We start from the raw sequence: 53188 nt of genomic DNA, 5'->3' as shown, positions 1-53188 counted from the left end.
GAGCGGCACATTGCGCGGCCCCTCCCCCTGTGTGTTGTGGGCGTAGTGGACTGGACTGCAGCGGCAAAGAGTGTTTCTAGCCGCAGTCCCCGCAGACGCGCAGAAGATTTCCGCCCCCCACCCCGATCTACCGGGGTTAGTGGCTTCGGGGTGGGGGTTGTAGTGGGTCGGGGCAGGTGACGTGCACGCGCGTGGTGGGGTCGAGGGTGCGGTCGGGTTGGTGGCGTGGGGAGTAGCGCAGTCCGCCGTCCTCGGTGGGGTCGGCGATGATGCCGGCTTCGTCGAGCTGGCCCAGTGAGAGCTCGTTGAGGGGCACGTGGTTGACCGCGGTGACCCGATAGGACGGCCACCGGCGGTGCCGGTGCGCGGCGCGGAGTTCGGCGAGCAGGGTGGCGAGCTGCTGGCGCCACGCTGGCGGCATGGCGTGCGTGAGGCCGGCGGGGATGACGAGGTAGTTCGCGGTCACGTCGAACCCGGCAGTGTCGAATTCGAGGAGTGCGGCCAGCGGGTCAGGGTGCTGCGGGCCCGGGGGCGGCGCGGCCACAGTGGGCACCGGGTCGGGTGTGGGGCGGTTCCACGGGTGTTGTGGCGCGGTCACGGCTCGGGGTCCTTTCAGGCGGGGCGGGCGTCGGGGCGTACGACGGTGGGCAGGAGGTCGCGCTCCCAGATGCGGGTGGTTTCGACGGTTTCGCCGGGCTGGGGGGCGTGCAGCACGGTGCGCGTGGCCGGGTCGAGCATGAGCGCGACGTGGTAGATACCGCCGGGTTGCTGGTCGGTGCCCCAAAACACGAGGTCGCCGGGCTGGGCTTGCTGCAGGGGAAGCTGGATGCCGGCGGTGTATTGGTCGCGGGAGTATTTCGGGATGGCGATGCCCGCCTGTTGCCAGGCGCGCATGGTCAGCCCGGAGCAGTCGAAAGCCTCGGGCCCGGCTGCGCCCCACACGTAGGGTTTGCCGAGCTGCGCGTGGGCGTAGTCCAGGACGCGGCGTACGGCGTCGCTGGGTGGGGGCATGCTGCTGCATCCGCTGGCGGCTTGGATGGGCATGCCGGTGTGGGTGCTGATGAGGTGCACGGCCAGCGGCGCCCAGGTTTTGTAGCGCTCGGGGTAGGCGGAGCGTTCAACGGCTTGGGCGACATCGCCGGGGTTTTGGGTCTGCCAGTCCGGTATCTGCACGAGCCGGTCGTAGAAGGTGGCGATCTGGTAGTCGATGTTGCGGAGCTGCTGCGGGGTGCCCCAGCCCATGGAGGGGCGCATTTGAAACACCCCGATGGAGTCGCGGTCGCCGCCGGTGGGGTTGGTGAGGTTGGATTCGGTTTTGGCGGCTTGTAGCGCGATTTGCCAGGCCCGCGGGGGTAGGCCGCGTTGCCGGCCGCGGTCGATGATGCGCGCGGCCAGGGCGCGCTGGTCGGGTGACAGCGCGGCGGCTTGCTGCTCGGGTGTGCCGCTGGGTGACGGGTTGCCGGCGCTGCTGGTGGGTTGGCAGGCGGTGGCGGTCTGCTGGAACTGCAGCAACGGCAGCATGGTTGTGCTGGTGTCGGGGATGACCACGAGCACGACGACCAGGACCGCGGCCAGTGGGGCCGCGGCCAGCAGCACGATCCGCGTCACCGGTGCCTCACCGCCCGCCCGGTGCGGCGGTGATGCGGTTGACCCTCCAGCCCTGGGGCATGCGCTGTACCTCGATGGTGAGGTCCACGCGTTCGCCGCTGGCGCGCAGGGCCGGCACGCGCGCCTGGGCGAGCCCGCCGGAGAGGTCGGTGATCTGGGCGGGGCCGGTCACGGTGGCTTCGCGGATGTTGTCTGGCGCGATGGTGCGCAGTTGCGCCTGGTATTCGGGCAGGGCCAGGTCGTTGAATTGCGCGGCGAAGGCCTCCGAGGGCATGCCCGGGGGGTGGCGGGTCCAGGCTTCGGCGGCGCGGTCGGCGAGGTCCCGCACGGCGGATTCGTCGGTGAGGGCGGGGTCGTAGGCGGGGGATAGTTTGGTGGGTTCCGGAGGCGGCGTGCTCGGCGGGGGTGCGGCCGGTGGGGGGCTTGGGTTGTTGGCCGGCTGCAGCAGCAGTCCGATCAGGACGGCGGCGGCGAGCATCCCTGCGGCGGTGAGCAGGGCGTGGGTGGGTGAGCGCAGCGGCCAGCCGGTGAGGGTGCGCAGGGTGGTGGCCTGTCGGCTGGCGGTGCGGATCGGTGACATCAGCGCGTCCTTCCTGGGGAATCGGGGCGGTTTTCGGGGCGCCGCCACGTTCGGGTCGGTGCTGTGTCATACCCCGGACCGGGTGTCGGGCGGGAGGGGTTGGGGGCGTGTCGCCACTGTGGGGACTGGCGTGACACACCCGGCCCCGGGCCGCCCGCGGGGCCGGTGGCCCTCGCCGGGCCCGGGGAGGGGTGCGGGGGTTGCCGCGGTGGGGCGGGTGGGCGTGTCGGGTCCCAGATCTCGTACACACCGTTGGCCCCGGCTCGGGCGGGACGGGGTGCGCGTGTGGCGGGGGTGGCCGCGGTGGGGCCGTCGGGGCGAAACAGCGGCGGCACCGGCCCGGTGGGGCCGGGCGTGGGTGGGGGCGTGGGCCCGGTTCCTCCGCCGGGACCACCGTTGGTGGGCCGCTGGCCGTGGGGTTCGGGGCGGGCTGCGGCGGCCCCTCCCCCGCCCAGCGGGCGCGGCCCTGGTGGCACGGCGGGCTGTGGCAGGGCCGGGGGCGGCGGGTCCCCACCTCCGGCGCGCGGCCCACCGGCTCCGGCGGTAAGCGCCGGGCGGGACAGTGCGGTGATCTCCGGGCGGATGCGTTCCGCACTCGCCCGAGCAGTGCTCGGCCCGTCGGGGTCGTTGAAGTATTCGGGTGGGCGGCGCCACCAGCCGTGCTGATCCCACTGCCCACCAGCACCCGCCGAGCGTGCCCCGCTGGGCAGGATACGGCCGAGCATGCGGGCGCGGCGCGCCCAGCGGCGCCGTCGTTCGTAGCGCATCTGGCGTGCCAGCAGCAGTTCGTGTGGGCCGGGTACGCGCGCGCCCACTGCGGCGGAGGCCATTTGCCGCATTCGGTCAAACGGGCGCACTGAGACCCACGCGATGATGGTGACCAGCAGCATGATCAGGATTTGTTTCCATTCGCTGCTGTCGCGCTCGGGCGCGGTGATCCAGGTCAGTGTGACCACGTGCAGCGCGGCGGCGAGGGTGAAGAAGAACGCGTGCCAGACCGCGCCGCCGAGGGCCCGGAACACTTTGGGTAGGACACCGTTGGCGACGATCGCGAGACCACCGAGGAGTGGGCCGGCGAGGATAAGGACGCGCAGGACCAGCATTGATAGCAGCAGGCCGAGTTTGGCCACGAGTGGGAACAGGCCGTAGGCCACGGCTTTGAGTACGGCCTGCAGGGCATACCCGGCGCGGTTGACTTCACCGCTGAACACGCTGCCGGCGTTACTGTTGTTGATCTCCTCGGCGAGTTTCTCCCAGTCCTGCTTTTTTGCTCCCACATCGCAGCCGCGGGCGGCTTCGGTCTTGTCGCAGGCTTGTGCGGCCAGCAGACGGTCGGCGTAGCGGCGCGCCAACGGACTGTTGGGGTCGCTGCTGCCGAACTCGCCGGCGAGCCAGGGGCGGTAGACGGTTTCGTGGTACAGCAGGGTGGGGAGAGTGTCACTGGGGACGGAGTGCGGGTTGACCTGCAGGAGGATGTTGTCTTCGACCTGGTCTGCTTCGTAGAGGACCCAGTTGTCGGCGGTGGCGATGTAGACCATCGGCATCATGTAGGTCAGCGATGCCACGGTCATGCCGACTAGGAGCCACGAGGTGCGTTTGCCGATCGTGGCCAGATCTCCGCGGATGGTGGCCACGAGCATCAGCACCGAGGCCAGCAGGACCGCCAGGGCGACATACGGGGTGTAGACGCTGTTGTAGAGCACCCCGGACATGAACTGCACAAACTCGTCGACGTCGGTGAACAGTGATGTGCCGTAGCTCGAGCTGTAGTGCACGGCGTTGGTGATGGCGGTGATGTTCTTGGCGACGTTGAACAGGCTGCTGGCGATCCAGGTGTTGGTGCCCACGTCGGGGTTGCTCACCGCGCACGGCCCGGCGTAACCGTAGGTGTGCCAGAGGGTGCCGGCGTAGCTGTAGCGCTGATAGAGCGAATCTCGCTGACCGCGGTACTCGGAGCCGGGGTCGATCAGGCCCACCAGGCCCTGGTTAGGCATGTCGATGCTGGGTTCGGGATAGCAGTCCATCCATTTCGGCTGCGTCCGCACCCCGTCAGCGGGGGCGGCCCCGGCTTCCGCGGGCCCCGCCACCGGAGCCAGCACACCCAGCAGCAGTCCCAGCAGCACAACCAGCACCCCGCGGTGCCGTGGGGTGTGCGCGTCGCGGCGGACCGTCATGGCAACTCCGCGGCTGACGCATCGGTCGGCTGCGGCGCCAAGGTTCCCGTGATCGTGGTGCTGGCTGCCTCCGGCGGCGGGTCGGCGGGTTGGTTGCGGCCCTGCTGTCCAGGGGTCTGCTGGCCGGGGGTGGTGTTGAGTGCCTCGCGCAGGTGCTCGAGGTGCGGCCCGGAGAAGTCCACGCTGATGCGCTCGACGCCGTGGTCACCGTCGGCGAACAGGAACTGGCGAGGTTCGTCCGGTTCGACCCGCAGTGCCCCCAACGAGGGCTCGTATCCGGCGTTGGTGGGCACACCGAGAAGTTCGAGCGCGTCGGACTGGGTGTTGTCCTCATCGAGGACTCCCACGAACGCCGAGTCCAGCAATGCCCCGATGCCGGCCGAGCCGTTACCGCCACCGCTGGTGTTGTTGTTCAGGCGCAGGAAGTCCGCTGGCAGCTGGGTCGACAGCAGCACCCGCACATTCCACTTGCGGGAGTCGCGAGCGAACCGGTTCATCAGCATCCGGCCCGTGGCGACTTCGGAGAGGAAGAAGGCCTCGTCGATCCACACGCCTTTGCGGGCGTGCCGCCATTGCTCGGAGCGCCCCGTGGGGCCTTCGTAGACCATGCGCTGGGTCAGCCAGGCCGCGAGGTTGAGCAGCTCGACACCGAGGTTTTCGTGCTCCGACCAGTCCTCGCGTGGCGTGTCGTCCCGCGGGAGCGTAAGCCCGGCCATGCCCAGCACCGTGAGCCGGTCATCGCGGCTGCTGGCATACGGGTCGGACTGCGGGTCTTCGGGAATGAGCAACCGCATCTGATCGCGGGTCTCATCCAGAAACCGCCACACGTGGTGTGCGTGCTCGGCTAGCCCGTCGTCGTTGAGGGTCTTGAGTGCCTCGATTACCAGACCGGGGTGCGCGTCCGGGCGGGACCCGACCCGCCGCACGGCCTCGAGGATCACCGCGGCGGTTTCGGGTTCGCGCGCGAGCTTGCCCGGCAGCATGCGGGTGAGGACCTCGCGCGCCAGCCGCCGGCGGGTGGCATCGGCGAACACGTGGTCTTCACGCAGCCGGTCAGCCTCGGTCGGCAGGTCGTAGTCCCCATCGACCGGGGTGGGCACCACCCGATACGGGTTCAAAATCCCCGGTTCGGCCCGCAGCAGGTCAATGACCCGCGCATACGGCGCGATTTCCGGCAAGCTCGCCAGATGCGCCAGCGGTCCGGACGGGTCGAGCACCGTCCAGTGCGCCCCGGCACGCAGCGTCTTGTACACGATCCCGCCACCCAGGAACGACTTGCCGCCACCGAGGCCGGCGGTGATGGCCGTCAGCCCACTGGCGTTACGCACCTCCTGCGCGCGCCACGGATCCCAGGCCACCGGCCGGCGCCCCGCGGTAACGGTCTCCCCGATCAGCACCCCGTGCCGATCACCGATCTGCGCGGTGGCCTGCGGGAGCGCGGAGGCAGCCCATACCACGGAGCTGCGGCGGGTGTGCGCCGTCGACGACAAGGCCTCACCCGGGATGAATTCGCGGGCCAGACCGTACTGCCCGGCCGGGTGTTCGAGGGTGATCTTCGGTTGGTAGGCGTCGACGAGCTGTTGGGCGCGCGCGAGTGCTTCGTCCTCGGTCTCGCCGGAGACCGCGACGCGCCACCAGGATTTGACGCGGGTGGCCAGGTTGGTCATCCCGGTGGTCAAATCGTCATCGATCGCGGCGACCTGCTGGGCCTGCCGCTCGAGCGACGCGGGTGCTTCCAGCCCGTGCTCGTCGGTGTAGTGCCGCATCTGGGAGCGCACCCGAGAGGCCTGCCGGGACAGTTCCCCGGTGACGTCCTCACCGGGACGGACATACATGCGGGCTGACCATTCCACCGGCACCGGCACCTGATCGGCCATCGCCATCCACGGCAGATCCGTCTCCGGGATGTCCAGGGGCTGCGACAGACCGACCGACAGCACGGCCACATGCCCGGTTTGCCCGGCGTGCGGCATGCCGCGTCCATGGACCTGCATCGTGGGCGCCCAGGGCTGCTGGGTCCACGCGGCCAGATCCGACACCGCGGCCAGGTCCTCGGTGCGCCAGGCCCCATCGGCCGGCGCCGACGGGATGTGGGTCGGGGCGGGCAGGCCGAGGGTGTTGGAGCGGTGCAGCAACCACCGGATCTCCTCCGCGGTGGCCGCGCGTGCTCGCAGCCCGGAGCGGGCCAGGGTCCGATCGAGCACGAACGCGTCCTCACGCAACGACGCGAGTTCCCGCCGGTCGGCATCCGATCCCCCGGGCAGGCGGGAGAGGCGCTCGGCGGCGCGTTCGAGCAGGCTGCGGGGCCGCAACTGCACCCCCAGGTACACCTGCTTGTCCACCAGGGTCGCGCCCAGCAGCTGCTGCTGCTCACCGATGAGGTAGTCCGGCCACGTCAAGCTACCGGGCACATCCGGCAGCCGGTGCTGACTGTGCTCGGCGTGCGCGCGGGCCCAGTCGGCGACCCCGTATGGGCGGGAGGTCACCCGCAGGTGCAGCCACCGGCCTGTGAGCTCGGCATATTGCGCCGCGATGGCCTGCAGCAGGGACTCGCGGTCGGCGTCCCCACGAAACGACCACCGCTGCTCGGGCAGCCGGTACCAGGCCACCGCCTCGGTGGCGGTGCGCGTCAGGTGTCCGTCGATGCGGCGCAGCGCCACGGGTGGGCGCCACTGGGCGGTGTTCGGGATCCGCTGCTTGGACGCGGCGGCGCGGCGCGCACAGGGTGCGGCTACACCATTCGACGTGGCGCCTTCTTGGGAGGTTCGGCGGCGGAATCGCATCATTTGGCCCGCCACATCGCCTCGGCCGGTGTGCCCGGCACCGGGGACGGGATCGACCGCGCCAACCGCACCGTGTCCGCATGCGCAACGACAGCACTACCTGTCCTCGGGTCGATCATCGTGGTCGGCGCCTCCGCAGGCGACGCGCTCACCGCGGCACCGCCACCGGGGGTGCTCGGCACCGCGGCCTGCGCCGCCTGCGCCGCCTGCGGCAGCACCTCGGGGGCACGAGCGGGCAGGGTGGGGCGCACCCGCAGCCGGGACACATCGGGCTGCCAGCTGAACCCGGCAGGCACCCGGGTCGGGGCGGTGACCTCAGCCTTGAGCGTCATCAGCATCGCCGACAGCGGGCGTTCGTGACTGATCAACTGCATCGACACCCGCGTGATCGCCACCGCGGCGACGATCGTCCAGGCAATCGAGAACACGCCCACGTCCACGCCAGCGGCACGCACCACGCTGAAACTCACCAGCCACACCACCAAGCCGACACCCCAGGCGACATACCGCGCTCGAAACGGCAGCGTCACCTCGTCTGGGCCCAGCCACACGGCATCAACCCGATACACCTCGTCGTCGGTTGCGACCCGCACAGAAACTCCCCCTTGGTCTTGCACTCGCCCCCGCGCCCAACCGAACCCAGTTCGGCGACACCGGGATTCGGCGCCTGGTGCGCGTGGCCGGCTAGTTGGTGAACAGGTTCGCCACCCACATCCCGATCTCCTGCGCCCCGTTGCCCACCGCGAGCCCGAGCACCCCCAGTGCCACGATCACGCCACCCACGCGGCGCATCACGCCGGCGTTGTCGCCTTTGGACCCGCCGAGCCAGAGGATCAGGATCGCCACGACCAGCAGCAACAGCGGCAACAGATTGCTGAGGATCCATCCCCGCAGTCCTGAGGTGCCCAGGCCGGTCTCCTGGGCCAACACCCACACGTTCACTCGCGAGCCCCTCACGCCACATCGCTGGTTGCTTTGACGGGCGCAGACTCACATACCTCACGCCAGTCGCGCCGAGGATTTAGCGCCAGGACCGGCGCGACCAGAAACCCCAGCACACACGCACGCCACGATGAGCATGCAGCGCGCCGCGGGACAGCGACAGGAAGCGCCATCAGCCCGTACAAGCTGCTGCGCAAGTGGACGATTCTGAGCTTGGTCCGCTCATTAAAAGAGCCCTCGCCGGAAGGTTCCGTGCGAGGGCTCCAGGAGCGCTGTGGCGCGCGGTCAGCGGTAGGCGATCACGCGGCCAGGTTCGTCGATGTGGTAGCCGAGGGTGGCGCAGCGGGGAGTCGAACCCGCCCGCCCTAGGCGACCAGTCCACTGGCCGCACCCTGCGGACCTTGCAATATTCACTATAGTGTACCTTGGGTGGGTGTTCCACCAGAGCCCGTCGCCGTGCCCCTTCACCTCGTTGTTGAGGTTTACGTCCCGCATCGGGATCTTCATCTCACGCAGTTCTGGCCCTCTCCTCGTGAGTTCCTGTTGGTGTCTTGCAATCAAGGATGCATGGGGCGCCCGGCTCGAACCGTCCAGCTTCGGACAGTTCGAGCGTGGCGCCCGACACAATCTTGCGCGCCCAGGTTCGCGTTCAGGCGCCCGGATCGACTGGCGTTTTGCCGGTTCCGGCACAGCGAGGCGCCTTGTACCGATCACCCGCCCGCCGGGCGTGGTTGAGGTGGTGACGGATCGTCCCGTCCTTGTTGAGGGACACCGCGTATCCCGCGTCGCTCGGAGCGGACCCTCGGGCGTACGTTTCTCGGCTGCATTCAGGGCAACGAAGCACCGGTATCTCCCTCCCCGACCTCTGCTTCCTGCGCGCACGGGTAGTGCGGCGCGCCGCCCCGCTCGTGCCACGGGCCGGGATAGTTTTCGGTCCCTTCGATCGCCTGGCAGTTACACCAGGACGAGCCAGGTTCCGGCGTGCTCATTCCGCTCATCGTCTTACCTTCCTGTTAGTGTTTCGCTGCTACTGGCCACGTCAGGTGTTCTTGCCAACGGTGGCGCGCCGCACCGCGCGTCACATCGGCGCTTTCGGCTTCCCAATCGCACGAGCAGAGCACCTGCACCCTGCTCGGCCCTTCACCACTCAAAAACCACGTCATCTGCAGATGCCCAGCGCCCGCATGCACGGGGCACAGCAAAACGTCCATCCCGAACGGACGCGGCCGGACCCAACCCCGCTCACTCGGGCCGGTGTCAGCCTCGAACGAGGCGCAGCACCCCGGCCAGTCACACCAGTGGGTAAGCCGCCTTCGTTATCCATCGTTCTTCCCTCCTTCCTGCTTCGGGTTGACCCAGGTCAGGCCCTCTTCCAACTCGGCGCTGGTGTCGAACTGCGCCTCGTACGCGATCCGTTCAAGCTCTTCCCGAGAACGCGGAAGACCCTGCCGCCGGTCCTCCATCCACCGATCCCACTCCGGCAGCTGCTCCAACTCCCACCCGTACACGTAGCGCTTGCCCTTGCCGGTCCGCGTCAACGTCTTACGGGGTTTCGGGCACGGAGTAGCCGACCCCGGCGGGTGCCGATGCACCCACTTCACGATCGTCTCGGTCTTCACGCCCAGCCGCTCCGCAAGCGGCCCCGTACCGATCAGGTCTTCAATCCCTTCTTCGTTCACAGCTTCCTCACCACTTGAGCGCATCGTCCGGCCGGTTGATCACGTCCCGGTCGATCGTTCAGTGAGCCTGGTTGCAGCCGACGTCACCGCACCCGAGATCCGGGTGCGCAACCACGTGCCCCACGGAGACGCAGTCTTCGCAGTGACCGGGGAGACCCACGGCCTGCCGGTCCTGGTTGGTGCCGCTGTACGGCACCGGGATCTGGCGGAACGGAAACCCGCGAGGGGTCAGGTCATTCATGTCTTCCTCCTGGTCAGGCGTGATCCTGTGCGTCCTTCTCAAGGGCGTCGATTATGTTGAGGATGGCGTGCGCATCGGTGCGGTACTCGTCCCGCGCGCGCTCCGTCAGAACGTGATCCCACACCTCATCCGGGTTCGGGTTCCCGTTCGCGGACCGGAAGAGGAACCGCGCATGGATCGTGCGCGCAACCTCCTCCACGAACTTCTCGGGCCGCTTCTTCATAACTTCTTCCTTCCGGTCAGCTGAGCTTGAGAACTCGGGACACGTCTTCACGGGACGACCAAGTCCGCAGCTCGGCGAGGACATTGGCCAGAACCATTCCGTTCTCCGCCTCCCGGAGTTGATCGGTGATCTGGTGCAGCTCGTCGGAGATCTCCCGGAGCGGCAGGTTGTTCGCGGTGTTGCGGCACCGCTCGACCAGCGCCGCCTGCTGCTGCACAAAGCCCAGGTTGTCTGAAGCAGTCAGGCCGTTAATCTTCAAGGTCTTCCTGTTGGCCATGTCTTCCTCCTTGGTGTTGTCTGCTTGGTTCGCCCAGCACACGGCGCGGGTCCGTGCACCGGAGGTGCAACGGTTAATCAGGCGCCGCGCGGCGCTGTCTCGATTTCCTCGGTGAGGTAGAACCGGTTCCCGGCCTCGTTCCGCCACGGGGGAAGCCCCGCCGCCTCACGCTCGGGTTCGAAGAACACGTTCTCGAACGGCTCGACCGTGGCGACCCCGGTCCGAGCGCCTTCTCCGCTCATCGTTTCCTCCTGGCACCGGTCGGTTGCTCTACTGTCTTGATTCAAGACAGTACATCATCGTCTTGAATCAAGACACCCCCGCTCACGATCGGTGATCGCCGACCGGCGCGCTCCGGTGCCGGGATTACGGCGTGGTTGGCGCGATGGTGCGCTGCATCGCCACCGGGAAGCCAGAGAAGAACATGCACAGGCGCTAGTCGTCGACCTGGGAAAACATTCGTCACCGTGACTTAAGCAGGAGGACCAATAACATGGAAGAGTTGAAAGCGTGGACGGCTAGCCGCGTCGCGTCTGCGATTGCCAGCGGAGACGAGGACTTCGATCCCGGTACGAAGTTCGTGCGGGTGACGGATCTTCAGCGCTTCCTCGCCGAGGGCGGGGACACCGAGTGCGCCGGATGGTGGAGCAGTGACCGGCGGGCAACGAACCTGGCCGACGCGAAGCTCAACGAGCTTCGCGAGCAGGCCGAGCGTGGATCAGGGCCATTCGTCGACCCCCGCCTGATCAACCGGGTTGGCCGCTGGTGGCGGCCGGACCTGTGCGAGTGGGCGACCGCCGTCACCAGGGTCGAGGTGCGAGACCCGTTGCGGCAGCGGGGAATGCCGAACTGGGCGCTCCCCCTGCTTGATCTTGCGCACGAGGCTGAACCTGACCCGCCGGAACCGCCCAAGTTGGCCGCGCGTTGCGAGCAGAGCCGGGCCGAGGAAGCGGCACGGCTGAAAGCGGTGCAGGACCGGTGGGAGCGGGCCGTCCGCGCGTGGAACGAGCTGAAGAACGCTATGCCGGTTGAGGTCAGCGTTGCGTTCAACTACTCGCGCCACCTCAGAGAGTTCCACCGGGCGGGTAAGTACCACATCGTCGTGTGGGGAGACCTGCATGACGGGCGACTGCGGGCGAGAGGCCGGGCGTGCGCTGTGTGAGACCAAGAGCGGCGCAAACGCCAAGCACCTGGATTGCGCCGAGGGGCAGCGCGAGGACCAGCGGTCAGGCAAGGAAGTCCGGGTGCCCAACTGCGGCGGATGCCTCGACAAGGCAACCCGCATCACCGGGATGAACGTCAAGAACACCATTCTCGCCGTCGACGGGGGGCGGTTCTGATGAACCGAACCCCGTACCCACCGGCCGCCCGCGTCCAGTGGAACCCAACTGGCGACACCTGGAAACTTGCCACCGTCAACTGGGACGGCGGCGTCCAATTCATGATGATCCGGCTGGCGGAAAATCACCAGGTCATCATGGTTGACAGCAGTCATGTCCGCCCCGCGCCGGGGCTGGGAGCCCTCGAAACCACAACCCACACCAACGAGGGAGGACGAGCGTGAGTCAGGTCGATTACCCGACTCTTCCGGGGCCGGAAGTCCGCGTGTCCCAGTACGAGGTGTCGTTCGTGCCGGAGAGCTCCCCAGCTCGCCGCCACTACACGCTGCGGGTCGTACACAAGGGCTTCGATCGGTGGGCGGTGACTGACGGCTCCCTCACTCTCGGGTCGGACGGTGAGTTCGTGTACGAAACCGGCGATGACCGCATGGACCTGGGATGGCTGGAGGCTCACCGGTTCGACCTCGACACAGCCCTTGACCTGGCGAAACGTCACGCGGCTCTGATGGAGGTCAACGGGCGAACGGTGCACGACGTGCTGGCGCTACAAGCGGAGGAGGAAAACTGATGCGGTACGCGATGGCGCGCGGTCATGACACTTCGGCGCGTTTCTCACGAGCGCCGGTCAACCACACCCTTTCTCGGTCTAGCGCCCCCTCAGGACTTCTTCGAGTGCGGCCCACAGTGTCGCGTGCTGGCGGTCGAGTTCCTCGGCCTGCGCATTGCGGATTCGGTCCTGGTCGGTCCACTTGGAACGGTCCAGGGGCAGTTCGCGCCGCAGCTCGTTGGACCTGTGGCTGAGTTGGTGGCAGATCCGCTTGAGCGTGGTTGCGTCGAGTGCGTCGACCTCGGACATCAGGCTCCCAACAGCTGGAGGGCGCCCCGGTGGTTTCCGGGGCGCCCTCCAGTGTGCCTGGCCCTCCAGTGTGCCTGGCCCTACCGCTTGCGCCTGCGGTCCCTATCGTCCGACATCCTCTGCGTCAGATCCCGTTCTCCCTTGAGAGTGGCATCGACCTTGGCCTTGCTCTGCTGCTGCCGCTGCCGATCGGCGTTGGCCGCGGCTTGCATCTCGGGGCTGTTGAGCTTTCGCAGGTACTCTTCGTCGTCCATAATCGGACCCGCTCCTTCGGAGTAGTCCCGGCCGGGAAGTTTGCCGACTTGGTGGCCGGGACTTTTTCTGTGCTTGTCGGGGGTTGCCCTGGCCGGTCGCGCGCTCGCGCAGCTCTCGGCGCTTCCGGTTCTCAGGAGTTAGGCGGCGGTCGCGGCTAAGGCCGTGCGCACACCGCGGCAGTAGACAAAGACCCCGGTGATTTGGCCGCCATACCAGCAACGGCCGGATCCCACTCCGGCCTCCTCGTCGTACTGACGGACCGTCTGCACCGCATCGACGTTGAGGCCGTGTTCGGCCGCCCACGCTTCCGCGATCAAACGCTGCAGGTCGTTCTCGCTCGGGGCCTCAAGCCGGTACAGGTCCGGACGGCCTTCAATCATCACGTTCCAGAGCACGGCGTCTCCGTTTTCGTTGGTGTGGCGGTGTTTTCACATTCATGCTGTCGTGCCGCCACCGGAGAAATCCAGTGTTTGCGCTGGTGGGGACTGGCGTGGCCGGAAATCTTCGGCGCGAACCGCGGAAGGCTGTTTAGGGTGCCGCGCGCCCCCGGCGTGCACACCCGATGTGTGCTGCAGCGGCTGCGCCGGGGGTCCACAACGTGCGAGACGACCGGGGGTGCGAGCCGTGTCCGGGCAACGCAACAGCAGCGGGCGCCGCAGTGGGCGGCATGACCTCTTTGAAGAGCTGTTCGGCAAGGGCGCGCTGACGCGTTCGGATTCCCCGTCGTCACGATCGACCAAAACCACCCCGGCGCCGGCGTGGGCGCGGTGGCTCACGCTCGCGGTCGTGACCGGCGTGGTGGCCGGGGTGGTACACGGGTGGGCGCTGCCGCGGCTACCGGCCGGTGGGAGCCGGGATCAGCTGCGGGCGTGGTTGCGACTCGGGGTCGAGTGGGCACCGTGGGCAGTGGCCGGATGTGCCGCGGCGGCGGTGATCTCGGGGGTGTTCGCGTGGCGTTCGGCGCAGCGGGCTCGTGAGGACAAGCAAGCCGAGGAACGCAAAAAGGCCCCGTCGGGTGCGGATCGCGCCGCGGCTGCCGCGGTGAAGCTGCCGATCGGGTCGGTGCAGGTCACACCGCACTACCGGTGGTGGCACCGGAGCGCGGTGCGGCAGGTGGTCGTGCGGGCGCCGGCGGGGGCGGTGCTGGAGGACCCCAGCCGGGCGTGGTGCACGGCGATCGGGACTGTGCTGGGGGTGGAGCTTGCTCCGCGCTCGTGGGAGGTCGCGCGCGGCAGGGCAGTCCTTGAACCGGGGACGTTGCCGCCGGAGCCGGTAGAGGTGCTGCCACCGACGGCCACGACCCCGGTAGCGCGGGCCGAGCAGGCACTGTCTTCCCTGCTGGGGCGGCAGGGGCAGCTCGTCGAGTCCGACGTGGTCGACACCCACGACGACGGGGCGCCGCGAGAATTCACCGTCCGTCATGCACCGTCGGCCAAGCTGGCGACCGCCGAGCGGCGTGAGCTGTTCGCTGAGTTGCTGTCGGGGATGTTGCCGGAGTCGTCCTCGGGGCGGGGTTGGGATGTGTTGCCGGATCCCACGCAGGACCGGGTGCGGATCGTCGAGCGCCCGCCGCTGGAGAAGTTGATTCCGCGGCCAGTGTTTGACGAACGCGCGTATTTCCAGGGTCGGGACGTTCTGGCCATCGGGCAGGATGAGCACGGCAACGCGGTGGGCTGGGATTGCTCGTCGAGCACGCTCAGCCCGCATGGGCTGGCCGTAGGCCCGACCGGGTTGGGCAAGACGAACTTGCTGCGCAACATCATCGCGTCCGGGTCGCGGCTGGACTTTCAAACGCGGATTGCCGACCCCAAGCGGATCGAGTTCCTGGGCGTGTCCGAGTGGCCAGGCGTAACGAAGGTCGCGCGGGATGTTGATGCCATCCGTGGGCTGATCGTCGATGCGCACGACGAGATGGATCGCCGCTACACCCACCTCGAACGCCGCAAAGACCCACGGGATCTGCAGCCACTGCTGGTGCTGCTCGACGAGTGGTACATCATGCGCACGCTGTTGGAGTTCGAGCACCGCAAGGAAGGCGGTAAGGGCTCCCCCGTCGAACTGCAGCTGGTGGCGCGGGTCATGGCGATGGCGCGCACCGCCCGGTTGCACCTGCTGCTGGGGATCCAGCGGCCCGATGCCGAGAACTTCCCAGATGGCGCTCGTGATAACGCGCAGTTCCGGGTGTCGCTGGGCCCGTTGTCGCCGCAAGGTGCGGGCATGATCTGGCCTGGTCACACCCGCACCGCCACCAGCGTTCCGCGGATGCACGGCCGCGGCCTGATCTCGGATCAGCACGGCAACCCCACCTCGTTGCAGGCGTGGTGGATCCCGAACCTCGACGGGCACACCGACGCGCGCGCCCGCCTACAGCCCCAGGACCGTGCCCTGCTGGACGCGCTACGGCCGGGTGGCCCGGTGGGTGCCGGCTGGACTCAGCACACAGACACCCCGTTGGTGGTGCCGAGCACGCCCGCTCACACCGGCTCCGGTTCGGCCGGTGCGCGGCGGGATGCCCCGGCCGAGCCGGCGGCAGGGTCCGCGGAAGCCGCGCTCGACGGTGTTGCCGACGTGATCCGCGCGCGTGACCTGCTTGACCACATGCGGATTCGCATCGAGGACAACACCGGAGCGCTGGTGGATGCCACCGTGGAGCACACCGACTCCCCCACCGATGAGGTCATGATCGCCGATCTGATGCTCGACGGTGGCCAGCCGCTGCAGCGGGAGTTCGATGGCGGTGACGAGGTGTGGCTGCTCGACGAAAGCACCGTGCACGCCTAGAGCCGCGGTGTCGTTGCTAACGCGCCCCTGTGTCCCTAGTGCTCGTGCACCGGCGAGCGCGGGGTTCGTCAACCCGTCGTTGACGAAAGGATGGATGTTTGGGACGACTTGACCGAGGGGCGTTTTATGCAGTGTGACCTGCGGAGATCCGCGAACCGTCGCCGCAAGACTGCCCCTGGCCCGCATTGGATACGTGGGCGTGTCACGTACGCGCGCTACTTTGATCTCGCCATACACAAGCAAAGATGCCCGACGCCAGGAGAGCTAATCCGATCGTCGAGCATCTGTGAGTGAGAGGAGCAGCGCGCCGTGGACCCAACGTGGCTCTTGGCGCTCCTGACCATCCCGACTGCCCTGATGAACCTGAGGATGATCATCAGCAATAAGGATGATTCGTGGCTGCGCCGTGTCGTTGGCTGGACCGCTGAGGGGGTGAGGCTTCGGCTCAAGCGTTGGCTTGAGCGGTAGCCCTTCGCGGCTCCCCTGCTATGTAGTTGTCCGTCCGGCCGGTGGCGGTGCTGTTGACGGTGGAGCGTCGACAGTGCCGTCGCCGGCCCTTTTGCTGCGGTGTGGCGTGTGAACCGTACACCAATAGTACAAACTATACGCATCTTGAGACGGCAGCGGTAGGTGACGCACCGCTCGGTTGAGCTGCCGGGACGGCTGACGCTGCCGCGGGTGGTCAGATGTCAACGCGGGATGCTCGCACTCGAGGAAAGGCACCGTGCACACGTCGAGCCGCGGTGTCGTCGCTGACGCGTCCCCGTGATCCTAGTGCTCTGACCGCGTCACCTGTCCCACAGCATGACGTGCTCACGGTTCAGGAACGGGGCTCCTGCGGGGCCTTTGATGTGCGGTGGAACGAGTACGCGGCGGCGTTGGCGGCGGCCGGGCCCGCAGGCCTGCCACCGCTTGTGCGGCCGCACCACCCACCGGTGGCGATAGGGACTGGCTGCACTGCCTGACGCGCGGCCGGGGCGCTCCCGCCGGATATGGATCACCGCTACGTCCTCGCCGGCAGTCCCGGAGCGCGCCGTGGCTCGGCGTGGCCTCGGGACACGGTCGGCCAAGAAGGTTGGCAGGCTCGAACCAGCGCACGCGGTCGTGGTGATGCTGGGCATGTCCATGAGCAGCCACATCGCCTGCAGCAGCGCGATCGCATTCCGCCGAAGCCTCGGGTACTCGGTCAAGGGTTGATAGCGCTCGTTGACGGGCACCACAAACCCGCCCGTGCTGATCAGGGGCGCTGGGTGCCGGGGCAGCCGATCGCGGTACTCGGCCATCCCATCGCGGTCAGCCCACCAGACCAACAGCAACCCGTCAGGGTGATCACCCCAGCTCACAGCGAACTCGACACTGGTAGACGTGTCCTGCTCGGCCGGAAGATGTTCGATGACAAACAGGCCAGCCGGAGTCGGTCGGTCAATCAGTAGCCAGCGGGCCTCGTCGATCTCATGGCGGGCAACCTCGGAGGCAAGCAGCGCCATCTCGCTGCTCACCCAGTACAACGCGGCCTCGCGCAGCGCCTGCTGCAGCGCCATGGTCGTGTCCGGTTGCCGCGGCCGGATCCAGTCCGCTGCATCGCGCACCGACCGCGGCCGGCTCATCGCCGCCCGGACCGCGGGGAGGTCGACGGGGCGCATACGGCGAGCGTGCGCCCGGGTCCTCCACGATCGGCAGTCCCTCATTCGGGTGAGCTGCTGCCCGGATTGCTGGCGCTGCGGCGGGCGGTCGGGCTTCAGCCTCGGATGCTCGCGACCGAGCTGCGGAGGTGCCGCCCCGGACAGCCACAGCGCGAAGGCAGCTACTGTAGTAGGCGAAGATCCCAGAACGGTCCCTGTGCAGCCCGGAAAGGGGCGGGCCACACCGCTGGGGTTACGACGAAAAGAAACTCCTCTCGTTCCTCATCGTCTTCGGAGCGTCTCCAGATAAACCACAGGATGTTGCTCGCGTGGGCAGGGCTCATCTGGTTCAACTGCACGACTTCGCCGTTCCTGCCGCTGATCCGTACCCATCCCACCGCGGGCGGCAGAATGGGAGTCTCCTGAGCAGGTAAGCCGAGATCGCTGACGCGGTACGGGCGGATGAGACCGCCTTCGGCCTGGTAGAGAGTTGGAGCAGGGGACGGGTCATGATGCTCAGGCCTTGCCTTGTGCGATATCGGTTGCGTGGGCGATCCCGCGCCGCAGGGTGCTGGATTCACCGGGGGGCAGTGACTCCCAGTCGATTCGGGCGTTGCGGGCGGCCCGGCTGATGCGCAGGGCCGCGCCGCGGATCTCCACACTGTTGGGGCGACCGCGACGCCGCAGCACGCCGAGCGCTGCAACCAGGTCGCGGGAGTCCGCGGCGTGCGGCATGAGCAGCTCGATGGTTTCGCGCAGAAGCCTGGGCCGCGCCCACACGCCATCAATGTTGGTAGCGGGTCCGTCGCCGAGATCGGACAGTGCCTGCCGGGTGGTGCCCAGCATGTCGGCGATGGCGGTGTCGCTGTGGCCTGCCGAGCGCATGTTGTCGATGACGGTGGCGCGTTCGGTGGACAGCCACTTCGGCGCCTCGGCGATCAGGGCGGTGAGCACGTCGACCTGTTCCACGAACGGCAGCTTTTCGAGGCTGCTGCGCTGCAGGGTCAACCAGTCGTTGATGTTCACGGGGCGACCGCCCAGGGGTGGGCGATGGCTTCGGCGACGCCTGCGTGGGTCCACTGCTGGCGACCGTCGGCGCGGCGGGTGGGGTCGACATGGAATCGGTAGGCGGCACCGTCGGGAGCGTCGACCACGGCGGTGAGTGGCGCTGCGGTGAGTTCGTGGCCGTCGTCGTCGAACCAGATCTGCTGGTGGTCGCGGCGGTCTCGGACGTGACGGTTGAGGGTCCGGGTGATTCGGCGGATCGCTGTCGTCGGCATGGCTTAAGTGAACCACCCCCTGACATTAAAAGCAAGGGGAGGGTTGCAATATTCGTGCGGGTGCTGAAACGGCGCCCGGAGCCCCAGGACGACAGGCAATGCCAGCGACCACGAGGTCGACCCCCACGCAGGTGGGGATGAACGAACGGGGTTCCGCCGAATTGACCGGAGGAGCCCCGGTTTGCTGATCAGGCCAGTCGAACCGGGCCTCTGCTGGCCTTCCGGCAAGCACCGATACCGCTCTCGGGCCTGCGAATCGAGCAGGTTCGGCGGTAGCCATCCGGCCGGGTACGCGGGGCCGTGGGGGTAGCCCTGCTGGTCGTGCACGATCACGGTTCGGTATTGGCGTCGGCCGGGGACCTCCGGTGACGCCTCAGTCCAGCCGATGACCTCACCACTGTCCTGGTGGACGGTTACCTGGTCGGCCGCGCCCGCTGGGTTGCCACGCGTGACCCTCAGCCCGAGATCGAGCCACCCGGCCACGCCGTCGTCTTCGAGCAGGCGCGTCAGCTCGTCGACGTCGAGCTACTCGGTCATCCCATCCCCCTTAGAGATCAGTTGGGCCGCTTTCCTCGGCGTCGGCGACGTTGGCGGCGGAGCGATGCTCGCGGTTTCGCTCGGTGTAGTCCTCGACCAGAGCGGCGATTTTCTCCGCCACCTCGTTGTCTGCCACCTTGGGCAGCGACAGTGAGGAGGCTTGGAGGCACTGCTCGAGTTCCCCCATCTTCTTGTGCACGCCCATCAGCGCCCAGTATTGGGCTTCGCACATCTTCACCACGGCCGCGTTCTCCGGCCGCATGGCTTGACCGAGACGACCAGCGGCAGCGCGAGCCTCGCGGCAACGATGCTTGTGCCGGACACTCGGATGATGATGCCCAGTTATGCGCAGACGTGCTTGACAGCTCGAAACCGGGAGGCCGATGTCTAGTTATGCGCACGGTCTGGCGACCGGAGCCGCTATCTGACCCGGCGCAACGAACCTCGTTAACAGCGCCGCCCGACGGGGTGGCGTTTCCGTCTTCTCTGCATCTACTTGCTTGCTCGACACCCGTGGTGTGAGCTGCCTACCGAACCTGGCGTGGGAGATCTGTGAACAGTTCTCCGACGCCGACACCGAGGGCGTCGGCGATGGCGAATAGCTTGTCGAGGCTGACATTGCGTTTGCCTCGCTCGATATCGCCGTAGAAAGGCAGGCTCCCGAATCCTGCGGCTTCGGCGACGTCGCTCTGCGTCATGCCAGCCTGTACACGAAGTTCGCGGATCCGCTGGCCGACGGCGTACCGCCGGTCGGCGACAGTCTCGTCGGTAGGCACGGTACGTACCGTACCTCCACACCGGCATTTCCTATAGTGGACATCGTTCGCAGGCCACGACTCCTCCACCACTCCAGCATCGGGTCACGTCCCGCGATTCGTCGATGGGTCGGAAGGCGGGTCGTAGACCAGGGGCGGCGAAGCACGTGGCCATGAGAATTTGCCCGGTAGGTTTCGACGGTTCTCGGTCTCGTAGGTCACGAGTTCGTCGAAGCGTTGTCCCAGCGGGTCGCAGTGCAAGCACAGCGGAAAGGTGGCCTCGCCGGGCGCGTGGGTGAGCGCGATCTGGTGTGGCGTGCCGTCCTCGGGAGGTGCCGCTCGGGTTGCTTGCCAGGACGTCGGCGCGCCAGTCAGCTTCGGCGTGTTCGACTGTGGCGTGCCACCCGGCGCTGCGGACCTCGGAGGCGATGAGTCGTTTGAGTAGGACGTGGTCTTCGGTCTCGCCCGCCCCGCGGTATGGGCACCGCTCGTGTCCTTGGTGCGGGTTGTGCGCGAAGTAGCGGGTCCCCAGGTGGGATTGTCGGGCGTGCATGCCGCCACCGCACACCGGGCAGGTCAGCTCCGGGCGCGGATGACCTCCTCGGACCGCGTCCCAACTCAACCCGGCACCAAGGTCTTCCTGCGAGGCATCTAAGGGGTCACGATGCCCGGCAAGCCGTGCCGTTAAGGGCACTGCGCACCTCCTGGGCGTTGACGTTCTCCCCAGCGATCATGCCGCGCGCCTGCTCGATGTGGGCGCGATCAGCGCCGCGCGGTACGGGGCCGGCGGCGTCAACCGTAGTCCCGGCCCCAGCAGGGGCGTGTGCTCAGTGTTCGGGCTGCCCTGCCTTGACGATCCGCAGCAACACGGAGGATCGGGTGACTCCACCTTCGGGGCGCCGTTCCAGGGCGCCGCGGGCGAGGCGATGCGGTCGACGCGGCGAGCTAGTCGACCATGTCGATGTGGATGTCTGCTAGCTTGGTGTCCTCTCCACACACATGGAGGTGGACCTGGTCTTCGCGAGTGACGAGGTTTGATCGCTGATCGTTCTCCACGTCCGTGGAGGTGAACCAGGTACCGCCTAGTAGGCGAACGCGTTTGCCGTCAAGATCTCCACGCACGTGGAGGTGAACCTGGTCTTCGTGAAAGGAAGTCCGTTCGGGCTTTCGTCTTGTTCCCCACGGACGTGGGGGTGGCAGGCCCCCGCCTTGCGGCGGGGGCTTTTTGCTGTCCAGCGCGGGTCAGTCGGTGACCAGCCGGGGGACGATCACGGCATCGTAGAACTGGCCCAGCAGCGCGTCGGTAGTTCGCGCATCTTTCCCAGGAACTGTCCTTGGTCATCGCAGATCAGATCCTTTACGTAGTTGGCGTAGCCGGACATCTCGCGGTGTGAGCAACGTTTCGTGCCCTGACCAGCACTGAATTGGGTCTATTGCCCGAAGGCGGCCTCGATGCTGAGGAATCAGGGATTGGGCGTCAGGGCGCGGCGCAGTCGCATGGCGGGGTGGGTCACAGACCTGCGATGTGCTGGTTGCAGGTGCGGTTATGGCCGTAGGTCGGCTCGTCGCACCCCCGTTGATCGCAGGTGCCAGTGGGGTCTTGCTGCTTGTCCTTCGTCGGACGCGGCTCCGGGGTGTCAGCCCACTCCTGGCGGAACTGCTGCCACTTGGATCGCAGACCCATTGCTGTACTCCCCATTCCTGTGACGTAACGCTGTTAGCGACGGCGGCTATCGGGTGGCCGAAACCGCGAACAAGGCTGGGCGACCTGGCGGATCCATGTTCAGCAAGTCCCCCTGCTCCGCCGCCTCGCGATTGGGTTGATCAACAACTAGCTCCAACGTTGGCTTCGCCGGCTGCTGCTCAGGCCGCTCGGGGTACGGCTCCCAGTGGGGATCGAGCTTGCTCCACAGCTTCACCCAGTTGACCTCCGGGAAGTGCCGCGCAAGTACCCCGCCAGTGTTGGCGTACGGGAGCGGCCCGCCGTCCTCCGGTTTGGCTTCCTGGTTCGCCTTCCAGGTGTCGCGGTACCACTCACGGTGCCGGTTGCACGCGGCGTGACGGTACTGCTCGCCGGTACTCCAGTCGGTCAGCAGGCCGAAGTGGTTCGCTTTACGCCCGCAGTGCTTCTTGCGGGGCGTCGGGGCGAGGCACTTCGCCTCGGGGTATGGCGGGGCGTATCGGCGAGCATCGCCCCGGATGGCGTACCCGGCACGGCCGGGCCTCATGCGGCCGGTCCGGGCGCATTCCATCGGGATCTCCTGGTCATCGGGACCGAACGCGAGTATGTGGATTTGGTAGAGGCTGAGCTTGGGCGCAGCCTTGACGTCGAGGATCGCGGACATCGCCACCCCGACCGCCAAGAGCTCACCGGTGAGTTCGGGGTCGGCGCACATAGCGCGGACCCGCTTGCCGTGCGCGATGAGCCCGGGAAAGTCGCCGGAGTCCACAGGAGGCTCCTTTCAGTAGGTGACGTGCACCAGCGTTCCGGTGGCGGTCACGGTTGGGTTGTCGTCCAGAGTGATCCGAACGTTGCGGCCTACGAGCTCGGGGTAAAGGCCGGTGCCCGCGCAGAGCTTCAGCTGGCGGGGTGCATGTGGTCCAGGTTGTTGACCTTGACCTGGACTTCTTGGCCGACTCTGTAGGTGCCAGGTTCGGCGTCCCAGAAATACGCCCTGCCCTGGCAGTGCAGGGTGACGATGACGAGTGGAGTCCGAGCCTCGTCGCCCTTGCGGGCCTGGGTGACCTTGGCGACGGTGGCAGTCCGCCTACTCATTGGCACCTCCAGCGTTGTCCCATGATTCGACAACGAAGCGGCCGGTCGGGATGCTGATCGTGACTCCATACCCAGTGGGGTTGTCGTCGGCGTCAACTTCGGCGACCCGCACCGTCCGGCCGGAAAACTGCTGCGGCTGGTTGGCCCGCCGGTCGATCGGGGCGTCGGCCGCGCGTTCGCGCTCGAGGAGCCAGAGGATGAACGCGGACATGGAACCGAAGCGCGCCCGCTTGGACTCGCGCTCAGCCCAGCCCCACAGCTGCTCGTCTTCTGGCGTGCTGACGCTGATGCTCTTGTTCGGCAAGTCACTCGCCCCTGTAGTTCTTGCAGGTAGGAGGTGCAATCCCGGACCATCTGTGTGATGATCACATATTAACATGTGAGAGCCACGCATGACCATGCATGCAGAAACAGGCATGCCGCGGCTGCCTGGCCAGCCACCGCTGACGTGCCAGCCACGCCCGTTCAGCCTTCGCATCCTGATGTGCGGCATATGCCTTTCGGGCGTGGGGCAACCAGCCAAGGCATTCAGCCTGCAAGTCACGCACCTGCAGGCGAGTCCACGACCCATCGTGGTGAGGCAGGTCGACAACACTGATGTTGAGCCGCGCAGCAGCCTGCTTACGGGACAGCTGCTTGGTGCTCATACCCCATGGCGTGCATCTTGCCCGCTGCCACTGGCATACCCGCGAACATCGCCGTCAAGCTGTGCCTCGCTGAACACGTCCCCCTTCGCCTCCCGACTGCCGGCGCGAGCGCGGGACACGCTGCGTGTGCAGCAGCATTCATTGGCAGCGGCGCGAATCGCGCTGCCCGCCCTTCTCTCCGGGGAGGCCAGCCGCGGCCCTCAGCGCTCCGCTACGGCCGAGCCCGCGGCTGAGCCTACCCAACCCCCGCAGGTATTTAACGTTGCTAATGAAGCTACGGCGGCTTCAGCCATCGCGTTCAGTCACCACCGCTGCAGGTAAGCAACCACGTCCAGGTAACAGCGATACGACCGGATCGGCCTTGAATCTGGGTGCGCCGACCGAGTCGTCGAAGACGACATGTCGTCTCGCGGCGGCTTTCACACCCGGTGCCGGCGTAATGTCGCGCGCACTTCCGCGCCGACCACGAGCTCACCGGTGTAGAACCACGGCGGGACGCTGCGGCCGTAGTCGGGGCCACCGAGCAGGTGCAGCTCGTTAAGGTCCTTGGCGATGCGGGTACGCAGCTTGGCCGCGGCGGCGCTCCACGTGCCGGCACGCAGGGCGTGCTGTGTTTGACCGCCGTGGGCGTAGGCAGCCTCGCCGCGGTAGTCGTGCTGCCCGGCGTCGGGACCGTACGGGGTGTCGAAGTCGGTGTAAAACCCGGTGGGGGTCGTCGCGAGATAGGAGCGGATGGCCGCGGTCAGGTGCGTCGCCAGCGTCCGGCAGCCGGGTGACGGTGACGCTCAGGACGGTGTCAGCGTCCTCGGTGATGTCGCCGAACCACGGTGGCCCGTCACTGCCGTCGAGGACGGTGGGCACATGGGTTCGGGTTTCGCCCTGTCGCGGCCTCGGCGGTACGGGCCGCGAACGGCCTGTAGCTGGTCGACATGATCACCATCACCATCGTGGCTGTCTTGCCCGGCACTCCGATTGCGCACCGGTGAGCACGACGCCGTCGCTGGGACTGGGTGTTCTCATCCCGGGCGATGGCGACAGCTACGTCTGCCCCAGCGCCCCTCGGGCTCCGCTCCCCTGCTTTGGGCGCCTCGCCGATCACGGCGTGTAGGGACTTCTCTCCTGGCGATGCTGAAAGTGCGCGCTGTGTGCCGTCTCCCTGTGGGGAGGCCAGCCGCGGCCCTCAGCGCTCCGCTACGGCCGAGCCCGCGGCTGAGCCTACCGAACCCCCGCAGGTATTTAACGTAGCTAACGTTTCTGGGTGGCTTGTGCTTATACGCACCGTGTCCGGCAGCGGCGGGGATGAGCATGTTCGAGGGCAGTCAACGAACTGCTTGCGCCTTTCGCGCGTGGAAGCACGCCGCTGTCAGCCGCGCGCAGGGGCTTTGAGCGCGTGGCGGCCGGCCGAGCCGTGGGGCCCGCCGAGTTCCCCTGGACGCGGGCATGGCGCTGCCAGTCCCGCCCATCGCAGCGCTCACGCACCGCTGCGGCGGCATGCCGTGCACACCGTCGTCCGCCTGGCTGGACGTCCCGGTTGTTCCTGACGGCGCTCTCGTGCGGGGCGCGTCGTCGGGGCGTGCGGGCCGCAGCGGTATCACCCTTCAGGGGCGGGTCCGCCTCACCGCTCCACTACCGCCCAGGGGGCGGCAGTGGTGGACCGGCGGGTGTGGTGACGCGTCCGGTGTCGCCTGGGTGACGCGTCCGCGACGCGTCACCCAGTATGAGTGGACTGTCGTCAGGCCCAGGGTGACGGTTGCTTCAGCGTCGTTAGCTCGTCGGCGTGCTGCAGCAGCGCGCGTTCGTCGAGCATGCGTTGTTTGGCGGCCGGGTCGTGGGCGACTTGCGACAGGCGCAGGGCGCGTTGGAGACGCCAGCGACGCAGCGGCACGTATCCTCGTGCGGTGGCCAGGCGCGCCACGTTGCTGGCCGCGCGGTCGCGCGTGCGTGCGACGGCGTCACGTTCTTCGTCGGCCAGGCCCAGGCGGGACAGGAGGCGTTCGCGGAGTTCGCGTCCGATGCGTGCGAGGGTGCCGTTGTTGACGCGGTTGCCGCGGCGCACTCGGAGTTCGAGTCCGAGTGCTTGGTGGAGAGCGATGAGTGCGAGTAGCGGGCCGAGGGCGATGCGGATCAGTGCAGCGAGGGTGACGCCGGCGAGGCTGACCGCGGCTACGGCGGCGCTGCCCAGGATGGCCCAGGCCACCATCTGGGCTGGTCCGGCGCTTCCCCAGCGGCGTACGTGGGTGCGCATGGACACGGCGCAGGCGACCAGGGCGAGTTCTTGGACGCCGAACAGCATGGTTCGCTCGAGGTCGATGGTGAGCGACAGGCCCCAGGCTTCGAGCGGGAAGATGAAGCCGCTGATGCCGATCTCGCCGAACAGGCGGTAGGAGGTGTCGGCGCTGAGGCATGTGGCGACGACTGCCACCAGGTACCACAGCAGTACTCCTGCGGCGCCGCCTTTGGACTGCTTGTTTGTCGTGCTGGCGGCTGGTTTGTGGTGGGTTTCCTGGTCGCGGACCGTGCTGGGGTGTTCGGTGGCCGGGTCTTCGGCCGCGGCCGGCGAGGTCACGGCTTTCGTAGCGGTAACGGGAGTAGGCGTGGGGGTCGGCTCCGGGACAGCAGCGCTGTCGGGCTCTGCGTTGGTGACCGGTGGCGTGCCGGTCATGTTCGGGTGGGTTTCGGGTGGTTCGTGGGCTTCGTCGAACTCGGCGAGGGTGTCGTCGGTTAACGCAGGCATCTCGCCGGTCTGGTCGTAGCCCTGTTGGCGTCGCCACTCGTTGAGGATCCGCGAGACGGTCTGCCGGGACGTGGCGATGCCTTTGCTTTCGAGCCAGTCCCGGACGTCTTGGGTCTGCACCGGATCGCCGTCGGGTGTATGGAGAACGGAGCAGGCGTATCGGATGCAGTCGCGCTTCGTCGCGCACGCCCGCAGCTCGGCCTCGTGGTCGATGTCTGACGCGAGGGCAACACTCACCCGTGGTCTCCTTCCGCCCGGCTGTCCCCAACGCGTCCGTTACGCGTCGAGGGGACCGTCCGCGACGGCACACTACGACACCCTGGATCTCGCCCGTGCAGGATTCTCGTCCTCACCGGACTGGTGACGCGTCACCGGACGCGTCACTTCACGAGCGGACGACGTCAAGACGCGTCTTGATCTCTGTGCGACGCGTCACCGTCCTCCGCGCTCGACTGGATCAAGTTCGTCTTACCGCCTCCGGTCCCCCAACGCTGTGTTAGGCGGTCCACCAGAAAGTCAGTCGGCAGGTGATCAACCGGCACTTCGCCTTGCGGCGTTGTCGCCTGGCCTGGCGGCGGAAGTGGCATCTCGACCGGCAAGCCGAACAGTTCGGTCCTCTGTGGTGGTCCGGACTCGCGGATCTGCTTCTGGATCTGGGACAGGAACGCATCCACTTCGTCAAAGCCAGCGCCGTCCGACTCGCCACCTTCAGCAGGCGTATTCGGTCCGTCCATGCCGGCCATGCTAGGGCGCACGGCCGGCAAACCTCGACGCTTCCGCTTCATGGGCTTCCTTCCAACGACTGATCGGCGGCGCGGCCTGTCAACTCGAGTCCACACCGCCGGCGCACGCGACACCGTTTGCTGACGCCTTCGGCAGTGGGCACCACTACGTGGAGCCTGCCGCAGCTGCCCCGTTCGGACGATGAACGAAACCTTATCCCGATCTAATATAGGGATAAGGTCACGATGGTGATCGCACCCGGCCGTTCGAGCGAGTTCGAGCGGTGTCGCGCTTCAGGAGCTTCGTCAGGGCCGGGTGAGTCGATTGGACGGGCCGGGGCATCTCATACCTGCCCCGGCCCGCGTCTCGAACCCTAACCAAGCCCCCTGGGCAGAAAGGACTTCAGATGGACGTCAACAGCAACGATGTGGGCCTGCTTAGCGAGTGGGCGTGGCCGCGCGGCGACTGGGAAATCATCACCGGCGCCGAGGTCGACCGGCGGATGCGACGCGTCAGCGACGGCACCGCCCCCGGGCCGGTCTCGCACGCCAGCCCTCCCGGAGTGTTGTCCGGGATGAGTGAGCTCGACGCGGTCCGACTGGCTCGCGCCGCCGGCCTGCCGGTACTGCTGGATCGGCAGGCCGCACGGCAGCGCCTGGTCCACGCGGGTTGGGACGCCAAGCTGGTGCAGCGCATTCTCGATGCCATCGACAGCGCACACACCCTTGAGCGGCTCGAAGCGGCCGTCATCGACCTGTTCGATGACGTCACTTTCGAGCGGGGCCGCCCGAGCAACTGGCCGTCGAGCTGGTCGAGCGTTAACGAGGTGGTGGGGCTGCTGTGCCCCTTCGCCGACCAGTTGGACGACGCGGCGCACGTGAAGACCGGGGGTGGGCGATGACCACCACGACCCCTGATGGGGAGACCGCGCAGCTCACCGCGGATGTCGCCGTGTTCCACCAGGACACCGACGGTGTGCTGTGGGTACTGGTGATCGAGCGCGGGTATGCGCCGTATGCGGGCCACCTGGCACTGCCGGGTGGTTTCCTCGAGCCCGGCGAGGCCTCGATCGAGGCTGCGTATCGCGAGCTGACCGAGGAGACCTCGATCGGTCTGCGGCCACTGGTCGAATCAGGCCGGTGCAGCAGACTAGTCAAGATCGGTGTCTACGACACACCCGGCCGCGACCCCCGCGGCCGGGTGTCGACCACGGCGTATGCCGTCGTGGTCGACGAGCCGATGACACCCGAGGCGGCCGACGATGCGGCAGCAGCCAGCTGGAAACGCGTCGACGACGTGCTCGCCGGTGCGCTGGCGTTCGACCACGCCGAGATCCTCGCCGATGCCGTCGAGGCGATCCGCCCCCACCTGGCGGGAAGCGACCTGGCCGGCGACAGCGATCAGGTGCGTGAGCTTTACCGCGAGCGGGCGCACCTGGTCGCGGTGCTGGCCGCACAGTTCCCGGCGCGGATCGCCTACAACGATCCGCGTGAACCAACCCTGCCGGTGCTGTACTTGGACACGACAGCCGGGCAGGTGTCCTACCACCTCAACCCCGAGGACGTGGCCTTGTTCGGCCACGTGCCCGTCGTCGACGGCGACATCTCGAGCGCCGTATGGGATAGGCACAACAAGGCGACCGCGCTGCAGCGGCTGCGTCAGCTGGCCCAGCTTGAAACCAGGGAGGCCAACCAGTGACCGCCGAACAGCTCTCCCCCAGCGAGGTCGAGCGCGCGCGAGCCGCGCTCGCGCGCTGGTATTGGGATCCCTCGCCGTGGTCGCGCACCACATTCACCGCTGAGGAGATGCCCCGGCTGCATCGGGCGCTCATCGCACCGACGTTGGCGCAGGCCGAGGTCGAGTTCGATGTCACCGATGATCCGCTGCTGGTGAGCCCGCAGCAGTACGCCGAAAACCATGCCCTGCTCGAGGAGATCCGACGCACCTATGGATCGTGAGGTGACGCGCACCGTGGCCGGGCAGGAGGGTCTGCCCGGCCACGTGTCGGATCTTGACGCTCTGCCGCACGACGAGCGGGTGCAGCACCTGCGCGTCGAGGTCCAAGCTTGGCTCGAGGGCTACTCGTCGCAGCGCACGCGCGAGTCGTACGCCGAGCGGCTGGGTGTGCCGCGCAGCTGGATTCCTGGCCGTGTCACGCCGGATCCGCAGCGGCGGCGTGGTCGCCGGCCGCGCGGCTACAGCGGTACCGAGTGGCTGTTGTGGTGCTGGGGAAACTCGGTGTCCTACCGCGACCCGTCCGGTGACGACGTGCGCCGTTGGCTGGACGAGCTCGCCGAGCGTGGGTATTCCCCGGGTACGCAGGTGGCGTGGGTGTCGTCGGTGTCGTCGTTCTACACGCACTTGATCCGCGGCGGCCTGGCGGCGTCGAACCCGATGGCCGGGGCCACCACGTCACGTCGGCTGAGTCCAGCGCATCCGGAGCGGGTCAACGAGCCGTTCACGCTTGAGCAGGTGCGCGCGCTGCGGGAGGCCGCGGCGTTGTTGGCGCCGCACGCTCGCAACGGCTATCGGGATCGAGCGATGCTCGAGCTGCTCGCCGGTACCGGCATGCGCGCCGGCGAGCTCGTCGAGCTGGACCTGTCCAGCTACGAACGGTCCACCCATGGTGGAGCGGCGGTGTTGGTGTCGTGCCGGTGTGGGGGCTGGCATCGGCTGGGTGTCTCAACCTTGGTGGCCGATGCGGTCGAGGACTATCTCGCCCTGCGGTGCCCACCTGCGGTGCCCGCCGGCGAGGGCGACGGCCGCGCGCGGCAACCGTTGTTTGTGTCGAACACCGGTCAGCGGCTACATCCCAAACACGTGGCCTACCTGCTGCGGCAGATCATCGATGCGTTCACCTCGGGTGAGCCGCCGCGGCAACGGTGGAAACGCGAATTGCGCGCGAGCCAAGCGGGCATCGAGGTTGCTGCGGTATTGCGGGAGATCGGTCCCCGCGGGCCGGAGCGGTTTCGTCACAGATCTGGCTCCCCTACGCCGATGTGCGGCTCGGATACCGCGACGTGACGACGGCGCGGACGGATTCCTGGATGCCGCAGTCGCCAAGGCGTTGAGTCTCAGTCGAGCGGGAGCATGGTCTGTCCTCGAGTGGCTGCGAGCGTGTGCTTGCGGGTCTGGGCGTGGTGGGCGCGGTCATAGTGCAGGTGGCAGCCCTGGCACGCGGCGAACAGCTCCTCGTCGCGGCAGTCCTCGGGTACATGGTTGCGGTGTGCCGTGGTGAGCACGACCTTTGAGCCGGTGCCATACGCCGGGTTTCCGTGGTGGTTTCGGCACCGGCCGTCCGCGGCGAGGTGGTCTGTGGGGCGGCCGCATTCGCCGCGGCATTCGCAGCGCCCGGCGGCGCGGTCAAATCGGATGTGGTGGCTGATCTCCGGCCAGTTGTCGGGATAGCGGTCGCGATTCTCTGGCTTGATCGGCATGTGCAGCTGCCTACCCGCAGTTGGCCAGTTCGTGCTCGAGTGCCTGCTTTTCGGCAGGGTCGATGGATAGCTGGTGGCCGGTCGCCGCGGCCTGCTGGTTCCAGTAGGCCGTGACCTGAATATACCTGGTCACGTAGCCGCATCGGTCGTACGACGGCAGCCAGGACGCCGGATCCTGGTCGCCTTTGCTGCGGTTGGCCGAGCTGTCGGCCACGACCAGGTTGCCGTGCTCGAGATCGTTGCCGAAGTGTTCGCGGAGCTCGGTGGGCCAGTCGGCCGCGCCGGAGCGCCAGGCCTCGGCCAGTGGAATCAGGTGGTCGACGTCGAGATCTCCGGGGTCGGTGACGGTGCGGCCGGTGTAGGCGTCGCGCCAGGAGCCAGACTGGACGGTGCAGTTGTCGTTGACGCGTGCTGGCGTGCTGCTGGTCTGCTTGAGAAGAACGGCACGGGTGTCGCACTCGTCGCCGTGGTCGGACCACACATCGAACGCGTCGCGGTCATAGCCCTCCATCCCTCCCTCCGGCCGCACGGGGATGGAGGCCAGCGCCGCGGCAACGTCGCCCGCAGGCGCGGTGGGGCGGGGCTGGTCAGCCGACATGGCCTGCTGCAGCGAACATCCCGAGGCTCCGGCGACCGTGAGCGTTGCCGCCAGCATGGTTCTGGTGAACTTCTTCATTGCCAATATCTCCTGGTCAGGTAGGCGGTGGGGTCAGCGCGCGAGGGTTGCGAGCTGATCCATGAGCATGGTCAGAAGCTGTTGCACGGGTTCGGGGCTGAGCATGTGCACAGCAATCACGAAACCGACGGTGATGAATATCGGCACGAGTACGGCTTCGGCTGGGCCGCCGGCGCGGATACGCAGACACTCCGCCGGGGGGCGGATCTCGTAGAACGTCTCCCCCTTCCACGGGATCGGCCACATGAACGCGCAGCCTTCCTTCGTTATGGCGTCGGTGAGGCAGTGCGCCACACAACCCAGCGCGATGTACCAGCCCATCTGTGGGGCCAAGGCGTTGAGCTCGGCGACCGGGTCCCCGGCGAAGAACAAGGAGACGCCAAGCGCACCCGGCGCAGTGATTGCCCATTTGCCGAAGAAGGTGGCGGCAAGGCTGGCCAGCAACACGATCAGCCCGACCATCACCGCCGCCCCAACCCGCGGGTCGTATTCGGCGGCGGCCTGGCATCCTTGAGTTGTCCCGAAACCGAGCAGCGCGGCGAACACGACCGTGTGCGTGATCCCGCGGTGCTTTCCACTCACGTCCTCATCCCGAGGTCCCTTGGTCAGGCGGTAGACCAGTCCCGACGTCTCCCGCACCATCCAGGAGAGCTTTTCGGTGACCACACCGAGGTGCGTTGTGGCCGTCGATTTTGGATGATCTAGGTCGGGCACGAGTGAGGCCGCCGCAGTGGACATTGCCCCGTTGAGCACGGCGGTCACCGTGGGGACGTCGTTGAGTTGCCGCGCGGCAATGACTCCGACGAGCGCTCCGAACGAGGCGTGACCTGCCTTGTTCATGTCGCCTGCCCGTCCTGTGTGCGCGCCGTGACGGCCAGGCATTCTCGCGACGCACCCCTCCCTGCGTCTCGGGATTTAGGCGCGTAGGGATCACGGCACGCGCGCTCGGCATAGAGCTTCCACACGCGTGCTTGGCGTGGCGGGGCGCATTTGGCGAGCTCCCGAGCGACCTCGGCGAGCTGGGCGCGCGTACTACTGGTGTCGCCGCCCTCGAGGAACAGCCGGCGCAGGTCCTCGTAGAGCCCACTGGCTCGGCTTTGGAGCCAGTCCAGGTGGGACTGGCATACTGATGCGGCCATGACCGGGTCCTTTCCGGTTTGGTGTGAAGGGTGTGGCCGGGGCGGCTTGCTTGGCGGCGGGTGCGCCCTGGCGACACTCACGATTTCGATTTGTCTCTCCGGCTCGACGGAGACGTTCCTGTCACCCCGCGCGCATAGCGGGGTCTCGAGTGTTCAGTCGCTCCCCTGTGTCTGCGGGCCGGCTTCGCACCACTGCGTGAAGTTTAGGACTGTCCTAAACTTCACGCAAATGGGGCTTCTTTTTTGCCGCCGGCACGACTGCCTGATACTGGAGCCTCGATTGACCGGAGGATCGCCATGAGTACCGCAAGCGCGCCGCCACGACAGCGCGGCGAAACCTGCCGCGCCTACTACCGCAGGCTCACCAACCTCCGCGACGCTGTGCGCCGCTTCCTTCCGGTCTTGAAGAACGACGTCGTCGCCTGGAACCAGGCCCAACCCGATCCGTTGCCCATCCGGCACCTGGCCGCCTCGATGAAGGTCTCCCCAAGCTGGCTGCACCGCGCGCACCCCGAAGCAGATCGCGGCGCCGAGCTCGTGCCGGCACAACACGCCAGCGAAACGCCACTCGAGTACTACGTTCGTCTGCGCTCGCTCCGCGACGCTATTGCCTCGGCGCTCCCGCAGCTGCTGCTCGACGCGCTCAACGAGGCGGGCAGCTCCATTCCTCGCACGCAACTCGCCGCCGAGTTGGGGCTCAGTGAAGGGCAGCTGCACAAGAAGAAGCGGGAAGCGGCGCAAACGACCTCGGGCACCCGTACCGACAGCCCTCAGCCGGCGGATCATCGAGACGCGAGCACCCGCGGCTCGCGGCGGATGCCCGATTAGGGCACTACTCCCCTATGCTTCGTATCCTTTGGTCGTATGCGCTCGGCATCGCTGGTCGTAGTGCGACCAGGCCTTACTCGGAAGCAGGATGGCCGCAGCAGTCTCAGTGCCCACCTCGGCAACGGACGTGAGGAGGATGGTGTGGCGTTGCCACCAAGCGACCAGTCGAGGTTCGAGGCCGAGCTTGACCACATCTACACCCGGTACCGGCAGGGTGCGCAAGAGTTCGGCGCTTCCGAGGCGATGGCCGGCTTCTTCGCCTACTTTCTGCAGCAACGCCGGCCGGAGGCAGTCGCGGGACTGCTAGCCACCGCGCTTGACCGCATGCACCGCAGCGACTTCGACACCCTCCCTGACGGCGACTAGCCGTCAGGCGTCCGCACACCTCTCCTCCTCGCCGGCCGCCGTACCATCTCTCGCTTGACGATGATCATCCGAACTCCAATCGGCGGAAACCCTCGTCTTCAGGCTGGGGAGGAGCCGATCCCGAGTGTTCTTCGGCGACCACCCAAGATCGCCGCTTACGCGTTGGCATGTTTGTTTGTGAAGCATGGGTAGGGTGCAGACGAAGCGGGCGTACAAGTACCGCTTCTACCCGACTGATGCGCAGCGCACTGAGCTGCTGCGCACGTTCGGCTGTGTCCGCAAGGTCTACAACCTCGCCCTCGACGCCAGGACTCGCGCGTGGTTCACCGAGCAGCGACGGGTGAACTACAACGAGACCTCGGCGCTGCTTACCACCTGGAAGAAGTCCGGCGACCTGGCGTTCCTTGGTGAGGTATCGAGCGTGCCGTTGCAGCAGACGCTGCGGCACCTTCAGGGTGCGTTCACGTCGTTCTTCGACAAGCGCGCGAAGTATCCGCGTTTCAAGTCCCGCAAGAAGTCCCGCCAGTCCGCCGAGTACACCAAGTCGGGTTTCAAGTACCGGGATGGTCAACTCACGTTGGCGAAGATGCGGGAGCCGCTGAACATTGTGTGGTCCCGCCCTCTCCCGGAGGGTGCGGAGCCGTCCACGGTCACCGTGTCCCGCGACGCGGCTGACCGGTGGTTCGTGTCGATCCTCGTGGAAACCTCGGTCGATCACCTCCCCGCCACCGACAACGTGGTGGGAGTCGACGCGGGGATCAACTCGCTGGCCACCTTGTCGAACGGCGAGAAGATCACCAACCCTAAGAACTCCGACCGGGAACGCAAGCGCCTGGCCAAGGCGCAGCGGGAATTGGCCCGCAAGCAGAAGGGCTCGAACAACCGCGACAAGGCCCGCCGCAAGGTCGCTCGCGTGCACGCGCGGATCACCGACCGCAGGCGGGACCACCTGCACAAGGTCACCACTCGACTCGTCCGCGAGAACCAAACGGTCGTGATCGAAGACCTCAACGTGCGCGGCATGCTGACCAACCGCAAGCTAGCACGCGCTATCTCCGATGCTTCGTGGTCGGAGTTCCGCATGATGCTGGAGTACAAGGCTGCCTGGTATGGCCGTGAGGTGATCGCGGTTGACCAGTGGTTCCCCTCCAGCAAGACGTGCTCCACGTGCGGCAGGCTCGCGAAGTCAATGCCGCTTAACGTCCGCACGTGGACATGCCCCGGTTGCGACACGACCCATGACCGGGACGTGAACGCAGCCCGCAACATCAAGGCCGCCGGGCTGGCGGTGTCGGCCTGTGGAGCCGGTGTAAGACCTCAACGGGAGTCCTCCCGGACGGGGCAGTCGGCTGTGAAGCAGGAACTTTCCGGCGCGAGCCGGAAGGGAATCCCCACCCTGAAGGGCGGGGAGTAGTCAACCTCACGGTTGGCCGGGCTCGCGGCTCGGTGCTGAACGACCTTTCTCGGGACTGCCCGCAGCCGTAAAGTTGAGCGCTGGCCGGAAGATCCGAAGTTTCGGGCAGTCGAACCGATAGAGGAGCAGGCGATCTGATGTCGGATCTCGTTGAGCAGCTGTACCTGACCGAGCTCGACCAGGAGATCCGCGAACAAGCGCACCAGTTCGCCCACGACGAGATCGCCCCGTGGGGCGCGAGCCTGGTCGGCAGCAACGAGCCGGACTTAGACCTCGTCCGCCGGTTCAGCAAGCAGGGCTGGTTCGGGCTTACGATCCCGCAGCACTACGGCGGCACCGGTGCTGGCCAGGTGGCCAAAACCGCCACATTGGAAGCGGTTTCGCAGGTTGCCCCCTCGATGGGGTATTTGTTTCAGGCCTACTACCTCGGGATCGCGAAAATCCTGCACTGCGGTAGCGCGGAGCAGCGGCAACGGTGGTTGCCGGCCATCGCCCGCGGTGACTGCCTGCCCACCATCGCCGTGACCGAGCCCGGCGCGGGCGGCAACATCGGCCACATCCAGGCCACCGCCGAACGACGCGGCGACAGGTATGTGCTCAACGGGAGTGGGCTGGCGTGCAAGACGTTCGTGGGTGGCAGCCACAACGGTGCCGACCTGCACGGCGTGATCGTGCGCATCGCCGGGACGTCGGGGACCAGCGGCTTGTGCGCCTTCCTCGTGGAGGCCACACGCCCCGGCGTTGTGCTCGGCGAGCCCCGGCTGCTTGACGGTTTCTCTTTCGGGGACCTGAGCTTCCACGACTGCGAGGTGGGTGCGGACAGTCTGGTCGGCGCCGAGGGTGATGGGCTGGCAATCGCGCAGAGCAGCAGCACGCTGTACGGACGGCTCAACCTCGCCGCGGTCGGCTTGGGCATCATGCGTCGGGTCCTGGAAGACACGGTGACGTTTACGACGCAGCGCCCGCTGCACCCGCAGGCCCGGCGCCTGGATGGTTTGCAGGTCAACCAGCAGCGGCTCGGCGCGATGCAGGCGCTGTACATGTCAACACGCGCTGATGTCTACGCTGCCGCTGCTGGTCGTGACCGGGGCCTCGATGGTGTCGCGCTGGATGCCGCACTCAACAACGCGAAGCTGCAGTCGTATGTGCGTGGCCAGGATTTGCTTGCCTTGGCCCGGGAGACCTGCAGTGCATACGGGCTGACGGGGTCGCTGCCTCGTAATGCGGTCTACCTGGATCACCTCGTCTCCCCCGCCGGCACGGCCGACGTGCAGCGCTATCGGCTGTTTCAGCATGCTGTGGGAGCCGAGCCCGGATCGTGGTCCGCCCGGTTCCCGGCACCGGTTGAGCCACCCTCGGAAGGCTAGCTCCCGGTTGCCGGTGCCCTCCGTGTCCAGAGGTGTCGCGGGCGGGCTCAGCGGGTTTTCACGAGGTCGAGCGCTGCGGCTGCCTTGCTCTTGATGAAGTCGACCCCATCGCTGCCGTATTCCTTGACGTCAGTATCGACGGTGCAGACGGTTCCGATGACCGTCCCATCTGCATCGACGATCGGGGCGCCGAGGTAGGTGCGGATGTTGAGCAGGTCAAGCGCAGGGTTGACTCCGAACCGCGGGTAATCGCACACGTCGTCCAGCTGCAGTGCTTTGCGGCGTCGGACGACGTGGGCGCAGAACCCCTGGTCGAGGCCCATGGTCCTGCTCATTCCTCCGTGAGGGTCGTGCAGCCCCGCGAAGTACTGCACCGGTTCTGCGTCGCCGTCGAAGAAGAGGTTGACCATGGTGTACGGCGTTCCGCCGGCCATCTGGCGTACTTCCTTCGCGAAATCTGCCGCGAACGAGTCGAGCTCCACGACTCCACTGCGTGCCAGTCCGTATTGCTGCAGCCGCTGACGTCGAGCTCCGGCGCCCGGATCATCTTCCAGCGGGTTGCCGTAATGCTTGGCGCGGAGTTCGTTCACGTCCGTCACGGATCCTCCTACGAGGTCTACTGTGTGTGCCCAAATCATGTCACGCCGTCGTTGCGGCGCCCCTCGCGGAACGTACCGCCCACCCCGGGCATCCGTGCAGCGTTGTGGGCTCGATCGATCGTCACCTGCCCTGCGCCCGCAGCGGACGGACGCCGCTGCCACCGAGAACGGGTCGCGTTGCTGGCGGCGCGATACCGTCCTGGTCGAGCTGGCTGACGCGGGCTGAGAGTGTGCCTTTCCCGAGGCGATAATGCGCCGCAGCCGGAACCCACGGGTACACGGTTCCGGCTGCGGTCGTTGACGTACGGGAATCGGTGGTCAGGGTGTGAAGATGCCGCCGGTGTTGAGCGCCCAGAGTAGGGCGCGGCGGAAGTCGTCGGTGACCTTGTCCTTTTCAACCCACAGGTTGAGGGGTTCGCGGTTGTAGTAGGCGTCGGTGACCGACACGGCGTCGCGGACGTGGATTCCTGTGGGCACAAGATCGCCGTGTCGCTCGTAGAGGCGTTCGAGCATCATTTGCCCGATTCGACCGCGCATGTTCTCGGCCTTGAGCCTGTTGACCAGGATCATCACGAGCCGCAGCTTGTCGTTGACTCCCGACTTGGCGATCTCGTCGATGGTCATGAGCAGGTTGTCGAGGTCGGCGCCGGTGGTCTTGTCTTCTGGGCCGACGGTGCTCAGGACTCGCTCGACGAACAGGAACACCGAGTACATCGTGGCCGACTTGGTGCCGTGCAAGTCGAAGATGCGCACGTGCGGCTGGGTGCTCACGTTCTGGAAGTTGCGGTTGAGTCGCAGCGGCGCGTACGGGTCTTGGGCGAGGAGGTTCTCGTCGTCGTAGAACGTGCGCCGCTCCCCCGACGCGTAGCTGTTGCCGTTCGGGTAGATCGACAAGCGGCTGAGCCATTCGGCACGGTGCTCGGTGTTGGGGTCCTCAGGATCGAGGATGACGCCGTAGCCGGGAATGCCGGTCGGGTTGTAGGCCGGTCGGCGAATGTCGTCGAGCGTGACGACTCGTTTCGTTTCCTCCCCTGGCATGTACACCTCGCGCTGCACGAGCACATCACCCATGGTGGGCAACGGCGGATAGCCACTGTTGAGGTCAAGCAGAAGATCGTCGGGGCGTTCGGACACGCCGATGCCGACGTGCTTGCTGGCGTTGCCTTGGCCGTCGAGGTCGACGATTTCGACGGTCAGCCCGTTCTCGGCGAGCAGTCCGCCGAAGGCGATGCTTGCGGTGGTTTTACCGGCCGAACCGGATTCACCGGCGGTGGTGAGTTCTACGGTTTCGCCGGGCGGCCATTCCGCCACGACTTCCTTGCAACGCGCGGCGAGTTGGTCGCGGAGCTCGGCGCCGTAGAGTTCTTCGGCCTTTTTTGTCGCCGAGGTGATGTCGATGGTGGTCATGTGTCCTCCACTCCGCAGCGTTTTCCGCCGGAAAATCTCGACGGCGGCGCTGGTTGCATGTCCGGTGGTTTTCCGTCGGAAAATCGCTGGGCTCAGTCCATCAGCGTGTGTTCGTGCTCGGAGAGGGTGTGGTAGCCGAGGTCAACCAGGCGCTGGACGAAGTGCTGGATGTGGGCGGGCCACTTGGTGGTGGCGTACTTGTGCTTGCCTGCTTGTTCCAGGAGCGCGGCCAGCGTGCCGGCCAGGGCGAGTCGGTGCGCCTCGCCGCGCTGGGTGCGGATGATGTCGGCCAAGTCCGATTCGGTGATCCGGCGGCCGTAGAGCTCTTCTGTGAGCGAGTTCTTCAGAGTGCTCGGGGTGACGTGGCCTGCCAGGACACCGTCGGCGAGGATGTCAGTGAGCTCCCGTCGCTTGCTGTCGCGGAACTCGGCGAACTTGTCCATCAGACGCCGGCAAGCATCGGCTCGTTGGGCAGCCGCGTCGGAGTGGTCCTGTAGCTTGCGGCGATCCTCCGCGCTCGGTTCTGGCTTCGTATCAGCTTCGGTCGTCTCTGCCTTTTGGTCCGTGGATTTTCCGGCGGAAAACTCTCCCCCGTCGTGCGCTGCGGGCTCGGAGTCTGGCTTGGTAGCAGTCTCCTCGGCGGCGGGTTCCGCCTCGGGTGCGCTGGGGTCCTCCGCGTAGAAGTAGAGGCGCCCATTGTCGATGGCGGCGCCGGCGAGTTTCTCCACGTTCTGGGCCTCGGCGAGGGTGCTGGCGTCGATGCGGTGTTGCCAGGCATCATCGCCCCACTGTTCGCTCGGGTTGATCTCGGCGATTCCCGCACGTTCGAGGTCCAGACGGAGTTTTTCGGCGCGCTGCTCGGCTTCGATCTCCGCGGTGTGGCGCTCGATCGCGGCTGACAATGCAGTGCTCTGTTGGCCATCAGCGTTGGTGGCCGCCTGCACGGCTGCGTCGAGCCGATCGGGATTGCTGCTGAGCTTGTCGATCAGCTTCAATGCTCCGGTGGTGCTGATCGTGCCCTCATTTAGGGCTGTTTTTGCAAGGTCGGTGAGGCCGAGCAGCTTCAACCTCTTGGAGATGTGCCCGACCGAGTACCCGACAGCCTGGCGGATGTCCTCAAGGCTTGCCCCATCTTGACGCAGCAGCTGGTACCGCTCAGCCTCTTCGATGGGTGAAAGGTTCAGTCGGTGGAGGTTCTCAATGAGGACGATCTCCAGCATGGACCGCCGGGAGGCGAACTCGTTCCGCGTGATCGCGGGCACGGTCGTACGGCCGGCCTTCTTCGAGCCGGCCCGACGTCGAGCACCCGCGAGCAGCACCTTGCTCCCAGTGCCTTCGATCTCGATGCTCGGGTCGATCTGAGATCGGTCGACAAGAATGACCGGCTCGAGAACCCCCACTTCGCGGATGCTGGCCACGATCTCGTCGTCGGTCTCGATGTTGCGGTGCTGGGGGTTGAACGGGTTCGGGGCGATGTCATCAATCGAGATCTGCTCGACCTCGAACTGATCGGGAGCCGTACGGACCTCTTCTTCGACCTTCTTCAACCCTGCGACCGCGCTCAGCAAGGTCCCGTTGCCGTTGCTGCTGTCGGTGCCGGTCCGGTTTGTGCCGGGTGCTGCGAACTGTGGGGCGGCTACCGGAGCGGGCGCAGGCGTGGCGTTGGTGACGTGTGCCTGTGCTGCGGCGCTGGCAGCTGAGGTCCGCTTCCCGCTTTTCGGCCGAGGCATGGGTCTCCTTATCTCTACGCGCCGCGGGGGTGCGACGGGTTTTCCGGCGGAAAATTCCGCGACGTGCGCCGTATGTGGTGTCGTCCTGCTGCTGTACTGCGGCTTGACATGGCCGCTGTCCCGCCGGGGTTCGGGGGCGGGACGATCACGGTCGTCATCCTAGGACGGGCGTGGGGCGCGGCCCACCACCCAGGCCGTAACGGTCCGAACTCCACCCCGACCGGAGAGCCTCCTCTCCCCCTCGCCTCAGCAACCCGCGGCTGCATTTTCCGACGGAAAATCCCCTTGCCTTGCCAGCCGGGCACGCTGTTCGGGGGTGCAGTGTGTCCGCGCGCCAAGTTTTCCGTCGGAAAACGTCGCATCGTCGGTGAGGCAGCCGGCGGGATTTTCCGCCGGAAAACAGCGCCGCCATCGCGCCCCAGCAGCTGGCCGGACACCTGGGTCAGCAACAACGCATCCGCTGGGTCCGGCAGTTGGCGTTCTGGTCGCGACAGCACGCCGCCTTACTGCATCCAGGCGCCAGCCGCGATGCTTTTCCGTCGGAAAATCCCAGTCGCCAGCAGTGCCCACTCAGCCCCATGTAGTCACCCTCTGCCCGCTAGGAGAGCTCCCTGGTGGTGGTCGATTTTCCGGCGGAAAACCCAGCGGCCAGCGGTGAGTTCCTGACTACAGCCGGTTCCGGATCGTGTGCTGATACGCCCTTGGTCATCTTCCGTCGGAAAACGACCACGCAAGCGCGTAGCGTGTTCTGCTACGGCGGCAGGAAACGCACGCCACGGCCGGGACTGGCGCATCGTGCCTGGTCAGGGCCTGTAAATCCTCAGCGGCATCTGATCGTGACCCCGTACAACATGGCCATGCGCGACCACTTGTTGATCCTGCGATGGCTGCCGGGTGTCGGCTGGGGTGATCTGTCACTGGTCACTGCGAGCGGGCGCCGGCGAATTCTTCGGCTGGTGTGTCTGGATCCGGGGGAGGAGCCGGACATGGTCGACCTCACTCGCCGAGGCGTGACCAGCGTCGGCTCGGGCGGGGCTTGCGAGACCTGGTTTCTCGGCTCCCTCGCCGACTGCAGACAACCCGCCGGCTGACGCTCACGCAGCGCGGGCGGGGCCGCCAGTCCGCGTCGGCCACCCGCCCGCAACCCGACGTTCTTCCGTCCCGTCCCAGCTCGCGTTCCGGATCCTGCAATACCCGCAACTGCATACCGTGTTGTTCTCCCGCCTGAGGAGGTTGCCTCATGCCTGCCACGACGGACACAGCGACGATCCTGCTTCATCCCGGCCAGGTGCACCGTGCGCACTACACGGTCACCGCGGCACACCTGGTGCCGGCAATGGTGCGTGACGTCGGCGAGCGCACCGAACTCCAGCACGGCGAACCGGTCCTGGCCACGGGGATGCTCGTGGTGTGGCTCGAGGACGCCTGCTGGCAGTTGCTCCGCGACGCCCGCGCGGTGCCGGCCGGTCACACGCGGGTGGGGGTAACCCTCGAATGCTTCACGCACCGCAGCCCGGCCCGCTTGGGTGACCAGGTGGAGGTCGAGGCCCAGTGCGTGCGGCACGACCCGCGGCGTGGCGCGGTGGAGTTCCGGGTGTCGGCGGTGGATCTGGATACCGGGTGTCGGTTGGTGGACCCGGTGCGGCATGAGTTGCGGATCGTGGAGCAGGCGCGGTGGCGTGCTCGGTTCGGTATCGACGACGGCAGGATCCGTGCGGGGCTGGGGTGACGATCCCGGTCGCCGCGGCGATGCTGACCGCCGCGGTGGGGGAGTGGTGTGGTGAGTGGTGAGCGTGTGCTGCGGATCGTGGCGGTCGTGCTGGGGTCTGCGCTGGTGCTGGTGAGCCTGGTGGCGTGGTTTCCGTTCCTCGGGGCTGGCCTGGACGGCTACACCATGTCCGATTCGGCGGAGCCGGGGGCGACGAACCAAGACATCATCGAGGCGGTGTTCCTTGCTTGGCTGATGCTGTGGACGCCGGGGATGGTGCTACTGCTGGCCGGCACGAGCGGCTGGAGCCGGTGGGCCGCCCGGGGGTGTTGGGTCCTGGCCGTGGGCATGCTGGCGCTTTCCGGGGCTGCTCATCTCGCAGGTTTGCGCGGTGGGGTGTTCTGACCGCCGCGGGGTTAGGTGCGGGCGGCGTCGAACTCGCGACGCAGGTGCTGGGCACGGTTGAGCAGATCGCGCAGCACCGGGTCGTGGGGGTTGGCGTGTTGGAGGCAGAACGCGGCATAGGAGACCGCACCGGCCAGAGCGCGGCTGGGGCGGCTCGACAGCGTCTTGCCGGCCTCGTCGATCGCGTCGGCCAGGTCGTCGCGCTGGGGCTCGGCGAGCAGCGCTAGAAGGGTGGCGCGGTGGTCGACGAGTTGTTCGGCCACGGCGACGAGATCGGTGTGGCGGGTGCGCAGCCAGGTGGTGACCTGGTCAGTGCCGTCGCGGGTGGTGTGTCCCTCGTCGGGGCCGTAAGGGGCGCGGAGGCGGTCGCGCAGGCGGCGGCGGCGCATGGATACCGCGGTGCGGGTGGGTAGTCCCATGAGTCGGCCGTAGGCGCGGGCGGGGGTGTGGGTGGTTTCCCCGGTTTCCAGGATGGCGAGGTCGTGCCGGTCGTGGGCGGCGGTGTCGCGCTGTCGGACATAGGTGGCCAGGACGGCGCGGTGGGGGAGTTCCGCGGCGAGGGTGCTGGCGGGCACGCGGCGGTGGGTTTCGGTGTAGTGCAGGGTGTGGTCGATGTCGGTGTCGTCCTGCACCGGGCTCGGGAAGAAGTCGAGGTCGGGGTCGCCGGCGGTAGTGCGGAGCCGGTGGATCTGCTCGGCAGCGTGGAGAGCCGCGGTGAGGGTGTAGCTGGGTGGCGGCTCGGAGGGGCGACGTCCCATGATCCACTTCTTCACCAGCCCTCGAAGGTGTTCACAAGTTGTGTACACCTTAAGTGCAGGTACAGGTTCACGCCATGCTGGGGGAGTCAGCGCACCTCTTGTGACCTGCCTTTTCATGCTTCTGGGGCGCGGGAAAGGATCTCTCCGCGCCCCAGTGAACGAGCCATGGCGGTGGGCTTCGGTCAGCGTCAGCCGGGTTTGGTCTTGCCGTAGTTCCGAGCTTCGTGCCACAGGTCGCGGAGGTGGCTGGCCTGCTGCTCGTCATCTACGAGCGCCTCGAGCAAGAGAGGGCCGAACGTCTCGTAGAGCGGGCCGAGCAGCATGGCCGGCAGGTCTGTGTCCGCGGCGTATTCGTCGAGTGCGACATGGACCGCCACGATCAGCCCCGCTGGCTCGAAGTCCTGCCCGGCGAGGAGCTCCACGAGCCGTGGCGGGATGCGTTCGCGAAGGTGGTTGGGCGCGTTGATGGTGCTGAGTCGGGTCGCCAGCTCGTCAGCGGGCGGCATGCTGATCGTGTCGTTCATCGCTCCCCATTCTGCGCGCCGCTGCCTGCGGGCGGATTCTGGTTGACGATCTCACCGGACTGAATCGGGACCAAGCCCAAACTGTGCTACCCGCGACCAGCACCGAGTCAGGTATTCGTGCCGCTCATAGTCGTGAACTCAGAGCCCGGGCTGGTCCTGCGCGTGGCCTGTGAGCAAGGCGAACAGTGCTGGCATGTGCGTTCGGTGCAGGTGGTTGATCGTCGCGGGGCATGTGGCTTGAGGCGTGCGCGTAGGTGGTGAGTTCCAGATCGACCCGCAGCACTAGCGCCAGAATGCGTTGACGATCCCTCGGACGGGGCAGCATCGACGCTGCTCCACTCCGAATCGCTGGATGGACAAGAGGTTGTCCAGTTCCCTCGTTTGGCGGATTACGTGTTATCCAGCCGTCGTGCACGATGGGCCCATCAGCTTGGACAACACATTATCCAGGAGGTGGGAATGCCCCGCATCGAGTTCGACAACGACGGCAGCAGGCTCAGCCAGCTACTCAACCTCGCCGAGGCCTACCGCAGCGCGATGGACGAGGGCGACGTGGCCCGTGCCGCTGGCTACATGCACCGCATCGAGAACACCGCCGCACGCCTGACCGACGAGGCGCTGCTGACCGCCTCAAAGTCCCTGCCTCGCCGCGAGATCGCCTCGCGGGCCGGCTGGGTCGCCCACGGCACGGTCAACCACCGGATCAATCGGGCCCGACGCGAAGCGGGCCTCGATCAGGACTCGACCCCGCAGAACTGAGCAAGACCCGGCCGCAGTGCCCGTCGTCCACCCACGGCCGAGGGGTGGGCGTGCGGGGACCGGCCGGAAAGACCGGACGGCCATCGAGCAAAGGAGTGCAGGTCATGGAGACCCACGAGTACACCAACGGTCAGGGCGTCACGATCCGCGAGACGGTGGACGAGGACGGCACCGTCATCAACCGCCAGGTGATCGCTGACGGAGTTGTCGCCATCGGCAACATGCGCGGCAAGATCCACAACTGGGACTGAACACAGCCGGGGCCGGGCAGCTGCTACCTGCCCGGCCCCGACCAAACCGTACTGACTGCGGAACGAATGGTTCGCCGCATGACCCAGCCACGGGCCTCTCGGAGCGTTCCGAGAGGCCCGTTCTCGTGCTTGGAGCGGAGAACGACTGTGTTCACTGTCGCCGCGGTGCGGGGGCACTTCGCCAGCTCACGCCGAACCGACGACGACACACCGCGGCGTATCCCGTCGTGCTGGCTCCTCCGGGTTTGTCCACGGAACCTCTACGATCTTCAACTGGACCTTGATGATCTGCCCCGCGGGAGCCGGCTATGGGCGCACACCAGCCACTCCGACACACTCAGGTCGCCGCTGCCCACCGCGAGCTGGCTCAGTTCTACGCCCGCGGTAGGGGACCGGTGGCCTTCGTCGACGAGTCGTTTCGAGTGGGTGAACCCGGCCGAACGTTCTATGTCATGGCCGCGGCGTTGTTCGAACGCCACGAGATCACCGCCCGCCGGGACAGTTTGGCCCAGGTGACCGCTGGTCGTGTCGTGCACGCCACCGACTGGTTCCGCGCTGGGCAGCACGACGGGCTGCAGCATGTGCTTGGCTGGGCGCGTGACAATGTGGCCTGGCATTACCTGACCGTGGAAGCCCCGGTGCCGAGCGGGCAGTCGGCGCACAAGGCGCGTACCGCGTGCCTGCAAACGCTGCTGGTGATGCTGGCCGAGACCAAGGCCCACTCGATCGTGCTCGACACCCGCGGCCGAACCACACTGGATGCCCAGGACGAAACCGTGGCCCGCGAACTGCGACGCAGCGGCGACATCGCGCGCCACACCGCGCTCCGGCATATCGACGACCGCCACGAGCTCCTGCTCGGGTGCGCCGACCTGGTCGCCTGGTCCGCGCGACGCCGGCTGGCCAACGACGACAACCGGTGGTGGCCCCATCTTGCGCCTGTGACCACGCTCGTCGAGGCGGGCACCCGCTCCGAGCTCGACTTGAACGACCCCTAGACACGACAATGCCGCACGGCCCAATCAGGCGGTGCGGCATCCAAACACCAAAACGGCGATCAGCGGAAATGGTGTTGTTGTCACTACCCACTCTAGTCGCCCCCGCGCAGCCCGACAAGCTGGGGGCCGGAGCGTGGAAACCGTGACTCTACGTCGAAAGTCAGTGCTCATCGCGGTACCGGCTCACCGACGACCAGGCTGCCCGTCATTCATACCGGGGAGGGCCACCGAGAACCCACTGTCTCCGCCGAGTGCCCGCGCACGAAGTCGTTCGCGGTCAGCCATCTCCTTCGCCCGCTGCTTGCGGTGCTCCTCAGTCAAGACCTCCTCGAACTCGGGGTCCGAGAAAATCGGCACCTTCGGGCACCGCTGCGGTGTGCTGAAGTTCGCTAGGAACACCTGCGTGTGGGCCCAACCATCGAAGCCACTGCCAGGCTTGAGTGCCACCTTGCCGTGCTTGCCAACGAGGATGTTGCGAGACCCGCACTTGAATCCGTACGGGTTCTGGCGCGAGGCGCCCAGGTGTTCCGTGGGGCACATGCCCTTGTACACCAAGTACCCACCCGCAGTGACTAAGGCGAACAGCATGGCGACAACTACGACGATCATGAGTGATTCTCCTGTCCAGCATTCTGCTCGGACTCGTTGCTGTTACGCGGCTCTGGCCTGGCTGCGGGCTCAGCGTGGGCGTTGGCTCGCCGAGCGAGGTCAGTGCGCGCCCCCTGCCGCAGGTCGACCTTCTTGATCTCCTCGGCCGGGTATCCGCTCACGCGCCTGATACGGCGGTTGGCGAGGATCGCGCGTGCACGAGATTCGCTCACGCCCCAGAACGCCGCGGCGTCCTGGACCGACCAGAGCTCAGGCTGTTCAGGCATCAGGGACGCCCCGAATTCTGGGCGGGCAAGGCGATCCCGAGGTTGAGTGCTCGTGCGTGGTTCATGACCATGAACTTACGAGCATACTGCTCGCAAGTCAAGTGATTCGGCAAGGTTCGGCGCTGTAGGCGAGCCGATGCCCGCCACTGCAGTGGCCGGTGCCGCACCGCGGCGTGGCGCGCCCGCCGGCGAGAGGGGCCCGGCGAGCTCACGGCCAGCCGTCACAGCGGTGACGCCTCGACGTGAGGGCGACGTGGGCCATGTGTGGAGGTGATCGCGATGGCAGCGGCCGTGTGGGGTGGTGTGCTGTCGTTCGGGCTGGTGACGCTGCCTGTCGAGCTGCACAGCGCCACCGAGGACCACACGATCGCGTTCCACCAATACGAAGCAGGCACCACCGACCGGATCCGCTACCGGAGGATCAACGAGCGCACCGGCCAGGATGTCGAGGTCGCCAACATCGTCAAAGGGCGGCCGGTGGGTGGCCAAGTGGTCACCGTTGAGGACTCCGAGCTTGACGAGATCGCGCCCGGCCGCTCGCGGTCGATCGTGATCTCCAGCTTCGTCGACGTCGGCGACCTCGACCCGGTCTACTTCGGGCGCACCTACTGGCTCGCCCCCGGCAGCGCGGACCACTGGCGCGCCTACAACCTGCTGCACCAGGCGATGACACAGACCCGCCAGGCAGGAATCGCGACGTTCGTGCTCCGCGGAAAAGCACACTTCGCGATGATCCGCGCCGAGGGGCACGCGTTGGCCCTGACGACGCTGCGATGGCCCGACGAGGTCCGCGAACCAGCCACCGTCTTGGGCACGGCCACGGCGACGTCCGAGCCCAGCGAGGGCGAGTTGCAGGCCGCCACGACGGTGATCGCCGCGATGCACCGCGAGTGGAAGCCCGAGGAGTACGAGGACACCTACACCACGCGCGTCCGCCAGCTTCTGGAAGCCAAGGCGGAGGGGGCAGTAGCTCCGATTGCTCCGGCCGAACCGCCGGAGCCTACGCCCACCACGGAGCTTGAGCGGGTGTTGCGGGCCAGCGTGGATTCCGCCAAGGCCCGCCGAGTCACCGCGGACCGATGACGGCGAGCACCGCACTGGCAGACCCAGACCCTCTACATCTCCCCGTGACAAGCTGGTCTCGCCGCGTCTCAACCAGTGACTCTCGCTAGCGGCGGGTTGAGACGACGCACGGCATGTTCGGGATCCTGTCGCCCGCTTCCGCGACACTGGTGCCATGAACGTCCCGAACATCACCTCGATGCATCCGGTCTGGCAGCCCGGCGATGTCGTCTTCGACGCCGCCGGCAACCTGCGCGTCCGCAGTGACGACCCACGCTGGCCCTGGGCCTACCCGCCTGAGGGTCCTACACGAGATGCATCCGGTGGTGCCTACGTGCCGGAGGGTGCGTTGGAGGACAACGAGGTTCCGCGTCCCCTGGTGCTTCTCGTTCGCGGCGGGCAGGTTGTGACCGAGAGCATCGTCGAAGAATGACAGGACCCGAGCAGGCACCCCCGGAGCGAGCAGCGGACACCTCTTAACCCTGTCGATAACTTGGGTTCGTATGACCAGCGATCGGGTTCGGACGGCAGCTCACTGGTGCTAGCCGCGGTCGCTGCAAGCAGCAGTGAGCTGCACCATCACACCCCTCAGGAGCGTGTCCCCACGCCGCAGTTCGCGCTGTTAAATGCCGGTGCGGAGCAGCTTGGCGACGCCGATTCCAGCGCCGGCGACGCCGATGATGAGAGGACCAACGTCGCCCCAGCCGATGGTCATGATGGCCGATCAGCATCAGGGCGGTAATACGAGCGCGGGTGGCCGCACGGTCAAGCTCGAGAAGTCGTTGCCCGTTGGTGTCGATGCGCTGTTGGATGGCGGCTTTGCCCGGGTGATCATGCGGCATCGACTCGCTGCGAACGACGTCGTCGCAGATGGTTGCTCGCAGCTTGGTCTGCAGCTCATCGAGGTCGTTATCAACGTTGGGGATCACTCGAGCTCTCCAGAGTCGGCAACCGGGGTTTGGCGAGGTCGTTATCGGATGCGAGCCGAAAGGACGCGCAGACACCTTGTGGAAGCCAAGCCGGGCACGGCGCCGGCCGCGCACAAGAGTGCTGGTCAGTCAGGGTGCTTACCGATGGTCAACACGGTGATCGTGTCGACGCCGGGGCCGTAGTACCACCAGATCCGCCAGGCACCCGGTGTGTGGTTCTCGATGTAGGACTCCCACACGTCCTCGCCGTTGGGGCCGTGCAACGAGGAGTACTTATGCGACTGCAGGGCCGGGTATGCCGGCCCTGCATCACGTAGCTGTTTGAGCGCCTTGCGGGTCTTCTTGCACTTGGCGGCGTAGGCCTTGGTACGTGCGAGGTCGTCGAGAACGTAGCTTGCTTCGTCGGTGAACAGCAGCGTGTAGGGCGGGGCGCTCACGCCTGGTCGTCCTCGCCCTCGGCGTCGCAGTCGTCGAGGAAATCGTCGCGTGCGCGCACCCGGCCGTGGTCGGCGTCGACCAAGCCGCGCAGCAGCGAGGCCCGCAGCTCCTCGTCTTCCCAGACCTTCAGTTCCCGGGTGGGGATGCTGGTCACCGGGGTGAGCAGGATCTGCCCTTCGGCGTTCTTGGCTACGGCGAAGCGCTCGGAGCCGCGGTCGAGCACCCGGCCGAAAGCGATCCGGCCGCGCTCGTCAGCGGCCAGTTCGGTGACCGGTTCGAAGCCTTCCAGCGTGGTCATCGCCGCCCCCTCTCCGTTCGCGTTGGGCACCGTCCACTATCCGCCCCAACGGGGCAGTGGGGCAATACCCACATTGGTGACGTGCACCCCAGCCTGGCCCAAGCGACCTAGGACGCGGCGGAGCCACAGGTGCCCTCGCCGGCCAGGGCGGACCGCCGCAACACCGCGCCGCTGCGGCACCCAAGCCGGCCAGGTCACTGCTGATCGCGCAGCACGGAGAACTGCGCCATCTGCACCAACGTCTGCAGATACGCAATGCGCTGCTCGGCGATGCGCAGTGCGTAGTCTCGGTCGTCCCGTAGCTTCTCCCGCGTCTCGCCCGTCGCGGCACTCATCGCCTCGTAGGCGTTCTGCGCGATCTGCTGGGCTTCGGCGATGCTGCGCTTGTGGGCAGCGAACTGTTCCTCGATCGTGCTGGTCATGGCGACCTCCTTCGGTCGTGATCAGTTCACCGGCAGCGCGCCGGTAGCGAACAGCGTGATCAGCACCGCGGCCAGCGCGACGAATCCGACGAGGCCGAGCCCGCTGATGAACTTCTCGGTGTCCATGTCCGCCTCCTGGGCGGTTGACCCCGGCCCGGTGCCGGGGCGGCGGTGGCGCGGCAGGGAGTCGAACCCTGCTCGCCCAGACCGGGGCCACAACCGTCCCGGTTGCCGACCCGCGGGAGTGGATCGGCGGTGGGATCGGGTGCGGGAGTCGAACCCGCCCGGCATCTGGACGGCCAGCCTCTGGCCGCGCCCGTGGCCCTGAGGGGCCAGGAACTCGCCCCAGCTCGGGGCGGAAACAAGGCTGCTCGGAGGCCAGTCCATGTTTATAACCCCTCTGGGAACTTCGTATATACGAAGATACACACAGAACTTCGTCTACACAATGATCTGTGTCAGAGTCTTGGCATGGAAGACGACGAGTTGGTCTTGATGAACACGCGGGTCCCGCGCGCCTGGCGCGAAGCATGGGGCCGGCTTCTCAAACAACAAGGGACCGACCGCAGCACCCGGATCCGAGAGCTGATGAGGGCCGACCTGCAGACCTGCGACAACGCAGACGCCCGCGCCGCCCTGCAGGAGGGCGAGGAGGTCTTGGCTCACCTGGCTGCCCGGAAACGCCTGGGACGCCCACCGGAACCCTCATCCACCGCGGCTGCTGCGGTCGATGAGGTGCAAGACGCCGCCATGCGCTACGCACGCGAGCATTTCCCGCGGGCCTCGAATCACCACCGGGCGGCGTTCGCGAACGCCATGTGCGCAGCCTTGACCGGGTGCGCCGGCGGGTACGGCGGACCCAGCGTGCGTGAGCACGCCGCCGCGCGGGTGATCGCTGGACGCCGCCTGTCGTGGGAGGCTGCATTGGAGGTGCTCGCTGATCCCGACGGCGTGATCTTCGGTCCGATCACGGACCTTCACCGCTACTGCTGGGAGACAGAGCACCACTTCGACGACGACCCGGAGGACCGAAAGCTCATCGAAGGGCAGTAACGGTCGAACGAACCGCCTTGGTTTCTCCGCTTCCGAGCAATCCGGTTAGGTGCCTGGGCCGATGCCGAACACGTTGGCCCTACGGCTGTGGTTCGGTGTCGGGGAAGGGTTGAACCCCGGCAGCAGGGCCGTGCACTCGCCCTCGCGGCCGAGGTGCAGCGTGAGGAACCAGGCGCCGCAGACACGAGGTGGGGTTGATGAGCGACGTAACGCTGGACGGTATGTCGGCGAGGCCGCAGCAGGTTGATCGTGTCGCGCGGAGGATCGCTCGTGAGCTCGGGCGGGAACCGCTGGTCGAACAGGTCCACTCGGCGCTGTGGCATGTCGTGGTTGAGGTCGGTTCGGTGTGGGCCTCGGCCGAGGTCAAGCGCAAGACCGGGCAGTGGAAGTGGTCGGGGGGCCGCTTGTTCGTGGCCGGCGAGGAGCGCGCCAGTGTGTCGCACCTGCACCAGATCAAGGAGTTGCTGGATGAGCACGACCAGCCGCAGGGGACAGGCTTGATCACGCTCGTGGAGGTTGTTGAGGACCCACGCGGTGCGCCGATGCCCGTGCGGTATTTGGTCAATCAGCACCGCAAACAGATTGCCGCCTCGGGCACCGACATCGAGCTGCGGCTCGGCAAGGACACCCGGGGGCGGTGGGTGATCGCGCTGGATCGGCCAGGGGAGGACACCGGGCTTCGGGTCCCGTTCGAGCATGCCGATGGCCGCTGGCACAAGCTCCGGGCGCAGGCGTTCAGGAACGGTGTCGACGTCTCCGAGGAGGTCAACACCAACGTTGATGCGGCGATGGAGACGGTGTTCGGGTCATCCGGCCCACAGGTTGCGCACACCGCCGAGGGTGTGTCGGGCGTGCCGCACGGTCCCGCGGGTAACACCGGGCCGCACGCTCGTACGGGCACGGTGATGCGGACCTGAACGCCCGCTGCCCGCCGTCCGCCCCTGCGTTCTTGCGCCCCTCCGGCGAAAGCGAGCCCCAGCCATCCGGCTGGGGCTCGCTTCTTTGTCCAGGACATCTGTCGACTCGCGCGGTCTCCTGGACCGCGGCGTTGCTCACCAGTCCGGCGTAATGGTGCAGGGCCTGGTAAGCCAGGCCTTGGCTTCGCCGCTGGCGTGGAGTCGAGCAGCTGCCTGTTGGAGGCCCATCTCCAGGTCACTCGTGGACCATGTCGATGAAGCGGCTGTAGTGCAGCTGGTGGGCGACTGTGACCGTCGAGGTGGGGCCGGCACGGTGCTTGGCCAAGATCAGATCAGCCTCGAACATGCGGGGGTGATCGCGTTCGTAGGCATCGGGCCGGTGAACGAGGATGACGTTGTCGGCGGCGCGGGCGATCGCGTCGGAGTCGGTGAGGTCGCCGAGTTCGGGGACGTAGTGCGGACGTTGGTCGGCGGTGCGGCCGAGTTCAGCCGTGACCACCAGAGCGATACCAAGTTCCAGGGCTAGGGCTTTGAACCTGCGGATGATCGTCGCGACTTGACGTTCCCGGTTCGTGCCCGACTCGGTTGCGATGGCGACTGCGGACAGAGGGTCGATGACGGCCAGCTGCACATCGTGCTCGGCGCGCTGCCGAGCCAGGTCAGTGGCAATCGCATCGACATCAGGGGTGGGGGTGGCGTTGAGGTGCAGCGGTGCTTCCGCGATCGCGGCGGTGCGCTCGGCCAGGCGTTTCCAGTCGTCGTCGGTCAATCGCCCGCCGTGGAGGTCCCCAAGACGGATGCGAGCCTCGGCGGCCAGGAACGCGTGCATGATGTCGGCCGCGGGCGCACTGGCGCTATACAGCACCGCAGCCTGACCGTTGTTGATCGCGGCACGCCGCAGGAAGTCCCGGGCCAGGGTGCTGCGCCCGACTCCAGGGCGCGAGCCGATGACGGTGAGGGTGCCGGGGGCAAGTCCGCTGGTGAGCCCATCAAGATCTGCGAACCCGGTCGGAACCCCACGAAGCGTGTGGGGCGTGCTCGCCAGCGTTTCGGCTTCCTCGATTGCCGGCTGAAGCAGGTCCTCAAACGCGACGGTCTTGCCCAGCGGGCTCGTGCGACCACGCGCCTCCGAGCCGGGGGAGCGCTCGGTCACGCGCACCAGGGTCTCGGCGGTGAGCGGCTCCGCAGAGCTGGTTCGGTAGCGCAGGACGCTGGCGTACACCTCCTCGAGGACCGCCTCCGGGTCGGTCTCGTTGTCCAGCACGATGCCGGCTTCGTGGTTGCTGACCAGCCCAGGTCCGGTGAGGTTGGCCGAACCCACCCACGCTTCGGTGCGGCCACCGGGCTCGGCGAGGTAGTAGCACTTGGCGTTGTGGAACAGGGCCTGGTCGGTGACCAGGTGCACCGTCAGCGCGTCACCGGCGGCCTGGCTCATGGCCAGCAACTGCTCGAGGGCAGCAGGCTCGGGTTGTTCGGGGGCACCGCCAGCGACCAGGTGGATGTGTCCGCCGCGATCGAGCACGTCGTCCAGGCCGCTGCGGACTTCGTCCAGCCCGGAGCTGGTGAGGAACCCGGTCCGGATGGCCACCGTGGTGGCACTGGCCAGGCGCGAGTGCAGCCACGCAGCGAGTGTGTCCTCGGTGTCGTGCGCGGTGTCGACGAAGCGCATGCTGTGTCCCCAGTTTTCGTTCGCGGTGTGGTGTCCCGACGACGATCTGTGTTCAGGACACCACACCGGCAATGGCGGTCACGTTCGGGGCAGCGGTCCTGCACGCTGCCCCGCCCCGCGGCCTGGTTAGTTGGCCATGCTGACGAAGCGGCTGTAGTGCAGCTGGTGCGACATGGTGACCGTTCCCGTTTGGCCGGCTCGGTGCTTGGCCAGGATCATGTCGGCCTCGCCCATGCGGGGGTCGTCGCGCTCGAAGGCGTCCGGGCGGTGGATCAGGATGACCATGTCGGCGTCCTGCTCCAGGGAGCCGGACTCGCGGAGGTCGGACAGCTGCGGCTTCTTGTCG

62 protein-coding genes are annotated in these 53188 nt (G+C 67.1%); 23 read left to right on the top strand and 39 right to left on the bottom strand.

Going from position 1 to position 53188, the window contains the following annotated elements; genetic code table 11:
* Positions 1-136: 136 nt before the first annotated feature.
* From ACFQRI_RS26200 to ACFQRI_RS26150, 11 genes are all read right to left on the bottom strand, one after another.
* Positions 137-598: a hypothetical protein gene (locus tag ACFQRI_RS26200; RefSeq protein WP_380673174.1), complete on the bottom strand. Its 462-nt coding sequence runs from the start codon at positions 596-598 to the stop codon at positions 137-139.
* Positions 599-612: 14 nt separating this feature from the next.
* Positions 613-1608: a C40 family peptidase gene (locus tag ACFQRI_RS26195; protein ID WP_380673172.1), complete on the bottom strand. Its 996-nt coding sequence runs from the start codon at positions 1606-1608 to the stop codon at positions 613-615.
* A 7-nt stretch (positions 1609-1615) separates the two neighbouring features.
* Positions 1616-2188 (bottom strand): hypothetical protein, encoded by a 573-nt coding sequence (locus ACFQRI_RS26190; RefSeq protein ID WP_380673170.1) that lies wholly within the window; start codon positions 2186-2188, stop codon positions 1616-1618.
* Positions 2188-4362, bottom strand: coding sequence for a hypothetical protein (locus ACFQRI_RS26185; protein ID WP_380673169.1), 2175 nt, complete (start codon positions 4360-4362; stop codon positions 2188-2190). Before ACFQRI_RS26185 ends, ACFQRI_RS26190 begins: the two co-directional genes overlap by 1 nt.
* Positions 4359-7022: an ATP-binding protein gene (locus ACFQRI_RS26180; RefSeq protein WP_380673167.1), complete on the bottom strand. Its 2664-nt coding sequence runs from the start codon at positions 7020-7022 to the stop codon at positions 4359-4361. The genes ACFQRI_RS26185 and ACFQRI_RS26180 overlap by 4 nt, the downstream gene beginning before the upstream one ends.
* Before the next feature lie 122 nt (positions 7023-7144).
* Positions 7145-7738, bottom strand: a complete 594-nt coding sequence (locus tag ACFQRI_RS26175; protein WP_380673165.1) for a hypothetical protein — start codon at positions 7736-7738, stop codon at positions 7145-7147.
* Between the two features lie 91 nt (positions 7739-7829).
* Positions 7830-8087 carry a hypothetical protein gene (locus tag ACFQRI_RS26170; RefSeq protein WP_380673163.1) on the bottom strand — a complete coding sequence of 86 codons (258 nt, stop codon included), beginning with the start codon at positions 8085-8087 and terminating at the stop codon, positions 7830-7832.
* A gap of 1316 nt (positions 8088-9403) precedes the next feature.
* Entirely contained in the window at positions 9404-9766 is a 363-nt protein-coding gene (locus tag ACFQRI_RS26165; RefSeq protein WP_380673161.1) for a hypothetical protein, read from the bottom strand.
* A 254-nt stretch (positions 9767-10020) separates the two neighbouring features.
* Positions 10021-10230, bottom strand: a complete 210-nt coding sequence (locus tag ACFQRI_RS26160; protein ID WP_380673159.1) for a hypothetical protein — start codon at positions 10228-10230, stop codon at positions 10021-10023.
* 16 nt (positions 10231-10246) lie between these two features.
* Positions 10247-10507, bottom strand: coding sequence for a hypothetical protein (locus tag ACFQRI_RS26155; protein WP_380673157.1), 261 nt, complete (start codon positions 10505-10507; stop codon positions 10247-10249).
* A 77-nt stretch (positions 10508-10584) separates the two neighbouring features.
* On the bottom strand, positions 10585-10749 hold the full coding sequence (locus tag ACFQRI_RS26150) for a hypothetical protein (protein WP_380673155.1): 165 nt from the start codon (positions 10747-10749) through the stop codon (positions 10585-10587).
* A 251-nt stretch (positions 10750-11000) separates the two neighbouring features.
* Between ACFQRI_RS26150 and ACFQRI_RS26145 the strand changes: the two genes are divergently transcribed.
* Genes ACFQRI_RS26145 through ACFQRI_RS26130 form a run of 4 tightly spaced genes read left to right on the top strand, consistent with a single transcriptional unit; the run spans position 11001 to position 12415 of the window.
* Positions 11001-11669, top strand: a complete 669-nt coding sequence (locus tag ACFQRI_RS26145) for a hypothetical protein (RefSeq protein WP_380673153.1) — start codon at positions 11001-11003, stop codon at positions 11667-11669.
* Positions 11626-11847 (top strand): hypothetical protein, encoded by a 222-nt coding sequence (locus ACFQRI_RS26140; protein WP_380673151.1) that lies wholly within the window; start codon positions 11626-11628, stop codon positions 11845-11847. Before ACFQRI_RS26145 ends, ACFQRI_RS26140 begins: the two co-directional genes overlap by 44 nt.
* Complete coding sequence (locus tag ACFQRI_RS26135; RefSeq protein ID WP_380673149.1) at positions 11847-12071, top strand: hypothetical protein; 225 nt, start codon at positions 11847-11849, stop codon at positions 12069-12071. The genes ACFQRI_RS26140 and ACFQRI_RS26135 overlap by 1 nt, the downstream gene beginning before the upstream one ends.
* Entirely contained in the window at positions 12068-12415 is a 348-nt protein-coding gene (locus ACFQRI_RS26130; RefSeq protein WP_380673147.1) for a hypothetical protein, read from the top strand. The genes ACFQRI_RS26135 and ACFQRI_RS26130 overlap by 4 nt, the downstream gene beginning before the upstream one ends.
* 78 nt (positions 12416-12493) lie before the next feature.
* Here ACFQRI_RS26130 and ACFQRI_RS26125 read toward each other — a convergent pair whose 3' ends face one another.
* The 3 genes from ACFQRI_RS26125 to ACFQRI_RS26115 all read right to left on the bottom strand — a co-directional run bounded on the left by ACFQRI_RS26125 (position 12494) and on the right by ACFQRI_RS26115 (position 13353).
* The gene (locus tag ACFQRI_RS26125) at positions 12494-12703 is read right to left on the bottom strand and encodes a hypothetical protein (RefSeq protein WP_380673145.1); all 210 of its coding nucleotides are present in this window, start codon (positions 12701-12703) and stop codon (positions 12494-12496) included.
* Positions 12704-12783: 80 nt separating this feature from the next.
* A complete protein-coding gene (locus tag ACFQRI_RS26120; RefSeq protein WP_380673143.1) occupies positions 12784-12957 on the bottom strand; it encodes a hypothetical protein in 174 nt (57 codons plus the stop codon).
* A 138-nt stretch (positions 12958-13095) separates the two neighbouring features.
* A complete protein-coding gene (locus tag ACFQRI_RS26115) occupies positions 13096-13353 on the bottom strand; it encodes a hypothetical protein (RefSeq protein ID WP_380673141.1) in 258 nt (85 codons plus the stop codon).
* 229 nt (positions 13354-13582) lie between these two features.
* Here ACFQRI_RS26115 and ACFQRI_RS26110 point away from each other — a divergent pair, with 229 nt between their 5' ends.
* Positions 13583-15739 carry an FtsK/SpoIIIE domain-containing protein gene (locus ACFQRI_RS26110; protein WP_380673139.1) on the top strand — a complete coding sequence of 719 codons (2157 nt, stop codon included), beginning with the start codon at positions 13583-13585 and terminating at the stop codon, positions 15737-15739.
* A 788-nt stretch (positions 15740-16527) separates the two neighbouring features.
* Here ACFQRI_RS26110 and ACFQRI_RS26105 read toward each other — a convergent pair.
* The 10 genes from ACFQRI_RS26105 to ACFQRI_RS26060 all read right to left on the bottom strand — a co-directional run bounded on the left by ACFQRI_RS26105 (position 16528) and on the right by ACFQRI_RS26060 (position 26824).
* Positions 16528-17382 (bottom strand): hypothetical protein, encoded by an 855-nt coding sequence (locus ACFQRI_RS26105; protein WP_380673137.1) that lies wholly within the window; start codon positions 17380-17382, stop codon positions 16528-16530.
* 495 nt (positions 17383-17877) lie between these two features.
* On the bottom strand, positions 17878-18387 hold the full coding sequence (locus ACFQRI_RS26100; RefSeq protein ID WP_380673136.1) for a hypothetical protein: 510 nt from the start codon (positions 18385-18387) through the stop codon (positions 17878-17880).
* Positions 18384-18641 carry a hypothetical protein gene (locus tag ACFQRI_RS26095; protein ID WP_380673134.1) on the bottom strand — a complete coding sequence of 86 codons (258 nt, stop codon included), beginning with the start codon at positions 18639-18641 and terminating at the stop codon, positions 18384-18386. The genes ACFQRI_RS26100 and ACFQRI_RS26095 overlap by 4 nt, the downstream gene beginning before the upstream one ends.
* A 547-nt stretch (positions 18642-19188) precedes the next feature.
* Complete coding sequence (locus ACFQRI_RS26090; protein WP_380673132.1) at positions 19189-19440, bottom strand: hypothetical protein; 252 nt, start codon at positions 19438-19440, stop codon at positions 19189-19191.
* 265 nt (positions 19441-19705) lie between these two features.
* Entirely contained in the window at positions 19706-19954 is a 249-nt protein-coding gene (locus ACFQRI_RS26085; RefSeq protein WP_380673130.1) for a helix-turn-helix domain-containing protein, read from the bottom strand.
* A 1709-nt stretch (positions 19955-21663) separates the two neighbouring features.
* Positions 21664-22383 carry a hypothetical protein gene (locus ACFQRI_RS26080; protein WP_380673128.1) on the bottom strand — a complete coding sequence of 240 codons (720 nt, stop codon included), beginning with the start codon at positions 22381-22383 and terminating at the stop codon, positions 21664-21666.
* Positions 22384-22511: 128 nt separating this feature from the next.
* The gene (locus tag ACFQRI_RS26075; protein WP_380673126.1) at positions 22512-22709 is read right to left on the bottom strand and encodes a hypothetical protein; all 198 of its coding nucleotides are present in this window, start codon (positions 22707-22709) and stop codon (positions 22512-22514) included.
* Positions 22702-23013 carry a hypothetical protein gene (locus ACFQRI_RS26070; protein WP_380673124.1) on the bottom strand — a complete coding sequence of 104 codons (312 nt, stop codon included), beginning with the start codon at positions 23011-23013 and terminating at the stop codon, positions 22702-22704. Before ACFQRI_RS26070 ends, ACFQRI_RS26075 begins: the two co-directional genes overlap by 8 nt.
* A 2075-nt stretch (positions 23014-25088) precedes the next feature.
* Entirely contained in the window at positions 25089-26327 is a 1239-nt protein-coding gene (locus tag ACFQRI_RS26065; protein WP_380673122.1) for a hypothetical protein, read from the bottom strand.
* Between the two features lie 164 nt (positions 26328-26491).
* Complete coding sequence (locus ACFQRI_RS26060) at positions 26492-26824, bottom strand: hypothetical protein (RefSeq protein WP_380673120.1); 333 nt, start codon at positions 26822-26824, stop codon at positions 26492-26494.
* A gap of 395 nt (positions 26825-27219) precedes the next feature.
* Between ACFQRI_RS26060 and ACFQRI_RS26055 the strand changes: the two genes are divergently transcribed.
* The 4 genes from ACFQRI_RS26055 to ACFQRI_RS26040 are packed head-to-tail and all read left to right on the top strand — an operon-like array spanning position 27220 to position 29837.
* Positions 27220-27714, top strand: a complete 495-nt coding sequence (locus tag ACFQRI_RS26055; RefSeq protein WP_380673118.1) for a hypothetical protein — start codon at positions 27220-27222, stop codon at positions 27712-27714.
* Complete coding sequence (locus ACFQRI_RS26050) at positions 27711-28511, top strand: NUDIX domain-containing protein (RefSeq protein WP_380673116.1); 801 nt, start codon at positions 27711-27713, stop codon at positions 28509-28511. Before ACFQRI_RS26055 ends, ACFQRI_RS26050 begins: the two co-directional genes overlap by 4 nt.
* A complete protein-coding gene (locus tag ACFQRI_RS26045) occupies positions 28508-28771 on the top strand; it encodes a hypothetical protein (RefSeq protein ID WP_380673114.1) in 264 nt (87 codons plus the stop codon). Before ACFQRI_RS26050 ends, ACFQRI_RS26045 begins: the two co-directional genes overlap by 4 nt.
* 1 nt (position 28772) lies before the next feature.
* Complete coding sequence (locus ACFQRI_RS26040) at positions 28773-29837, top strand: tyrosine-type recombinase/integrase (RefSeq protein WP_380673112.1); 1065 nt, start codon at positions 28773-28775, stop codon at positions 29835-29837.
* Between the two features lie 50 nt (positions 29838-29887).
* Here the strand turns inward: ACFQRI_RS26040 and ACFQRI_RS26035 are convergent, their stop codons facing one another.
* From ACFQRI_RS26035 to ACFQRI_RS26025, 3 genes are read right to left on the bottom strand one after another with little or no spacing between them, the layout of a single operon-like run.
* Positions 29888-30250: a hypothetical protein gene (locus ACFQRI_RS26035; RefSeq protein WP_380673110.1), complete on the bottom strand. Its 363-nt coding sequence runs from the start codon at positions 30248-30250 to the stop codon at positions 29888-29890.
* Positions 30251-30260: 10 nt separating this feature from the next.
* On the bottom strand, positions 30261-30926 hold the full coding sequence (locus ACFQRI_RS26030) for an HNH endonuclease family protein (protein WP_380673108.1): 666 nt from the start codon (positions 30924-30926) through the stop codon (positions 30261-30263).
* Between the two features lie 33 nt (positions 30927-30959).
* Positions 30960-31766 carry a metal-dependent hydrolase gene (locus ACFQRI_RS26025; protein WP_380673106.1) on the bottom strand — a complete coding sequence of 269 codons (807 nt, stop codon included), beginning with the start codon at positions 31764-31766 and terminating at the stop codon, positions 30960-30962.
* 596 nt (positions 31767-32362) lie between these two features.
* Between ACFQRI_RS26025 and ACFQRI_RS26020 the strand changes: the two genes are divergently transcribed.
* From ACFQRI_RS26020 to ACFQRI_RS26005, 4 genes are all read left to right on the top strand, one after another.
* Positions 32363-32893 (top strand): hypothetical protein, encoded by a 531-nt coding sequence (locus ACFQRI_RS26020; protein WP_380673104.1) that lies wholly within the window; start codon positions 32363-32365, stop codon positions 32891-32893.
* Positions 32894-33034: 141 nt separating this feature from the next.
* Positions 33035-33259: a hypothetical protein gene (locus ACFQRI_RS26015; RefSeq protein WP_380673102.1), complete on the top strand. Its 225-nt coding sequence runs from the start codon at positions 33035-33037 to the stop codon at positions 33257-33259.
* A gap of 184 nt (positions 33260-33443) precedes the next feature.
* Complete coding sequence (locus ACFQRI_RS26010; protein WP_380673100.1) at positions 33444-34673, top strand: RNA-guided endonuclease InsQ/TnpB family protein; 1230 nt, start codon at positions 33444-33446, stop codon at positions 34671-34673.
* Positions 34674-34810: 137 nt separating this feature from the next.
* A complete protein-coding gene (locus ACFQRI_RS26005; RefSeq protein WP_380673098.1) occupies positions 34811-36040 on the top strand; it encodes an acyl-CoA dehydrogenase family protein in 1230 nt (409 codons plus the stop codon).
* Positions 36041-36087: 47 nt separating this feature from the next.
* On the opposite strand, the gene ACFQRI_RS26000 is transcribed toward ACFQRI_RS26005, so the two are convergent.
* The 3 genes from ACFQRI_RS26000 to ACFQRI_RS25990 form a co-directional block, all read right to left on the bottom strand.
* Positions 36088-36639 carry a GAF domain-containing protein gene (locus tag ACFQRI_RS26000; RefSeq protein ID WP_380673096.1) on the bottom strand — a complete coding sequence of 184 codons (552 nt, stop codon included), beginning with the start codon at positions 36637-36639 and terminating at the stop codon, positions 36088-36090.
* Between the two features lie 318 nt (positions 36640-36957).
* Complete coding sequence (locus ACFQRI_RS25995) at positions 36958-38046, bottom strand: ParA family protein (RefSeq protein WP_380673094.1); 1089 nt, start codon at positions 38044-38046, stop codon at positions 36958-36960.
* A gap of 92 nt (positions 38047-38138) precedes the next feature.
* Complete coding sequence (locus ACFQRI_RS25990) at positions 38139-39776, bottom strand: ParB/RepB/Spo0J family partition protein (protein ID WP_380673092.1); 1638 nt, start codon at positions 39774-39776, stop codon at positions 38139-38141.
* Between the two features lie 614 nt (positions 39777-40390).
* Here ACFQRI_RS25990 and ACFQRI_RS25985 point away from each other — a divergent pair.
* From ACFQRI_RS25985 to ACFQRI_RS25975, 3 genes are all read left to right on the top strand, one after another.
* Positions 40391-40867, top strand: a complete 477-nt coding sequence (locus tag ACFQRI_RS25985) for a hypothetical protein (protein ID WP_380673090.1) — start codon at positions 40391-40393, stop codon at positions 40865-40867.
* A gap of 149 nt (positions 40868-41016) precedes the next feature.
* Complete coding sequence (locus ACFQRI_RS25980; protein ID WP_380673088.1) at positions 41017-41505, top strand: thioesterase family protein; 489 nt, start codon at positions 41017-41019, stop codon at positions 41503-41505.
* 51 nt (positions 41506-41556) lie between these two features.
* Positions 41557-41889, top strand: a complete 333-nt coding sequence (locus ACFQRI_RS25975) for a hypothetical protein (protein ID WP_380673086.1) — start codon at positions 41557-41559, stop codon at positions 41887-41889.
* An 11-nt stretch (positions 41890-41900) separates the two neighbouring features.
* Here the strand turns inward: ACFQRI_RS25975 and ACFQRI_RS25970 are convergent, their stop codons facing one another.
* A complete protein-coding gene (locus tag ACFQRI_RS25970) occupies positions 41901-42647 on the bottom strand; it encodes a hypothetical protein (protein WP_380673084.1) in 747 nt (248 codons plus the stop codon).
* Positions 42648-42835: 188 nt separating this feature from the next.
* Positions 42836-43171 carry a hypothetical protein gene (locus tag ACFQRI_RS25965; protein WP_380673082.1) on the bottom strand — a complete coding sequence of 112 codons (336 nt, stop codon included), beginning with the start codon at positions 43169-43171 and terminating at the stop codon, positions 42836-42838.
* Positions 43172-43630: 459 nt separating this feature from the next.
* Between ACFQRI_RS25965 and ACFQRI_RS25960 the strand changes: the two genes are divergently transcribed.
* The 3 genes from ACFQRI_RS25960 (at position 43631) to ACFQRI_RS25950 (ending at position 45179) form a co-directional block, all read left to right on the top strand.
* Positions 43631-43930, top strand: coding sequence for a hypothetical protein (locus ACFQRI_RS25960; RefSeq protein ID WP_380673080.1), 300 nt, complete (start codon positions 43631-43633; stop codon positions 43928-43930).
* A 104-nt stretch (positions 43931-44034) separates the two neighbouring features.
* Complete coding sequence (locus tag ACFQRI_RS25955) at positions 44035-44181, top strand: hypothetical protein (protein ID WP_380673078.1); 147 nt, start codon at positions 44035-44037, stop codon at positions 44179-44181.
* A 395-nt stretch (positions 44182-44576) separates the two neighbouring features.
* Positions 44577-45179, top strand: a complete 603-nt coding sequence (locus ACFQRI_RS25950) for a DUF3800 domain-containing protein (protein WP_380673076.1) — start codon at positions 44577-44579, stop codon at positions 45177-45179.
* Between the two features lie 183 nt (positions 45180-45362).
* Here the strand turns inward: ACFQRI_RS25950 and ACFQRI_RS25945 are convergent, their stop codons facing one another.
* A complete protein-coding gene (locus ACFQRI_RS25945) occupies positions 45363-45788 on the bottom strand; it encodes a hypothetical protein (protein ID WP_380673074.1) in 426 nt (141 codons plus the stop codon).
* The gene (locus tag ACFQRI_RS25940; protein WP_380673072.1) at positions 45785-46054 is read right to left on the bottom strand and encodes a hypothetical protein; all 270 of its coding nucleotides are present in this window, start codon (positions 46052-46054) and stop codon (positions 45785-45787) included. The genes ACFQRI_RS25945 and ACFQRI_RS25940 overlap by 4 nt, the downstream gene beginning before the upstream one ends.
* A gap of 279 nt (positions 46055-46333) precedes the next feature.
* Between ACFQRI_RS25940 and ku the strand changes: the two genes are divergently transcribed.
* Together ku and ACFQRI_RS25930 are read left to right on the top strand one after the other, a co-directional pair.
* Positions 46334-47137, top strand: coding sequence for a non-homologous end joining protein Ku (gene ku / locus ACFQRI_RS25935; protein WP_380673070.1), 804 nt, complete (start codon positions 46334-46336; stop codon positions 47135-47137).
* Between the two features lie 154 nt (positions 47138-47291).
* A complete protein-coding gene (locus ACFQRI_RS25930) occupies positions 47292-47549 on the top strand; it encodes a hypothetical protein (RefSeq protein WP_380673068.1) in 258 nt (85 codons plus the stop codon).
* 621 nt (positions 47550-48170) lie between these two features.
* Here the strand turns inward: ACFQRI_RS25930 and ACFQRI_RS25925 are convergent.
* The 3 genes from ACFQRI_RS25925 to ACFQRI_RS25915 form a co-directional block, all read right to left on the bottom strand.
* Positions 48171-48482, bottom strand: coding sequence for a hypothetical protein (locus ACFQRI_RS25925; RefSeq protein WP_380673066.1), 312 nt, complete (start codon positions 48480-48482; stop codon positions 48171-48173).
* A complete protein-coding gene (locus ACFQRI_RS25920) occupies positions 48479-48781 on the bottom strand; it encodes a hypothetical protein (protein ID WP_380673064.1) in 303 nt (100 codons plus the stop codon). The genes ACFQRI_RS25925 and ACFQRI_RS25920 overlap by 4 nt, the downstream gene beginning before the upstream one ends.
* 194 nt (positions 48782-48975) lie before the next feature.
* Complete coding sequence (locus tag ACFQRI_RS25915) at positions 48976-49203, bottom strand: hypothetical protein (protein WP_380673062.1); 228 nt, start codon at positions 49201-49203, stop codon at positions 48976-48978.
* Between the two features lie 471 nt (positions 49204-49674).
* Between ACFQRI_RS25915 and ACFQRI_RS25910 the strand changes: the two genes are divergently transcribed.
* Positions 49675-50256, top strand: a complete 582-nt coding sequence (locus tag ACFQRI_RS25910; RefSeq protein ID WP_380673060.1) for a hypothetical protein — start codon at positions 49675-49677, stop codon at positions 50254-50256.
* A 197-nt stretch (positions 50257-50453) separates the two neighbouring features.
* The gene (locus ACFQRI_RS25905; RefSeq protein WP_380673059.1) at positions 50454-51173 is read left to right on the top strand and encodes a hypothetical protein; all 720 of its coding nucleotides are present in this window, start codon (positions 50454-50456) and stop codon (positions 51171-51173) included.
* Positions 51174-51408: 235 nt separating this feature from the next.
* Here the strand turns inward: ACFQRI_RS25905 and ACFQRI_RS25900 are convergent, their stop codons facing one another.
* Both ACFQRI_RS25900 and ACFQRI_RS25895 read right to left on the bottom strand, forming a co-directional pair.
* Positions 51409-52842, bottom strand: a complete 1434-nt coding sequence (locus ACFQRI_RS25900; RefSeq protein WP_380673058.1) for a DnaB-like helicase C-terminal domain-containing protein — start codon at positions 52840-52842, stop codon at positions 51409-51411.
* A gap of 126 nt (positions 52843-52968) precedes the next feature.
* On the bottom strand, positions 52969-53188 hold a 220-nt coding region (locus ACFQRI_RS25895; RefSeq protein WP_380673057.1), incomplete at its 5' end, for a DnaB-like helicase C-terminal domain-containing protein.

The organism is Saccharopolyspora griseoalba (genome assembly GCF_042665275.1).
GTDB lineage: Bacteria > Actinomycetota > Actinomycetes > Mycobacteriales > Pseudonocardiaceae > Saccharopolyspora > Saccharopolyspora griseoalba.
The sequence above is the reverse complement of the archived record's forward strand: the minus strand, read 5'-3'. Positions and strand labels throughout refer to the sequence as shown.

Excerpts from the sequence above, each read along its gene's own strand:
- ACFQRI_RS26190 (WP_380673170.1), bottom strand. The coding sequence starts at position 2,188 with ATGTCACCGATCCGCACCGCCAGCCGACAGGCCACCACCCTGCGCACC.
- ACFQRI_RS26185 (WP_380673169.1), bottom strand. The coding sequence starts at position 4,362 with ATGACGGTCCGCCGCGACGCGCACACCCCACGGCACCGCGGGGTGCTG.
- ACFQRI_RS26160 (WP_380673159.1), bottom strand. The coding sequence starts at position 10,230 with ATGAAGAAGCGGCCCGAGAAGTTCGTGGAGGAGGTTGCGCGCACGATC.
- ACFQRI_RS26155 (WP_380673157.1), bottom strand. The coding sequence starts at position 10,507 with ATGGCCAACAGGAAGACCTTGAAGATTAACGGCCTGACTGCTTCAGAC.
- ACFQRI_RS26150 (WP_380673155.1), bottom strand. The coding sequence starts at position 10,749 with ATGAGCGGAGAAGGCGCTCGGACCGGGGTCGCCACGGTCGAGCCGTTC.
- ACFQRI_RS26145 (WP_380673153.1), top strand. The coding sequence starts at position 11,001 with ATGGAAGAGTTGAAAGCGTGGACGGCTAGCCGCGTCGCGTCTGCGATT.
- ACFQRI_RS26140 (WP_380673151.1), top strand. The coding sequence starts at position 11,626 with ATGACGGGCGACTGCGGGCGAGAGGCCGGGCGTGCGCTGTGTGAGACC.
- ACFQRI_RS26135 (WP_380673149.1), top strand. The coding sequence starts at position 11,847 with ATGAACCGAACCCCGTACCCACCGGCCGCCCGCGTCCAGTGGAACCCA.
- ACFQRI_RS26125 (WP_380673145.1), bottom strand. The coding sequence starts at position 12,703 with ATGTCCGAGGTCGACGCACTCGACGCAACCACGCTCAAGCGGATCTGC.
- ACFQRI_RS26120 (WP_380673143.1), bottom strand. The coding sequence starts at position 12,957 with ATGGACGACGAAGAGTACCTGCGAAAGCTCAACAGCCCCGAGATGCAA.
- ACFQRI_RS26105 (WP_380673137.1), bottom strand. The coding sequence starts at position 17,382 with ATGCGCCCCGTCGACCTCCCCGCGGTCCGGGCGGCGATGAGCCGGCCG.
- ACFQRI_RS26095 (WP_380673134.1), bottom strand. The coding sequence starts at position 18,641 with ATGCCGACGACAGCGATCCGCCGAATCACCCGGACCCTCAACCGTCAC.
- ACFQRI_RS26090 (WP_380673132.1), bottom strand. The coding sequence starts at position 19,440 with ATGCGGCCGGAGAACGCGGCCGTGGTGAAGATGTGCGAAGCCCAATAC.
- ACFQRI_RS26075 (WP_380673126.1), bottom strand. The coding sequence starts at position 22,709 with ATGAGTAGGCGGACTGCCACCGTCGCCAAGGTCACCCAGGCCCGCAAG.
- ACFQRI_RS26060 (WP_380673120.1), bottom strand. The coding sequence starts at position 26,824 with ATGGACGGACCGAATACGCCTGCTGAAGGTGGCGAGTCGGACGGCGCT.
- ACFQRI_RS26055 (WP_380673118.1), top strand. The coding sequence starts at position 27,220 with ATGGACGTCAACAGCAACGATGTGGGCCTGCTTAGCGAGTGGGCGTGG.
- ACFQRI_RS26050 (WP_380673116.1), top strand. The coding sequence starts at position 27,711 with ATGACCACCACGACCCCTGATGGGGAGACCGCGCAGCTCACCGCGGAT.
- ACFQRI_RS26035 (WP_380673110.1), bottom strand. The coding sequence starts at position 30,250 with ATGCCGATCAAGCCAGAGAATCGCGACCGCTATCCCGACAACTGGCCG.
- ACFQRI_RS26030 (WP_380673108.1), bottom strand. The coding sequence starts at position 30,926 with ATGAAGAAGTTCACCAGAACCATGCTGGCGGCAACGCTCACGGTCGCC.
- ACFQRI_RS26025 (WP_380673106.1), bottom strand. The coding sequence starts at position 31,766 with ATGAACAAGGCAGGTCACGCCTCGTTCGGAGCGCTCGTCGGAGTCATT.
- ACFQRI_RS26020 (WP_380673104.1), top strand. The coding sequence starts at position 32,363 with ATGAGTACCGCAAGCGCGCCGCCACGACAGCGCGGCGAAACCTGCCGC.
- ACFQRI_RS26010 (WP_380673100.1), top strand. The coding sequence starts at position 33,444 with ATGGGTAGGGTGCAGACGAAGCGGGCGTACAAGTACCGCTTCTACCCG.
- ACFQRI_RS26005 (WP_380673098.1), top strand. The coding sequence starts at position 34,811 with ATGTCGGATCTCGTTGAGCAGCTGTACCTGACCGAGCTCGACCAGGAG.
- ACFQRI_RS25995 (WP_380673094.1), bottom strand. The coding sequence starts at position 38,046 with ATGACCACCATCGACATCACCTCGGCGACAAAAAAGGCCGAAGAACTC.
- ACFQRI_RS25990 (WP_380673092.1), bottom strand. The coding sequence starts at position 39,776 with ATGCCTCGGCCGAAAAGCGGGAAGCGGACCTCAGCTGCCAGCGCCGCA.
- ACFQRI_RS25980 (WP_380673088.1), top strand. The coding sequence starts at position 41,017 with ATGCCTGCCACGACGGACACAGCGACGATCCTGCTTCATCCCGGCCAG.
- ACFQRI_RS25970 (WP_380673084.1), bottom strand. The coding sequence starts at position 42,647 with ATGGGACGTCGCCCCTCCGAGCCGCCACCCAGCTACACCCTCACCGCG.
- ACFQRI_RS25965 (WP_380673082.1), bottom strand. The coding sequence starts at position 43,171 with ATGAACGACACGATCAGCATGCCGCCCGCTGACGAGCTGGCGACCCGA.
- ACFQRI_RS25960 (WP_380673080.1), top strand. The coding sequence starts at position 43,631 with ATGCCCCGCATCGAGTTCGACAACGACGGCAGCAGGCTCAGCCAGCTA.
- ACFQRI_RS25955 (WP_380673078.1), top strand. The coding sequence starts at position 44,035 with ATGGAGACCCACGAGTACACCAACGGTCAGGGCGTCACGATCCGCGAG.
- ACFQRI_RS25945 (WP_380673074.1), bottom strand. The coding sequence starts at position 45,788 with ATGATCGTCGTAGTTGTCGCCATGCTGTTCGCCTTAGTCACTGCGGGT.
- ACFQRI_RS25940 (WP_380673072.1), bottom strand. The coding sequence starts at position 46,054 with ATGCCTGAACAGCCTGAGCTCTGGTCGGTCCAGGACGCCGCGGCGTTC.
- ku (WP_380673070.1), top strand. The coding sequence starts at position 46,334 with ATGGCAGCGGCCGTGTGGGGTGGTGTGCTGTCGTTCGGGCTGGTGACG.
- ACFQRI_RS25930 (WP_380673068.1), top strand. The coding sequence starts at position 47,292 with ATGAACGTCCCGAACATCACCTCGATGCATCCGGTCTGGCAGCCCGGC.
- ACFQRI_RS25920 (WP_380673064.1), bottom strand. The coding sequence starts at position 48,781 with ATGACCACGCTGGAAGGCTTCGAACCGGTCACCGAACTGGCCGCTGAC.
- ACFQRI_RS25915 (WP_380673062.1), bottom strand. The coding sequence starts at position 49,203 with ATGACCAGCACGATCGAGGAACAGTTCGCTGCCCACAAGCGCAGCATC.
- ACFQRI_RS25910 (WP_380673060.1), top strand. The coding sequence starts at position 49,675 with ATGGAAGACGACGAGTTGGTCTTGATGAACACGCGGGTCCCGCGCGCC.
- ACFQRI_RS25905 (WP_380673059.1), top strand. The coding sequence starts at position 50,454 with ATGAGCGACGTAACGCTGGACGGTATGTCGGCGAGGCCGCAGCAGGTT.
- ACFQRI_RS25900 (WP_380673058.1), bottom strand. The coding sequence starts at position 52,842 with ATGCGCTTCGTCGACACCGCGCACGACACCGAGGACACACTCGCTGCG.